The following is a 50826-nucleotide window of genomic DNA, read 5'->3' as shown; positions in this document are numbered from 1 at the left end:
GGTCTCCGCGCGCGGCTCACCGGCGATCGCGCAGGCGCGCACCAGGGTCCGGCTCGGCTATCTCCATGTGGTCGCCGTGGACGGGCAGATCTGGACGGGCCTCGATCGCGGCTCGTTCGACCGCGAGGGGATCGATTTCGAGCTGCACGAATTCAACACCGGCCCCGAGGCGTTCGAGGCGATGATGCGGGGAGAGATCGACGTCGCTTCGGCCGGCGGCGTCATCTCAAACTATCTGGCGCTCGGCCACGGTCGGGGCTTTCTCATCAACGACATCGAGGTTGCGACCACTCAGCTTTGGGTCCGGCCCACGCTCGGGGTGAACCGGCTCGACGATCTCAGGGGCAAGCGGATCGCGACGACCAGGAAGACCACCGCGCATATTTTCCTCGACCGGGCTTTGCGCGCCAACAACATCACGCCGACCGAGGTGGACATCGTCGATGCGAGCATGCCGGACGCGGTCAAGGCGTTCATCGCCGGCGAGGTGCCGGCCATCGCGCTTTGGGTGCCGTTCAATGTCGCTGTCCGTGAATCGCTGCCAGACGCCGTGAAACTCGTGGATGCTTCCGCGTTCTATCCGCAATCGGCCATACTCGGCGGCTGGGGGGCGCGCATGGGATATTACGCCGGCAATAGGGAAGTCCTGAGCCGGATCATCCGTGGCTGGATTGATGCAAATGACCACATGGTACGCAACCCGGCCGCGGCAGCAGAAGCGCTCCAGACCCACTACCAGTCGTCGCGCCCAGCCGACATCGCCGAAGCCCTCAAGGCGCAAAAACTATACTCCGCGCGCGAATGGCGGCGGCTCTATGCGGACGGCACCGTCGTAAAGTGGCTGCAGCAGGTCAGCGACTTCTTCATGGCGGATGCCGGCGTCAGCGGCGCGCTCCGCGCGTCGGTCTATTTCGATACGCGCCTTTTTCTATCGACCGTCGGATAAAGGTCATTCGGCCATGTCTTGAGCATTTTCCGCCAAGGCACGGCGGTTCCAGGCAAGAGCCTGCCCCATTTCCCGGGTAAGATTCGCGCCGCATCACTTTCGCGATGGCGCGGCGCCTCGCCGCAGAGAAGATCGCGCCCGCAATGTGCCCTGGAGATCTTTCATGAAGATTGTCGTGATCGGCGGATCCGGATTGATCGGATCCAAGCTCGTGGCGAAGCTCAAGCAGCAAGGTCACGAGGCCGTGGCAGCCTCACCGAAATCAGGCGTGAATGCCGTGACCGGCGAAGGCCTCGCTGCGGCATTGGCGGGCGCGGATGTCGTCGTCGACGTCGCCAACGCACCGTCCTGGGAGCCCGCCGCAGTGCTCGAGTTCTTCGAACGTTCGAGCAAGAATCTCGTCGCGACGGAGGCTTCGGCGGGTGTGAAGCATCACGTGGCGCTGTCGATCGTCGGGACCGAGCGGTCGCCGGACAACGCCTATTTCCGGGCCAAGCTCGCTCAGGAGACCATCATCAAGTCGGCCCGGGTCCCCTACTCGATCGTGCGCGCCACACAGTTCTTCGAATTCCTCGGTGCCATTGCCGACATGGGTACAACTGACGGCAAGATCGTCGTTCCCTCGGCCTTGTTTCAACCGATCGCCGCGGACGACGTCGCTGCCCGCCTTGCGGAGGTCGCAACGGACAACCCGCTCAACGGTACGATCGACATCGCAGGTCCCGAGAAAGCTCCTTTCAATGAATTCATCGCGCGCCGCCTGAAGGCGTCAGGCGACACCCGGACGGTGATCGGAGATCCGAAGGCGCCCTATTACGGCGGCCCTATCGACGATACATCGCTGAACCCGCTCGGCGAGGCGCGGCTGGGGACAACGCCGCTGGCGGCGTGGCTCGCGAGCCTCTAAGAGCCCTGCGGTCGTTCAACTCCGGCCCTTGGTGGCTGCGGCCATCTCCGCGGCGAGCAGCACTGCGGCGCGGCTGGCGCCAATCGATGCGACGCCCTGCCCCGCGATGTCATAGGCGGTGCCGTGCGCGGGCGTGCAGATCGGGAATGGAAAGCCGCCGAGCAAGGTCACGCCGCGATCGAAGCCCATCAGCTTCATCGCGATCTGGCCCTGGTCGTGATACATCGTCAGCACCGCATCGAAGGCGCCGGCCTTGGCGCGCAGAAACACCGTGTCGGCCGGGAACGGTCCCTCCGCCGCGATGCCCTCGGCCTGCCCGGCTGCGACCACGGGCGCGATCACGTCGATCTCCTCGCGGCCGAAATTGCCGCCGTCGCCGGCATGCGGATTGAGACCGGCGACCGCGATGCGCGGCCGCGCGAAGCCGGCGTTGCGCATGCAGGAATCAGTCAGCTTGAGCGCGCGATGGATGCGCTCGCTGGTCAGTCTTGCGGCGACGTCCTTCAGCGGTATGTGCGACGTGACCCGTGCGTTCCAGAGCCGATCGAGCACGTTGAATTCGCTGGCCGGAGTCTCGAGGCCGACCACCTCCGCGGAGAACGCGATCTCGTCGTCGTACTCGGCGCGCGCAAGCCGCATCGCCTGCTTATTGAAGGGGGTGAAGCAGACCGCGTCGACGCGGCCGTCCCGGCCGAGCTCGAGCGCGTGCTTGTAATTCGCCAGGGCGAACGTCCCGCCGGCAAGGGTCGCGGTCTTCGGCTCGATGTCTGCGGGATCGAGGTGCCGCAGATCGACAAACTTCACATCGCTCTGCGCCGCGCGAAGATCAGTGCCCGGCTCCACTCTCCTCAGCTCCGGCTTGACGCCGGCAATGCGTGCGCCTTCGTCGAAGATGCGGCGGTCACCAATGATCACGAGCCGGCAGCTCGCGCGGATGTCGTCCTGCACCGCGAGCTTCGCCGTCAGCTCGGGGCTGATGCCGGCGGGATCTCCCATGGCGAGCGCGATCAGCGGCTTTGCGGTCATATGATCACTTTCTCCTGGGCGGTCGTTTCGGTCGAAGGGGATGCGGGCTTGCGCCGAAGCTTTGCGAGCTGCAGCACGAGCGGCAGCAGCAGAAGCGCGATGCCGGCCACGATCAGGCATGTCACCAGCTTGTTGGCAAAGAAGATGCCGAGGGACCCCTTGGACATCAGCATCGACTGCCGGAACGCATCCTCGGCCTTGTCGCCGATGACGATGGCGAGCACGAGAGGCGCCAAGGGATAGAACAACTTCTTGAAGAGATAGCCGACGATCCCGAAGCCCAGCATCATGACAACGTCGAGATAGGAGTTCGACACGGAATAGGCACCGACGACGCAGATGATTACGATCAGCGGCGCGATCACCACGAAGGGAATCCGCATCAAGGCGGCGAACACCGGAACGGTGAGCAGCACCAGCGCGACGGCAACGATGTTGCCGACATACATCGAGGCGATCAGGCCCCAGACGAAATCCTTCTGGTCGACGAACAGCATCGGCCCGGGATTGAGACCCCAGATCATCAATCCGCCCATCATGACGGCCGCGGTCGCCGAGCCGGGAATGCCGAGCGAGAGCATCGGCAGCAGCGCGCTGGTGCCGGCGGCATGATCGGCAGTCTCCGGCGAGATGATGCCTTCGACCTCGCCCGTGCCGAAATAGCGGCCGCGGCGCGAGAAGCGGCGGGCGATGCCGTAGCTCATGAAAGAGGCCGCGGTCGGGCCGCCCGGCGTGATCCCCATCCAGCAGCCGATGGCGGCGCTCCGCAGCAGCGCCACGCCGTGCCGGGGCAGCCGGCCGACGGCACGGAACACTTCGCGCCAATCGATCTTCGACGACACGGCGCGGGCGTGAAATTCCTCCTCCACGGCGACCAGGAGTTCGCCAATGCCGAACAGGCCCATCACCGCGACGACGAAGTTCACGCCCTTGACCAGCTCGTCGACCCCCATGGTGAGGCGGACGCTGCCGGACACCGTGTCGATACCGATCGCCGCGATCGCAAACCCGATCGCCAGCGCCACGATTGTCTTGACCGGCGCGGCGCCGCCCATGCCGACGAAGCTGGCAAAGGCCAGGAAATAGACGGCGAAGTATTCCGCCGGCCCGAAAGCAAGTGCGACCTGCGCCACCCAGGATGCGAGGAAGGTGATCAGGATGACACCGATCAGCGCTCCGAACGCAGCCGAGCCGAACGCCGTGGCGAGCGCGGTGGTCGGCCTGCCGTCCCGCGCCATCGGATAGCCGTCGAAAGTGGTCGCGACGGAGGACGGCTCGCCGGGAATATTGAACAGGATCGAGGTGACCGAGCCGCCGAACAGCGCGCCCCAATACATGCTGGAGAGCAGGATGATGGCCGACACCGGCTGCATGCCGAAGGTCAGCGGCAACAGCAGCGAGACGCCGTTCGGAGCGCCCAGCCCCGGCAACACGCCGACGAGAATGCCGAGCAGCACGCCGACGACCATCAGCACCAGATGCGGCACCGTGACCGCGATGCTGAAGCCGTGCAGGAGCTCGCCGAGATTGTCCATCGGACTCGCCCCTAGAAGCCGAGTGCCGCGGCGAGTGCGCCGTGCGGCAAGCTGACCTGGAACATGCGCTCGAACACGACGTAGAGCGCAAGCGCCGTCGCCGCCGCCATCCCCAGCGCCCGCGGCACCGATTGATGCCGGGGGATCGCCAGTACAGCGAAGACATAGAGCGCCGAGGCGACGTACATCCCCGCGAGCGGGATCGCGGCCACGAAAATCGCGGCCGGCACGAACAGGCCGGCAAGCCGGCGCAGCTCGATCGGCGTGATTGCGATGGGGACATTGGCCAGGGACGCGACCGGCAACGCGCCCCGCACCAGGTTGTAGAGGCTCCCGAGCACGATGATGGTCCCGGTCAGGAACGGAAACGTGCCGGCTTCGACGCCCGCGCTAGACCAGCCGATGCCGTTGTCGAGGCTTTGGATCACGACAGCGACACCAAAGCCGCCGGTGAGGACGGCTGTTGCGAGCTCGAGGGCGCGGCGGGAGATCATCGGGGGCTCGGCTCAGGCCGCGTGAAGTTGCTGGTATGACGCACGCACTCTCCCACCCCCGGTGTCGTCCCTGCGAACGCAGGGACCCATAACGCCGGGAGCAGATTGACGAAGATACGAAGCCACGTCGGTACGGCGACCAACACTTCTCGACAGATCACGCGGTATGGGTCCCTGCGTTCGCAGGGACGACGGTCGAGATTGAAGGGCGATCGTCGCTTCACTTGACCAGCCAGCCCTGCTCGCCTGCGACCTGCTTGACGTGCTCGAGGTCCTCCTTGATGAATTTGTCGAACTCGGCGCCGGTCAGGAATGTGTCCACCTGGGACGTCTTCTCGATGTAGTCCTTCCACTCCGGCGTCGCCTGCACCTTCTTCATGAGGTCGACATAGAACGCGGCCTGGTCCGGCGTGACCTTTCCGGGCAGCCACACCGTGCGCGGCTGCTCATATTGCTTGATGTCGAGGCCCTGCTCGACACAGGTTGGGACGTCGCTCCAGCCTTCGCTTGCGGTGACCTTGGGGCCCTGCGGCAGTCGCTTCGGACTGAAGACGCAGAGCGGACGCTGCGTGCCGCCGCGCCATTGCCCGAGGCTTTCGCTGGGATTGTTGACGTGGGAGTCGAGATGGCCGCCGGCAAGCTGCACGGCGGTCTCGGCGCCGCTCTTGAAGGGGATATAGGTCAGCTTGACCTTGCCGGTCTTCTCGATCATGCGCGTCAGCACCTCGTCGGTGTCCTTGGACTGCGCGCCCCCCATCTTGAATTCGCCCGATGCAGCGGCCTTCAAATAATCGCCGGCGGTCTTGTAAGGCGAGTCCTGCTTGACCCAGAGCAGGAACTCGTCCTGCGCCATTGCCGCGACCGGAGTGAGATCGGTGTAGTTGAAGGCGACCTTGGAGACGAGCGGCTGCTGCCAGGCGTTCGAGGTGCCGAAGATCACCTTGTAGGGATCGCCGGCCGAGGCCTTGCCATAGACATAGCCTTCGGCGCCGCTGCCGCCGCCCTTGTTGACGACGACGATCGGCTGCTCCGTCAGCTTGTGCTTGGTGATGATGTTCTGCACCGCGCGGGCGAGATTGTCGGTGCCGCCGCCGGGACCGGCGGTGGCCACGAATTCGATCGGCTTTTGCGGTTGCCAGGCGCTGAGCGCCGGCATCGTGCCGGCGAGCACGGTTGCCGCTGCGGAGAGCAGGAATACAGACGTCCGACCCATGATTTCCTCCAGCTGATTTTTGTCTTTTGTTCTTGGTGTCGACGGTCCGGTCAGGCGACGCGTTCCTCGCGTCTTTCCAGAGCCGAAACGATCGCGCCTTCTTTTTCGAGCGCTTCGATTTGCGTCTGGTCGAAGCCGTGCTCGGCCAGAACCTCTCTTGTATGCTCACCATAGACCGGTGCGCCTGACAGGACTTTGCCTGGGGTCTCCGAAAACTTCACGGGAAGCCCGATCGTCTTGACGGGACCAAGCGTGGAATGCTCGACCTCGACGACCATCTCCCGCGCCAGCGTCTGCGGATCACTCAGGGCTTCCAGCATGTCATGCACGGGACCGCAGGGCACGCCCTTCTCGTCAAGCGCCGCGAGCCAGTGCGCCCGCGATTGGGTGCGGAAGCGTTCGCTGAGGACCGCTTCGAGCTCTTTGAGATTGGCCATGCGGTCGGCGCCATTCACAAAACGCGGATCGGCGGCGAGCTCGCTGGCGCCGAGCGCCTCCAGCATCAACAGCCAGTGCTTCTTGTTGGCGCCGCCGACCACGAGCCAGCCGTCCGAAGCCTCGAACGCCTGATACGGCGCATTGAGCGGATGCGCCGAGCCCATCGCGCGCGGCGCGGTGCCCGCAGCGAGCGCGATGGTCGACTGCCAATAGGTCTGCACCAGCGCGGCCTCGTAGAGTGAGGTTTCGACCCACTGCCCTTCGCCGGTCTTCAGGCGATGGGTATAGGCCGCGAGGATGCCCATGCTCGCAAGCAGACCGGCAGTGATGTCGGACAGCGGCGGGCCGCATTTGACGGGCGGACCGTCGGGACGCTCGCCGGTAAAGCTCATGATGCCGCTCATGGCCTGCGCGACCAGGTCGAAACCGCGGCGATGCTTGTAGGGACCGGTGCGGCCGAAGCCCGACAGCGAGCAGTAAATCAGCGCCGGGAATTCAGCGTGCAGCGCCTCATAGCCGAAGCCGAGACGCTCCATCGCGCCCGGCGCGAAGTTCTCGACCAGCACGTCCGCGTCCGCGATCAGCCGCCGCAATACCTGCTTGCCGCCCTCGGTCTTGAGGTCCAGCACGATGCCGCGCTTGTTACGGTTCATCATCAGGAAGGAGGCCGCCTCGTCGCCGATCTTCGGCGGCACGGAGTGACGGGTGTCATCGCCGTTCGGCGATTTCTCGATCTTGATGACGTCGGCGCCCATGTCAGCGAGCATCAGGGTGCAGGTCGGTCCGGCCATGACATGGGTGAGATCGATGACCTTGAGACCGGCGAGCGGTCCCGAACGGCGGGAGGCGGATTGCGAACTCTGCATCGGGGCGTCCTATTGGCCGCGCCATTGCGGCGCGCGCTTGTTGAGGAAAGCATCGAGCCCTTCGCGAAAATCCTGGCTCGTGTAGCACATCAGGATGAGGTCCTCGCCTTCGTCTCCCGTCAGCCGCTGTTGCAGCCGGCCGACCGCCTGCTTGGTCGCATTCAGCGTCAGTGGCGCATGACTGGCGACGAGCCTGGCCACTTCGTCGGCGCGCCGCTCCAGCGCAGCCAGATCCTCGACGATCTCACCGAGCAGTCCGACGCTCGCCGCTTCCGTGGCGTCGACAAGACGGGCGGTGAAGATCAGGTCCTTGACGCGCGCGGCGCCGATGAGTGCCGTGAGACGGCCGACATTGGACATCGACAGGCAATTGCCGAGCGTCCTGGCGATCGGGAATCCAATCTGGGCACTGCGTGTGCCGATGCGCAGGTCGCAGGCCGCGGCGATGCCGGCGCCGCCGCCGGTGCAGAACCCGTTGATCGCCGCGATGGTCGGCACCCGGCACTGTTCGAGCGTGGTCAGGACGCGATCAATCCGCTTTTCGTAGTCGATCGCATCCTGCGGTGTCTTGAACTCGCGGAACTGGTTGATGTCTGTGCCCGCGGCGAACGCCTTGTCGCCAGCCCCGCGCAGCACCAGCACCTTGATCGCATGATCGCTGTTGACCTGCTCGCAGATCGCGGCGAGCCGCTCGTACATAGCGAACGTAAATGCGTTGCGGGCCTGCGGGCGGTTGAAGGTGATGCGCCCGATGCCGGCGTTGCATTCAAAAACGAGGTCGTCCGCCCCTACCGCCAGGTCCATTTCCTCATATCCTCTTGTTTTTTACATTTTTGAATGCAAAATCTGCGATAAGCAAGCTGGAACTTGCAGATTTCGATCGATTTCTGCATTTTTGAATTCAAACTGGAGCACTGATGCCATGCTTCATGAAGACGTCGTCGGCCGCATCCGTGCCATTCTGCTCGACGGCGAAATCCCGCCGGGCGCCCGAATTCCCGAGCGCGAGCTGTGCGAACGGCTCGAGATCTCGCGCACGCCGCTGCGCGAAGCGCTCAAGGTGCTGGCCGCGGAGGGTCTCGTGCAGCTGCTGCCGCATCGCGGCTCGCGCGCCGCAAAACTGACCGACAAGGACATGCGCGACCTGTTCGAGGTCTGCCAGGGCCTGGAGGCGCTCGCCGGCGAGCTCGCCTGCGAGCGCATCACCGACGCCGAGATCGACGCGATTGCCGCCACGCATGCGCAGATGGTGCAGCATTATCGGGACGGCGATCTGATCCAGTACTACCGCGGCAACCGCGCCATTCACGAAGCCATCGTCAACGCGGCCGGAAACCCCGTGCTCGCGGGGTTGTACACCTCCGTCACCGCGCGCATCCGGCGCGCGCGCTACGTCACGCCGATGACGCCGCAGCGCTGGGCGCTCGCCGTGAAGGAGCACGAAGCGATCCTGAACGCGCTGCAGCGGCGCGACGGTGCCGGCCTCTCGCACATTCTGCGCGCGCATCTGCGCCACAAGCGCGAAGAGGTGCTGCAAGCGGGCTTTGCCGAGACGGAAGGCAGCGATCTGGCGCTGCGAATTGCGTGAGGCGCAATTCGTCTCGTCCCGGCTGGTGGAGAGCTCATCCACACGCGGTCTTCACGCTTCGGGCGCCTGTTCTCGCGCCGCGTGAATCTGCGCACTAATTCCACTTGCTAGCTTGTCGCGGCCGGCGCAGCATACTTTTCTGCCGACCCGCGGTCGCGTGGTCGATCAGGCCAGTCCCAAACGCGCGAACAATCGCGCAAGACAAAAGACAAAAGCGGAGGAAACGCATGACAATCGATGTCTCACGTCGATCCCTACTCGCACTTGGAGCCAGCCTCGGAGCCAGTCTTGGAGCCGGCCTTGGTGCCAGCGCGATGCTCGGCAGCAGCGCATTGGCGAAGGCTCCCAAGCTCGGCACCCAGACGCCCTATTGGCACCGTTTCATTCTCGGCAATGCCGAGGTCACCGTCGTGTCCGACGGACCGCTGCCGCTCGGCGATCCCTCCGGGACCTTCACTGGCGTTCCCAAGGAAGAGGTCAAGAAGATGCTGGCGGACAATTTCCTGTCGCCGGACAACGTCGTGCTCGAACAGAACTCGCCGATCGTCAACACCGGCGACAAGCTGATCCTGTTCGACACCGGCATGGGCTCATCGAAGATGTTCGGCGCCAGCACCGGCCGCCAGCAGAAGAGCATGATGGAGGCCGGCATCAAGCCGGAGGAGATCGACGCGGTGGTCTGCTCGCATGCCCATATCGACCACATCGGCGGCATCGTCGATGCCAACGACAAGCCGCTGTTCCCGAACGCGCAGATCTACATCTCCCAGACCGATTTCGATTTCTGGACCGACGAGGGCAAGCTCGGCAGCCCAGCCAAGGACTTCGTCGTTCACGCCCGCAAGAACCTGCTGCCGGTCCGCGACCGGATCAAATTCTTCAAGGACGGCGAGGAATTCCTGCCAGGCGTGCAGGCGATCTCGGCGCCCGGCCACACCGTCGGCCACACCATCTTCATGGTGTCGTCGGCCGGCAAGTCGTTCGCCTTCCTTGGCGATCTCTCGCACCATTCCGTGCTGCTGCTGGAACGGCCACGCATGGAATTCTCCTACGACACCGATCCGAAGCAGGCAGCCGAGTCGCGCGTCAAGCTGCTGACGATGCTGGCGGCGAACAAGACCCCCGTCATGTCCTATCACTTCGCCTGGCCGGGCTACGGCCATGTCGCCAAGGCCGGCGAGGGATTCCATTACTATCCCGAACCGATGCAGATGACGCTGTAGCGTCTCAGGATCAGGTCCGGACGGTGTGTGCCGTCCGGACCATCTCTGGCACGCACACCCGAAATTGGTGTTCGGCCACGATCATTTCAGGCTGCTGACCGACACCGGATTCAAGCTCAATCGCCGCGCGCTCGACCGGCGGATCGATCTAGCGATCGCGACATTCTGTGCGGTCGAGGATCGGGCTGGCGCGACGCAGGCCGGCGGCCAGCATCCGTAGCCCGAGGGTTCAGCGTCCGGCGGGGCGACGCCGGCCCGATCCCGGATCTAAGCCGTCAGGTGCGCGAGCGGTCCTCGAGGTCGCGCAATAGCCTCCTGGCGTCCGCGCGATCGCCGCGCTCGGGTTGACCGGCGAACAGCTGCAATTCCTGCTGCAGCAGCGTGCGTGCGCGGTCCGTCTGGCCTCTGGCGGCGAGCAGGCTCGCCAGCCCTTCGGCGGCACGCAAGCCAAATCCCCGCTGGCCACGCCGGTGCGCGAGCGCCAGGGCCAGCTCGAAATTCTGCTCCGCGAGCATGGTGTCGTTGATTTGCGCATGCGAGGCAAACCGCCCTTCGATACGCAGGCACTCGACCTCATACCAGTAGTTGCCGCCTCGCCCAAAGACGTTGCGTGCCTGATCGAGACACCGCCGAGCGTCCGCCAGCCTGTCGACGCGGAGATAGGCCTCCGCCAGCCAGCATAGGTAGGTGGGCAGGAAGTAGACGAGGTGCGCCGTCTGCAGGAAATCGCGCTGCTTCTCGAGTCCATCGATACCTTCTGCGAGGCGGCCGCTTTCGACGTCGGCCCAACCTAGATATATCCGCGCCACTGAGACCCAGAGCGGCAGTTCCCGCCTGATCGCCTCTTCGAGCGTCCGCTGCGCGAGTGCCCGAACCGTATGCGCGTCCTGCTCCAGCGTGTAGAGCATGCAGACATGCATGTAGGCGTAACCGAGCGTATGGGCGTGCGACAATCGCTGCGCGTGTTCGAGTGCTTCTTGGGCGTGCGTAATCGCGTCGTTGACCCGGCCCACCAGCCAACAGCAGATGCCCAGGTTGGACAGGCTCGTGATCTGCACGTCGGTGCCGTAGATCACGGCGGTCGCGCGGTCGGCGGCGGCATCGTAGAGCTTGGCCGCCCGCTCCAGATGGACGCACGCCTGCTCCGTCTCTCCGTCGAGCAACGACGTTCCGAGCAACCGATGGCCGACCATCCGATCGGCCCTCGTTCCCTTTTGCTCGGCGAGCGTCAGAAAGTCCCGCGCCAGCGTGCCCGCCTCCCGCACGTTGCTCGCCACGCGCAGGTAAGACCATCTGGCGTACAGTGCCGGAAAGATGCGCGGATCGTTATCGAGGGCGCGGCAGAGCTCGATGGCACGGCTGCTCACGTCTGCGACCGCATCCGCACCGAATCCCTGTAGGGCGATCGTCGGTCCGATCAGCGCGATCTGGGCGTTCAGCTCCAGATTATCCCTCTCCAGCCCCGCCGGAAGCTTCCTGATCTCCTCCAGCGCCATGTTGAGCTCGGCGGTCGCCTCCAGGTTTGCCGAACGTTCCGCCGCTTGCTGCGCAGCCTTAAGCCGCATCCGGGCTGCCCGGGAGGTGCGTCCGGCCTCGGATAGATGCAGCGCGAGATAGCCGGGTTCGGTGGTGGCGACCTCCGGCAGATGGAGCTCGATCTCCTCGGCCACACGGTCGTGAAGCTCCCGCCTCTGCCGTTTGAGAAGCGAATAGTAGGCGACGTCCCGGACCAGGGCATGCTTGAAGGAGTAGACCTTTTCGTCGTCATCGCGCTCGAGCCCGATCAGCCCGGACGCGCGCAGCCGCTCGAGGGCGGGCTCGAGGGCGTCGCGGAGATCACCCGCAACGGCGGCAAGAAGCCGATGCGGAAAGCTTCGGCCGATCACCGACGCGAGCTGCGCGACCGCCTTGGCATTGCCGAGCCGTTCCAGCCGCAGCATCAGGGAGTCGTAGAGCGCCGATGGGACCTCCGAGGGTCCGCTCGCCCCGGCATTTCTGACGCCCGCATCGACTTGCCCGGTCTCGAGGGCTGCCGCCGCCAACTCTTCCACGAACAGCGGCACGCCGTCCGATCGCGCGACGATCTGCTGGAGCAACTGGCTCGGCAGCTGCTTGTCGCGGACGACCGATCCCGCGAGATCGCGGCAGTGCTCGTCATCGAGACGCTGAAGCACGATGCGCAGGATCATCGGCGACACGTTACCGATGACGGACGCCCGGCTGGTGACCACCAGAAGGTTCCGCGTGCCGGCGATCTGGCCGGCAATGCGCTCAACGATCTCGATCGTCGACGGATCGGCCCAGTGAAAATCCTCGATGAGGATCAGGCTGGCCTCACCGCCCGTCTGCGAGATCAACAGCCGCACCGCCGCATCTCGCGTCTTTCGACGCAGTTCATGCGCATCGGGAATCGTCGGACCTGACGCCGCCGCCACCGGTAGACCGAGCATCTGGCCGATCAGCGCCAACTGCTCCTCGTCGCCGCCGGAGGTTGCGGCCATGAAATCACGCAGACGCGCCAGGTTCACCTCGGCGTCTTCATCCCTGCCGATACCGATGCGCTGCTCGAGGGCTCTGATGATCGGATAGAGCGGCGTATTCTGATGCGGGCCGGAGGCCTGTATCGCCAGGATGAGATCATCCGGCAACGCGGCCCTTTCGATCAACTCCAGTGCCAGGCGCGATTTGCCGATGCCGGGCTCCCCGGTGATCTCCACCGTGCGCCCCTGCCCGGCCTTCGCCAGCTCCCAGGCTTCCAGCAACTGGCCCAATTCGGTGACCCTGTCGACGAGGCGCGAGGCATTGCGGTGGCGGGCACGGTGGCCGACGCCATCTTCCGACGTCTCGCCCGCGGCGAGAAAGGCCTCGACCTTCCGTGACAATCCCTTGAGCGAACGCATGCCGAGCGGCTGCAAGGCGAATTTGCCGCGCAGCAGACGCTTGGTCTCGCCACTGATCACGAGCGAATTGGGTTCGCCCATTTCAAGCAACCGGAATGCGATATTGGGCGTGTCGCCGACGATCTCGGTCGCATCGTGCACGTGACCCGGCCCGGCCCTCCCGATCACCGCGACCCCCGTATGCACGCCGATCCGAACACGAAGCGGTTCCTGGATTGCGGCCGTCGCGCGCTCGCTCAGCTCGCGAATTTTTTGCAGCAACAGCAGGCCGCAGCGCACCGCACTCTCGGCCTCGTTCTCCGATGCGAGGGGATAGCCGAACTCGGCACGAATGCCGTCGCCGATATAGTTGACGACGCTGCCCCCGGCATTGCTGATGCACTGCGAGCTGATCGCCTGGAATTCCAACAAGACCTCGCGCAGGTCCTCGATGTCGCAGCGCTCGGAGAGGCCCGTTGAATCAACGACGTCGCAGAACAAGACCGTGAGCTGACGGCGTTCGGTTGCTCTGTCGTGAGGATCGTCCATCACTCACCCCGGAAATACTGAGATCGTTCCGCGCTTCGGTCCGGCACCCTCGCCTTTTTCTGGGGATGACAAGATTGCGCCAAACTCCTCTAAAAAGTCCACAATGCTTTCGGCGACTTTCGGTCAGCCATATTGTCTCAATCGCTCCAGAACCAGCTTCAGCCCATATTTGCTCCCCTCGTCGGCTTCAGGCCTATCCTCCCGGGCCGAGCAACTCCGCGAAGAACGGGTTGAGCATGCGCCCGCGCGGATCCTCTCGTCTGACCCGGTCGGAGAACTCCGTCCATCTCGCCTTGTACGCCGCCGTAACATGGCTGTTCGTGATGAATGGACTCTGGTTCAGCAGGGGAATGCCGTTCCTCTTGTAGGCAAATTCATTGAACTCCCGCAAAAACGCATCCCACGCCGGCCTGTCCGTATAAGCGTGGATGGGATCGACTGAAAAAACGTCTCCGTCGTGCGAGTAGGACAGCAACGAATGCTCGTCCTTGCGGATGAAGTAGGAGCCGAGCGCCATGTTGCAGCGGAAGTCGTGCTTGCTGAAATATGTCTCGCTGAACTCCACATAGTCGCGCAGCACCTGCAGCCACTCACCGCGCGGAAATGCCCAGAACGTGAATGCGTATCGCGCCGACGGCCCCGTCTTGCTGTAGTCGATCGTCTTGTCGGGATTATAGAGGGTCGCTCCGCCGACAAGATGCAGAAACGACATCAACAGCCTGTTGCCGACGAACCAGGTGTCGAGCGTGGCGTCCCTGAGAGTCTTGGTTGGAATGCTGCTGTCGATGAACCTGCCAATGCGGGCTTCCGCATAATTCCAGAGAGTGCGGCGGCTGGCGGCGAACAGCGCCCCGAACGGGCCGACGCTGTCGATGGGATGTCGCGTCTGGAAGTGCGCCTTTCGGCCGACGGTCCAGCAGATCAGGCCCCTGGAGGCGTCGATGATCCCGTCCACCTCCCTCTCGGTCAACTCCGCGATCGGACGCGGCAAATAGCTGAAGTGGATCGCCTCCAGTGGCTTGATCCGGAACGTCACCTCGTAGATGACGCCGCACAGGCCGTAGCTCGAGCGCATGAAGTACATCAGATCCCGATTGCTCTCCTCCGATGCTTCCGCGAGTTCCCCGCTGGGCGTCACCCATTTCATCGCAATGATGTAGGAGCCGACCTGCCCAAACTCGCCGCCGTCCAGCCCGTCCTTGGTGTGGCAACAGGCCGCCGACCCCAGCGTCATGTTTCCGATCTCGATATTGGTCACGAACTGCAGGTTCATCGCCCGCAACGCCCGCGATGCGGCGATGAATTGCAGGCCGGCCTGCGCCGTGAACGTCATGTCGTGCGGATCGATCTTGAGGACGCGGCTCATCCCGGACATGTCGATGATCGTCCCGTCCGAGGACGCGCAAGGCGTCAACGAATGATAGCTGCCCATCGCCCGGACGGGGCTCGGATAGCGGTCGGCATCCCTGAGGATCGATTGGAGCTCGTCGACGGAGCGCGGCGACACCAGTTGCGCGGGAGAGCTCGTGATCCCGCCATCGTAATTGCGAACCATACTGCCCATCTGCGTCACCCCCCCTCGACGGCGAAACACGCAACTCAAGATGGATCTTCTGTCCTGCCGACACTGGTGTCGGCCTGGTTCTCGCGAGGTCGAAGCGCGTTGTTGACCCAGCTTCGTCTCGCTCACGCAAAGTCGGCCGGATTGCCTGATGCAGCCCGAAAGGCTGCGGTCATCCTATCCGAGCCAGCTTTCAACCGACAGGGGAATTTGTACGACGGGACGACCGCAGCTCCGGCAAGTCGCGTTGGCAAACAGGCGTTTTGGTGGTATTGGATCACATTTACTGGTTGCAAGCCAAATTGATTTCACGCGTTTGTTTGGGAGCGTCAATGTCCCGCGAGAACGATGGCTTTGTCTACCATCGTGGCCTGCTGCAAGCGGTCCTTGATGTCGTCTATCGGGTCGTCAACTTCTTCGTCAGATGGGACCACCTGCCGACCCTGCTAGGAGCTGCCAATCTCTCGGTCTTCCGCGAAAGGCTGCGGGAGCACAACCTCCATCATACAGGCTACGGAACGACATCGCCTGGCTGGAGCCCCGGCAATGAGCGGTGGCGTTCCGCAGACGGCTCGTTCAACAGCCTCGACCATCCGCGCATGGGCATGGCGGGCGCCCGGTTCGGACGCAATTTCCCGCTGCCGGAATGCGTGCCCGACAGCATGGACGACCTGCTCGAACCCAGCCCGCGCGTGATCTCAAAGGTATTGCTGGCGCGCGACACCTTCATTCCCGCGACCAGCCTCAACCTGCTGGCCGCCGCCTGGATCCAGTTCGAAACGCATAACTGGTTCAGCCATGGGATTCCCAAGGAGGGAAACGAGTTCAAGATCCCGCTGGAGCCGGACGATCACTGGCCCGAGAACGTGCGCGGCTGCATGCAGATCCGCCGTACCGTCAGCGACGAGACGCCGCGCGAACCATGGCTCGGCGCGACCCCTACCTTCCGCAATCTCAATTCGCACTGGTGGGATGCCGGACAGATCTACGGCAGCAATCGCGACAGACAGCTGGAAATCCGCTCCAAGGTCGACGGAAAGATCAAGGTCGGCGACGATGGAATGCTTCCTGCCGATCCAGCTCATCCGGGCGCCGATCTCACTGGATTCAACGACAATTGGTGGGTCGGGCTCAGCCTGCTCCACAATCTCTTCGCCCGTGAGCACAATGTCATCTGCGATGGCCTCAAGACACGCTATCCGGCCTGGAATGACGAGGAACTGTTCCAGCGCGCGCGCCTGATCAACGCGGCCCTGATCGCCAAGATCCACACCATCGAATGGACGCCGGGCATCCTCGGCCATCCTGCGCTGGACTTCAGCATGCACGCCAACTGGTCGGGGATCCCGTACCGGGTGCTGAAAACGGTGCTCGGGGAGAACAGCGAAGCCGCCTATGGGATCATCCACACTCCGACGGATCAGCATAGCGCGCCCTACGCGTTGACCGAGGAATTCACCGCCGTCTACCGCCTGCACCCCCTGGTCCCTGACGACATGCATGTACGGCGGATCGACGCGGCGGGGGCTGACTGCTGCAAGCTGGTCGATATGCAGGGCAGCGCCTCCCGCAAGTTCATGGAGACGCACGGCTTCGTCAACCTGCTGTACTCGTTCGGCACGGCACATCCCGGCGCCATTCGCCTGCACAACTACCCCAACTTCCTCCGCCAGTTCAAAAAGGACGACCAACCGCTGCTCGACATGGCCGCCATCGACATCATGCGCGACCGCGAGCGCGGCGTGCCGCGCTACAACCGGTTTCGCGAGCTGGTCGGCAAGAAACGGGTCAAGACGTTCGAAGAGATCACCAGCATTCCCGACGCTGCAAAGAAGATGCGCGCGATCTACAAGGGCGATGTCGACCGCGTCGATCTGATGGTCGGACTGCTCGCCGAGGATCTGCCGGACGGTTTTGGCTTCAGCGATACCGCCTTCCGCATCTTCATCCTGATGGCATCGCGGCGTCTCAAGAGCGACCGCTTCTTCACGGACGACTACCGGGCGGAAGTCTACACCGAGTTCGGTCTGGACTGGATCCAGAACAACGGAATGAAATCGGTGCTGCTGCGGCATGTGCCGCAACTCGGCCAAGCGCTCGAGGGCGTCAACAACGCCTTTGCCCCCTGGAACGTGCTGCGAGCTGAGCCGTGGCCCTCATCATAACCATTCCGGGCCTCGTCCGCCTCGCCCTCGTCCGCGATCCGGACGAGCTCCTCCGTGTCAACGATGCGGGCACTGTCGTCCGCCCCCTGTCCGGCCGCGGCGGCCTGTTCAATCGCTCGGTCGCGGAAAAGCTCGCGGTTTTCCGCGCCGCCGATGGCGACATCTGGCCGGCATTCCGCGATCGGCACGATCCGCTGCGCGCTGCGCATCAGACTTCGCTCGAATCCGCCCTTTCGAACATCGGCCCGCTGTTAGAGCGGATCGCGCCGGAGATCACCGAACTCGGCAATTACGTCCGCGGCGGGCGCACGCCTCGCAGCATGGGCGTCGTGGTCCAGCAGGCGGTCGGCCGGCTGTTCCTCCCCGACTATGTCGCGAGCGAGGAATCCTACGCCGCCGCGCGCACGTTGCAGGCGTGGTTGTCGGCCTGGCCGCTGCGTGCAGCCTGGCTCAGGCGCAGCGGCGCGTTGAAGGCCGCGCTCGATCACATCGAGGTTGCCTCGCAAGGCGATATGGCCTGCGCGCACGCAACTGCGCTCGCCATGCACAACATCGTGAAATCGATCGAGCTGATGCGCGAGCTGGCGCTCCACGGCGACAATCTGGCGAAGATCGAGCCGAAGGACGCGATGCTTCGTACCCTGCGCGCGCCGGCGCGCGTGGTCCGTGAGGCGCGCGACGGAGACTTCGTGGGTCTGGTTCGGCTGCGGTCGCGGACGCTGATCCTGCTGGCGGTCGAAACTGCCCGGCAGCAACGCGCCTCGGACCCCGGCTTGGCATTCTTTGCCGGTGCCTGGAACCAGTGCCCAGCGCACGGCCTCGTCCCGGCCTTGCTCGGCAAAGTCTGGGAGGCGGCAAGAACGCGCGTGATAGCAGGCAGCTGAAGCACGCCAAGGACACTCGTCCGCAATCGTCCGAGAGCGGAACGGGGTCAGCAGCCGAGCTTATCCGCGATCCCGCCAAAGTCCTTCGCGACGATGTCCCAATTGCCGGTCGCCTCGAAGTCCACCTTCTGCAACGGCCCGTATTCGGTCGGCCGCGCCACGAAGGCGGTCTTGAGCCCGTTCTTCTGTGCGGCGGCGAGATCGCCGTTGTGGGCGGCGACCATCATGACCTCTTCCGGTTCGAGGCAGAGCAGCCGTGCCGCGCCGAGATAAGTCTCGGGATCAGGCTTGTAATGTTCGAACAGCTCGGCCGACATGATGAGGTCCCACGGCAGGCCAGCGAACTTCGCCATGTTGGTGAGCAGTGCGACGTTGCCATTCGAGAGCGGCGAGATCACGAACTTTGCCTTCAGCCGAGTAAGACCGGCGACGCTGTCCGGCCAGGGATGCAGGCGGTGCCAGCCCTTTGTGAGATAGTCGAGATCGGCTTCGGTGAGGCCTTTGATCGAAAACTGATCGACCAGCTTCTCCAGCGAGCGGCGGTGCAGATCGTCGAGCATGACATAGCCGCGCTCGGGATGTTTGCGCACATCGTCCATCGAGGCCATGTACATGCCGCGCCAGCCGTCGACCAGAGCGGTCCAGTCGGCGCTGATGCCGCGCCCCTTCGCCCACCACATGAAGTCGGTGATCAGGCTGGTGCGCCAATCTACGACCGTGCCGAACACGTCGAAGACGAGGGCCTTGACGGTGGTGAGATCGGACATGTGCGCTTCCCGTGATTGTTCTTGTTGTCATTCCGGGCCGCGCAAAGCGCGAACCCGGAATCCATGTCACATCGGATTCTGCCGCTCGATGGCTTCCGGGCCTTCCGGGCCGCGCTTTTGCGCAGTCCCGTCGCCCCGGAATGACGACCAAACTAGTCCAGGTGAAACTTCGAGAGCTCGCGGTGCTCGGCCTTGATATAGCGCACGGTGCCGGTGACGGAGCGCATCACCACCGTCTCGGTCTCGATCACGCCGTCCTTGCGGAATTTGACGCCCGACAGCAGTGAACCGGTCGTGACGCCGGTGGCGGCGAACAGGCAGTCGCCGCGCGCCATATCCTCGATGCCGTAGATCATCTTGGGATCGTTGACGCCCATCTTGGCGGCGCGCTCGATTTTTTCGGCGGAATCGAGGATCAGGCGGCACTGCATCTGGCCGCCGATGCAGCGCAGCGCCACGGCCGCGAGCACGCCTTCAGGCGCGCCGCCGGTGCCGAGATACATGTCGACGCCGGTGTTGTCAGGATCGGCGCAATGGATCACGCCGGCGACGTCGCCGTCGGTGATCAGTCGCACGGCGGCGCCGGTCGAGCGCACGCTCTCGATGATGCTGGCATGGCGCGGACGATCGAGCACGAGAACCGTGATGCCGTCGGGCTGGACACCCTTGGCCTTGGCGAGACGGCGGACGTTGTCGGCCGGCGTTGCGTCGAGATCGACGACGCCCTTGGCGTAGCCCGGGCCGATCGCCAGCTTCTGCATATAGACGTCGGGCGCGTGCAGCAGCGTGCCGCCGTCGGCCATCGCCATGGTCGCGATCGAGCCCGGCATGTTCTTGGCGCACAACGTGGTGCCTTCGAGCGGATCGACCGCGATGTCGACCTGCGGGCCGGCGTTCATGCCGACCTTCTCGCCGATGAAGAGCATCGGCGCCTCGTCGCGCTCGCCCTCGCCGATCACGATGGTGCCCTCGATCGGGAGCTTGTTGAGCTCGCGGCGCATCGCATCCACCGCGGCCTGGTCGGCCGCCTTCTCGTTACCGTGTCCGCGCAGGCGCGCCGACGACACCGCCGCCCGCTCCGTCACGCGCACGATCTCCAGCGTCAGGATGCGCTCGAGCAATGCGTGCGGAGGGACTTCAATATGGGTCGACATCGGCTAACTCCTTCGAAACGTTTGGGACGGAAATCTCCGCCCGCATCAACTCGTAACACCCACGATTCGTTCGAACCGTGTCTTATTGTTGGAGCATGACCTTTCCGGAAAACCGCTACACACTTTTTCGGGTCATGCTCAGTTCTTCTCGATCCGGATCACCTGCGGCCGTCCGCTGATCACCTTGTCCTTCTGCACGGCGGCGAGCGCGCGGCGCACGGCGTCTTCGTGCGTGGCGTAGGTGATCAGGATGACGGGCACGGGGACCGCCTTGCCGTTATCAGGCGCAACGCCGCCATTGGGATGACGCTGCACGATCGACTCGATTGAAATCTTCTGCTCCGCAAGCCGCGTCGCGATCGCCGCCGCGGTGCCGGGGAAATCACGCGCCAGAAGGCGGATGTAGTAGCCGCCCTCGTGACGCTCCATCGGCGCCTTCTTGGTGTCGCGCAAATGCGCGATCGGCCGGCCGAACGGATTGGCCCGGATGCCACGCGCGACATCGGCGATGTCGGCCACCACGGCGGATGCGGTGGCCGCACCGCCAGCGCCGGGGCCGACCAGCGTGATCGGCGGAATGCCCTCGCCGTCGATCGTGACCGCATTGGTGACGCCCATCACCTGCGCGATCGACGAGGATTTCGGCACCATGGTCGGATGCACGCGCTGCTCGATGCCCTTGGCGGTGCGCACCGCAACGCCGAGCAGCTTGACGCGATAGCCGAGATCGGACGCCGCGCGCAGATCTTCCGGTGCGATGGATGAGATGCCTTCGACATACACCGCGCTTTGAGCAACTTTCGTGCCGAAGGCGAGGCTGGCGAGGATCGCGAGTTTCTGCGCGGTATCGTGACCATCCACGTCGAAGGACGGGTTGGCCTCGGCGTAGCCGAGCCGCTGGGCGTCCTTGAGGCATTCGGCGAAGGACAGACCCTCCTGCTCCATTCGGGTCAGGATGTAATTGCAGGTGCCGTTGAGGATCCCGTAGACGCGGTTGATGCCGGTTCCGGCAAGACCCTCGCGCAACGTCTTGATGACGGGGATCGCGGCGCCGACGGCTGCCTCGAAATTCAGCGCGCCGCCGTGCTTTTCGGCTGCCTTGGCCAGCTTGATGCCGTGCTTGGCCAGCAGCGCCTTGTTGGCGGTGACGACCGACTTGCCGGCGTTGAGCGCGGCCTCGACCGCGGACAGCGCGGGATCGCCGGCACCGCCCATCAGCTCGACGAAGCAATCGATGCCGGGATGGGTGGCCAGCGCCATGGGATCCCTGACCCATTCGACGCCGCGCAGGTCAATGCCGCGCTTCTTCGCCTTCGAGCGCGCGGTGACGGCGACGACGCGAATGCCGCGGCCGCTACGGCCCGCGAGCACGCGCGCCTGCGTTTCGATCAAACGGACCACTTCGGCGCCCACGGTGCCGAGCCCCGCTATGCCCACTTTCAGGGGTGCAACCATGATGTCTTAGAAAACCTGCCGAAGAGAACTCAACGCCGATTGGCGAGCGGAACGACGTTGTGCAACGTTTCGATGCCGCTTTCAAGGAAGCGGCGCACGCCGCGGGCGGCCTGCCTGATCCGTTGCTCGTTTTCCACCATGGCGATGCGGACATATCCTTCACCATGCTCGCCGAAGCCGACGCCGGGCGAGACCGCGACGCCGGACTTCTCCACCATCAGGGTGGCGAATTGCATGCTGCCGACGCTGCGGAAGGCCTCCGGCAACGGCACCCAGGCAAACATCGAGGCTTCCGGCGGCGGAATCTCCCACCCGGCGCGGCCGAACGATTCCACCAGCGCATCGCGGCGCTTGCGGTAGGTGTCGCGCATCTCCTTGATGCAATCGTCCGGGCCGTTCAGCGCGGCGGTCGCGGCGACCTGGACCGGCGTGAAGGCGCCGTAGTCGAGGTAGGATTTGACGCGGGCGAGCGCCGCGATCACGCGCTCGTTGCCGACCGCAAAGCCCATGCGCCAGCCGGCCATCGAATAGGTCTTCGACATCGAGGTGAACTCGACCGTGACGTCCATCGCGCCCGGCACCTGGAGCACCGAGGGCGGCGGATTGTTCTCGTCGAAATAGACCTCGGCATAGGCGAGATCCGACAGGATCAGGATCTCGTGCTTCTTCGCGAAGGCGACGAGGTCCTTGTAGAAATCGAGGCTCGCCACATAGGCGGTCGGGTTCGACGGATAGCAGACGACCAGCGCCAGCGGCTTCGGGATCGAATGGATGATCGCCCGCTCGGCCGCCTCGAAGAACTGCGGCGTCGGCTCGGAGGGCACCGAGCGGATCACGCCGCCCGCCATCAGGAAGCCGAAGGCGTGGATCGGGTAGCTCGGATTCGGGCAGAGGATGACGTCGCCGGGCGCGGTGATCGCCTGCGCGACGTTGGCAAAGCCTTCCTTCGAACCCAGCGTCGCCACGACCTGGGTGTCGGGATTGAGCTTCACGCCGAAGCGGCGGGCGTAGTAGGCAGCCTGGGCCTTGCGCAGGCCGTTGATGCCACGGGAGGCCGAGTAGCGGTCGGTGCGCGGCTTGCCCAGCGTCTCCTTCAGCTTCTCCAGCACGTGCGCGGGGGCCGGCAGATCCGGATTGCCCATGCCGAGGTCGATGATGTCGGCACCGGCATTCCGCGCGGCCGCCTTGGCCCGGTTGACCTGCTCGAACACGTAAGGCGGAAGGCGGCGAATGCGGTAAAATTCTTCCATGGCTCTCTGGGCTCCGGGCAACCGGTCAGGACAGAATCGACAGGACAGGACGGCGATCCCGAATGGGCCCAGCCCCGCCGTGAAAATTACTCAAAATCAAAAACTTAGAGCAATCATCGACAACGAAGGCTGAAGTCGTTCGCCCTGACTCTTGGCTGAACCGAAATCTTTTAGCACGGCACGGCGGGGGCGCCAGCGATTACCTTGCACAGCCCTATTTCGCGTCCTTGCCGGCGACGGCCTGGCGATCGCGTGCCGCGGCAAGCTCGGCCTCGATCTTGGCGCGCTGCTCCGGCGAGATCGTCGCTTGATCGCGGTCCGGCGGCAAATCGTGCACGGGCAGATAGGTCCCCGGCTCCCTCGGATGCGCCTGTGCGTCCGCGGGCGTCATGTCCGCCAGCTGACTGGAACAACCGCTCAGCACAAATGCCACGCTCAACAGCGTGCCACCGATCAGCAGCGACCTCTGCAGGACCCTCAACGCCAACACTTGGGAATTCCCCTACTCGTCCCAATGCAAGCTGCCGCACACTAACCCGACAACCTGCCCAAGCTCAAACCATTGCTGCCCACAAATGGTACGAGCGAGAAAACATCCAAGGCCCACGGCACAAGGGTTGCACCGGGATTGTGACAAAACCAAGAAGCTTTGTCGCAGTGCAGCACATCTTGGAGCGTGTTTAACGCCAAACATGCGAGCTTCGCGGTGACGAATACGGAATGAGTCGTTACTGTTCTACTCATGAGTATGGCCACGACCGATACGCCCAAACCCGAGACGAAGTTCGATGCGGAAGCCTTCGCGATGAATGTCGCGCGGGCGATGGAGAGCGGAGGCAAGGCGCTCGCCGCCTATCTCAAGCCGCGCGAGAGCGGCGAGGTGCAGGATCGCCCGCCGGCCGAGCTTGCCGAGGTCGTCAAGACCTTCACATCGGTCGCCGAATATTGGTTGTCGGATACGTCCCGTTCCTCCGATCTGCAGACCAAGCTCGCCAAGGATTATCTCGACCTCTGGGGCTCGGCGGCGCGTCGCATGGCCGGCCAGGACGCCCCGCCCGCGATCGCGCCCTCGCCGCGCGACAAGCGCTTTGCCGACCCGGAGTGGAAGTCGAACCAGTTCTTCGATTTCGTCATGCAGCTCTATCTGCTCACGACCAAATGGGCGCAGGAGCTGGTGCGCGACGCCGAGCTCGATCCGCACACGCGCCGCAAGGCGGAGTTCTATGTCCAGCAGGTCACCAACGCGCTGTCGCCGTCGAACTTCGTGCTGACCAATCCGGAGGTGCTGCGCGAGACGGTGGCGAGCAGCGGCGAGAACCTCGCGCGCGGCCTGACCATGCTGGCGGAGGACATCGCGGCCGGCAAAGGCATGCTGAAGATCCGCCAGTCCAATCCGGACAACCTCGTCGTCGGCGTCAACATGGCAACGACGCCGGGTAAGGTGATCTATCAGAACGAGACGATGCAGCTGATCCAGTATTCGCCGACCACGGAGACGGTGCTGCGCACCCCGCTCCTGATCGTGCCGCCCTGGATCAACAAGTTCTACATCCTCGATCTCAAGCCGGAGAAATCCTACATCAAATGGTGCGTCGACCAGGGCATCACCGTGTTCGTGATCTCATGGGTCAATCCCGACAAGCGGCTCGGCAACAAGAGCTGGGAAGACTACATGAAGGAAGGCCCGCTCACGGCGATGGACGTGATCGAGAAGGTCACCGGCGAGATGAAGGTGCACACCGCCGGCTATTGCGTCGGCGGCACCATGCTGGCGACCACGCTGGCCTGGCTCGCCGAGAAGCGCCGCCAGCGCGTGGCGTCCGCGACCTTCTTCGCGGCGCAGGTCGACTTCACCCATGCCGGCGACCTCCTCGTGTTCGTCGACGAGGAGCAGATCGCAGCCCTCGAGCACGACATGAAGACGGCCGGCGTGCTCGAAGGCTCGAAGATGGCGATGGCCTTCAACATGCTGCGCTCTAACGATCTGATCTGGTCCTACGTCGTCAGCAATTATCTGAAGGGCCAGCAGCCGAGCGCGTTCGATCTGCTGCACTGGAATTCCGATGCGACGCGCATGACCGCGTCGAACCATTCCTATTATTTGCGCAATTGCTACCTGGAGAACCGGCTCTCCACCGGCACGATGGTGCTCGACAACACGCTGCTCGACCTCTCCAAGGTCAAGGTGCCCGTCTACAACCTCGCCACCCGCGAGGACCACATCGCGCCGGCGGAATCGGTGCTGTACGGCTCGCAGTTCTTCGGCGGCCCGGTGAAATATGTGCTGTCGGGCTCGGGCCATATCGCCGGCGTGGTCAATCCGCCGGCCTCGAACAAGTATCAGTACTGGACCAACGACAACATCAAGGACGTCAGCGTCGCCGAGTGGCTGAAGAGCGCGGTGGAGCACAAGGGATCGTGGTGGCCGGACTGGCGCCAATGGCTCGGCGAGCTCGATCCGGAGCAGGTTCCGGCACGCGTGCCGGGAAACGAGGCCTTCCCGCCCATCGAGGACGCGCCCGGCAGCTACGTCAAGGTTCGCGCATAGCGGAATCGGCTGGGCTTTCGTATAGACTCGCGCTCAATGCAGCGACGACAGAGGGGATCGAACCATGACGCGCGAATTGTTCTGGCTGACACTGACGGTGATCCTCACCGGTATCCTCTGGATTCCCTACACCATCAACCGCTGTCAGGTTCGCGGTCTCAGTGGCGCGATGGCCAACCCCTCGCGCGGCGACAAGCCGCAATCGGAATGGGCCAACCGGTTGATGTTCGCGCATGACAACGCGGTCGAGAACCTCGTGCTCTTTGCGCCGCTGGTGCTGATCCTCAACGCGATCGACTATTCTACCAAATGGACCGTGCTGGCCTGCGCGGTCTATTTCTGGTCGCGCGTCGCGCATCTGATCGTCTACGCGCTCGGAATCCCAGTGTTCCGGACGCTGGCCTTCACCGTCGGCTTCCTTGCGCAGGCCGTGCTGGCGCTGGCGATCTTCAAGGTGCTTTGATTTGGTGTCCCGGACGCGCGAAGCGCGAGCCGGGACACAGAAGACTGTAATGAAACAAGCGAGAGTGGGCCCCGGCTCTGCAGCGCACCGCTGAAGGAGCGCTGCGCTGCGTCCGGGGCACAGCATCCTACTCCTCCGGCAGGCCCAACATCAGCCGCATGTTCTGCACGGCCGCACCGGACGCACCCTTGCCGAGATTGTCGAGCCGGGCGACCAGCACCGCCTGGTGATATTTGTCGCTGGCGAAGACGTAGAGCTCGAGCTGATTGGTCTCGTTCAGCGCTTCCGGCTCGATCCGCCCGCCCTTCGATGCTTCGTTCTGCAGCGGCATCACCTTGACGTATTTCGAGCCGGCATAGCGCTTGGCGAGCGCGGCCTGCAGCTCGGCTCCGCCGGGCTTGCCCGGCAGCGTGTCGAGCTGCAGCGGCACCGAGACCAGCATGCCCTGCCGGTAGTTGCCGACCGAGGGGATGAAGATCGGCCGCCGCGTCAGGTTGGAATAGAGCTGCATCTCCGGCAGATGCTTGTGCTCGAAGCCGAGGCCGTAGAGCTCGAAAGACGGCGCGCTACCATCCTCGAAGCTTGCGATCATCGACTTGCCGCCGCCGGAATAGCCGCTCACCGCATTGACGGTGACCGGATAGTCAGACGGCAACAGGCCGGCATCGACGATCGGCCGAAGCAGCGCGATCGCGCCGGTCGGATAGCAGCCGGGATTAGAAACCTTCCTGGCGGCCTTGATCTTGCCCGCCTGGTCAGCCGTCAGTTCCGGAAAGCCGTAGGCCCAGTCGGGCGCAACCCGATAGGCGGTGGACGCATCCAGCACCTTCGGGCCAGAGGCGCCCATGCTGTCGACCAGCGCGACCGTCTCCTTGGCGGCATCGTCGGGCAGACAGAGGATGACGAGGTCCACCTCCTCCATCAGCGCCTTCTTGGCGGCGGGATCCTTGCGCTTGTCGTCGGCAATGGTCTTCACGACGACGTCGTTCTGGAGCTTCAGCCGCTCGTTGATGCCGAGCCCGGTGGTGCCGGAGCCGCCGTCGACGAAGACGGTGGCCGGCTTCCTGGCCGCGCTGGTGGTGGGGGCTTTGGTGGTGTCAGCGAGGCTCATGGTGCGCTCCCTTCGAGCATGTTCGTATCGTCAGCAAAAATTTGCGGCCTTGCCTGCCGCATCAATTGTGAGATCTGCCTGGCGTCGGCATCGCCGGCGCTGAGCGCATTGGCGATCGCCGCGTAGTCGGCGTCGGATTTTTGCTGGTTCAGCTTGAAGCTGCCTTCGACCTCTTCAACATTCATCACCAGACCCACGATCGCCTTCTTCATCGCCTCGAGCCGGCCCGCCGTCATCTTGCCCGACGTCCACGGCTTCTTCGGCAACAGCCAGTTCTCGAATTTGTCGCTGAGCGTGTCGATCTGCACCGCCAACTCATCGTCCGACATAAGCCGCACCGGCCCGCTCAGATGCACCGATTGGTAGAGCCAGGTCGGCACCTGATCCGGCGAGACGTACCAGTCGGGCGATACATAGGCATCGGGCCCGTTGACCGCGAGCAGCCAGGACGCATCGCCGCCCGCAAGCTTTAGCAGCGGATTGTGACGGGCAACATGAAACGCGGCCTGCGGCGTGCCGTCGGCTGCGTAGGTCAGATAGAACGGCAGCGGGGAAGCAACCGGCTTCTTTCCGTCGAAGGCGCACATGGTGCCGAAGCCGCGCTCTTCGGCGAATTTCAGGCTCGCAGCGCGGTCCTGCTTGAAAAAGGGTGGCGTGTACATCGTGGTCTCCTGCTGGGCCTCCGTGGGGGCCGCCGGATCAGATCGCGCTGACAGGAGAGAGAATGCCGCGGATCGGATCCAGCGGCAAAGACGATGATCTCAAACGCGATCGACCGCCCAAACCGCAAGACTGCGGCGGCGGCGACGGGCGAACAGGATGGTCGCGGCGTTGATCATGGCGCGCGGCTATAGGGCCCGCGGGTTCCGGGGTCAAGTACAAAGTGGCGACGCATGGCGGCCTCGTCCGCCACCGCGAGCGAAACTGTCCCCGTAGACTTGCGATAGAATGTCAAGACAATCTAAACTTATCCTAGAACCGCCGGACCTTTCGCACTTGGGGCATGTCGTGACACCCGATGAGATCCGCAACGAGCACCTGAAACTCAGCGCGACTTGGCTCAACAACCTGTCCGCCGGAATTATTGCGGCTGGAACCTTCGTTCCGGCAGCACAGGTGATTTTCAATCTTCTGCCTTTGGGAACCGATAACGGTCTCGTTGTTGGGGTCGGGCTAGTTTGCTTCGTGACGGGTTTCGCCATACATTTGGCCGGACACGTATTCTTGGGAAGCCTGCGATGACCACCGACCAGGCGATCGCGCTGCTCTTTCCTCTCGCCGCCGGTAGCGGCGCACTTTTGACGGCCTTCATCGCCAAGAAGGTTTGGGTGGATCGCCCCGTGTCCGCCAACTCACACGGCCCTGACAAAGTCGTTGAAGAGATCGTCGATCGCGCGCGATCTTCCCGCGAACTCCGCGGCGACAAGGACGACCTCAATGAAGCTGCGGCTCAAGCCCATCGGCTGATCGACATCGTGCGCAATGCGCTTCAGAAGACCCACTAGACCCAGCGCTATTCAAGCCGCGAGCGCCGGTCAGATCACCCGCCAGATCCATTCCATGATCTTGGCGAGCACGTCGCCGAACAGCAGGAGCACGGCCGACCAGACCAGGGCCGAGATGAAATTGGCGGCCTGGAAGCTCCAATAGGGCATCTCGAAGATGCCGGCCGCCAGCGGCACCGAGGCGCGCAAAGGACCGAAGAACCGGCCGATGAAGATGCTGGGCACGCCCCAGCTGCGCACGAAGGCCTCGCCCCTGGGCAGCAGTCCCGGATAGCGCGAGAGCGGCCACATCTCGGCAACCTTCTCCTTGTAGCGGTAGCCGAACCAGTAGGAGACCCAGTCGCCCAGCGCCGCGCCGAGGCCGCCGGCGATCCAGACCGGATAAAAGCTGATGCCGCTCGCCCCGATCAGCGCACCGATCGCGACCAGCGCGCCCCACGCGGGAATCAGCAGCGAGATGAAGGCCAGCGATTCCCCGAAGGCGAGCAGGAACACGATCGGAGCCGCCCAGGCCTGGTGAACGCGCACGAAATCGGCCAGGGCGTGCGCAAACTGCTCCATCAAAAATAGCCTTCCGCCCCGTCTCAAGGTGCTGCTCGATGAAAAAGACTGGTAAGCCAAGGGCTTGTGTGACATCAAGTCACAAAACCCGGCTCGGCCAGGCTGGCAGGTCAAATTGCCGGCAATTGGAGGGCCTGCGGCGTAAAATCGCCGGGATTGGCCCCCAACGACACCGCCCGGCCCGCCCTGCGATAACCTTTCCAAGTCAGAAGTGGCATAGTCGGCGAAATCGATTCGCCGCTATTGCGGCCCTCAAAACGCATCAAGATATATGTCCAAGCAGTTGAAACCCAAAGCAAAAGACGACTTTTTCGGCGGCGACGAGCCGAAGCCCCGGGCCGCCAAGGCGGCGCCCCGCGGCAGCGGCGGCGAAGCCGATTACACCGCGGCCGACATCGAGGTGCTCGAAGGTCTGGAACCGGTGCGGCGCCGGCCGGGTATGTATATCGGCGGCACCGATGAGAAGGCGTTGCATCATCTGTTCGCCGAAGTCATCGACAACTCGATGGACGAGGCGCTGGCCGGGCACGCGACCTTCATCGGCGTCGAGCTCAGCGCAGACGGATTCCTCACCGTCACCGACAACGGTCGCGGCATCCCGATCGATCCGCATCCGAAGTTCCCGAAGAAGTCGGCGCTCGAAGTCATCATGTGCACGCTGCATTCGGGCGGCAAGTTCGACAGCAAGGTCTACGAAACGTCAGGCGGCCTGCACGGCGTCGGCATCTCCGTTGTCAACGCCCTGTCCTCGCGTCTCGAGGTCGAGGTCGCACGCGGCCAGAAGCTGCACCGCATGATTTTCGAGCGCGGCCATCCCAAGGGCAAGCTCGAGGACCTCGGCAAGGTCAACAACCGCCGCGGCACGCGCGTGCGCTTCAAGCCCGACACCGACATCTTCGGGCCTAAGGCCGCGTTCAAGCCGCAGCGCCTGTTCAAGATGACGCGCTCGAAGGCCTATCTGTTCGGCGGCGTCGAGATCCGCTGGAATTGTGCGCCCGACCTGCTCAAGGGCATCGAGGACGTGCCGGCAGAGGCGACGTTCCACTTCCCCGGCGGCCTCAAGGACTATCTGGCGGCGGCGATCCACGCTGACACGCTGGTGCATCCCGACATCTTCTCGGGCAAGTCGGGTCGCAACGGCGCGCATGGCGCCTGCGAATGGGCGGTGGCCTGGACCGCCGATGCCGACGGTTTCCTCTCTTCCTACACCAACACCGTGCCGACGCCGGATGGCGGCACGCACGAATCGGGCCTGCGCAGCGCGCTTCTGCGCGGGTTGAAGGATCACGCCGAGCGCGTCGGCCAGGGCAAGCGCGCTGCCTCCATCACCTCCGAAGACGTGATGGTGGGCGCGGCCGTGATGCTTTCGGTGTTCGTCCGCGAGCCTGAATTCCAGGGTCAGACCAAGGATCGTCTCGCCACCGCGGAGGCGCAACGCATCGTCGAACAGGCGATGAAGGATCCGTTCGACCATTGGCTGTCGGGCAATCCGAACATGGCCAACCGGCTGCTCGACTTCGTGATCGACCGCGCCGAGGAGCGCCTGCGCCGCCGCCAGGAAAAGGAAACCGCGCGCAAGACCGCGGGCAAGAAGCTGCGCCTGCCCGGCAAGCTCGCCGACTGCACCGACGCCGGCACCGAGGGCTCCGAGCTCTTCATCGTCGAGGGTGACTCGGCCGGCGGCAGCGCCAAGCAGGCGCGCGACCGCAAGACGCAAGCGGTGTTGCCCTTGCGCGGAAAAATCCTCAACGTCGCGTCCGCCGGCAAGGACAAGCTGACGGCGAATGCCCAGCTTTCCGACCTCGTGCAGGCGATCGGCTGCGGTCAGCTCTTGCAATACCGCGAAGAGGATCTGCGCTATCAGCGCATCATCATCATGACCGACGCCGACGTCGACGGCGCTCACATCGCTTCGCTCCTGATCACCTTCTTCTACCGGCAGATGCGGCAGTTGATCGATGAAGGCCACCTCTTCCTTGCGGTGCCGCCGCTCTACAAGCTGACCCACGGCTCGAAGTCGGTCTATGCGCGCGACGACGCGCACAAGGAGGCGCTGCTCAAGAGCGAGTTCAACGCCAACGCCAAGGTCGAGGTGAACCGTTTCAAAGGCCTCGGCGAGATGATGCCTGCGCAGCTCAAGGAGACCACCATGGATCCGAGCAAGCGGACGCTGCTCAAGGTGGTGCTGCTCCCCGACGACCGTGACACCACCGCGGATTCGGTCGAGCGCCTGATGGGCACCAAGGCCGAGGCGCGCTTCGCCTTCATCTCCGACAAGGCCGAGTTTGCCAGCGAAGAATTACTGGACGTCTGAGCCTTTCGGGCCGTCCACTCCTCTCAAGAGCCTCGACGAGGAGCCGGGGCTCTTTTGTTTTGTGGAGTCCCTTGCCGGTAAGATCTGCCCGCGGTCCGCACGGCTTTGAGCGATTCCGGCGCCGCGACCGCGACTCGGCCAGCGACTCACGTTGCCGAGGCTGAGGCAGGATTGCCTCCATTTCGGACAAAGCCGATTTTCCTAACGAAACCTTACCCGAATTAAGGATTCCACATTCCGAACAAGATACTGATTTTGCTTATTTATTTCAATTTTTGGGGACTGTGACCCAAATGCCCAGCCGGCGGCGTTTTCCGGCGACTGTGCCTAGCCTGCAACAGCATTTCGGCGCGAAACGTCTATAGTCCGGTCATCAGATGAAACGGACTTCAGCGCGCTCGCGCCTCTAGACAGACCAAGGTTGGGGATTTTGACATGAAGAAGACTTTGCTCGCTCTGACCGCGGTTGCCGCGATGACCGGTTCGGCCTCGGCGGCCGATCTCGCTGCCCGTCCCTACGTGAAGGCTCCGATGGCGGCGCCCGTCGCCAACTGGACCGGCTTCTACGTCTTCGGCGGTGGCGGCGGCGGCCTCTCGAATGCCGACCAGCACGTCCAGACCACTGTCGGCGCTGTTCCGCTGACCATCGACCAGCGTCAGGGCGGTTCGGGTTGGTTCGGCACCGTCGGCGCCGGTTACGACTGGCAGTTCAGCGGCACCTGGGTCGCCGGTGTGTTCGCTGACGGTCAGTTCGGCAGCATCCGCGCCACCATCCAGGATCCGACCATCGGCATCACCGGCAACCAGAAGCTGGAAACCTCCTGGGCCGCGGGCGTGCGCCTCGGCTGGCTGGTCGCCCCGAACGTTCTCTCCTACGTCAACGGTGGTTACTCTGGCGCCCACTTCGGCCAGACCAACTTCACCAACCTGGCCGGCACCCCGGCTGGTATCCACCTCAACAGCTACAACCGCAACGGCTGGTTCGTCGGCGGCGGTGTCGAGAACAGCCTGAACATCTTCGGTGTCTCCTCGCCCGGCTGGTTCATGAAGACCGAGTATCGTTCGGCCTTCTACAACACCAAGACCTCGGACGAGCTGTTCGACGGTACCAACGCGCTGGTCGGCAACTCCATCCGCGCCAACAGCTGGAACCAGACGATCTCGACCTCGCTGGTCTACCGCTTCAACTGGACCGGTCCGGTCGTCGCGAAGTACTGATCTGATCTCACGATCAAACGTCAAAGCCCCGGCATCGTCCGGGGCTTTTTCGTTGTGGGCGCGTCGGCCGCCACGGCTCACCTCCAGCGGCTCACCTCCAGCGACGGCACGCGGCGGTGGCTGAGCTTCCATCGTCCGCACGGCACTGACAGCCCTGCCCTGCGCATCGCGCCACATGCTTGGCGTCGCGGCTTCCGGCGCCGCCATTGTAACCGAACCAAAGCTGCGGCTAGTGTGCCCCCCAAGCTTTCGAGGCCGCGGCATCGTTGATGCCGCGAGTCGCGACGGAAGCAGACCGAGGGGGGAGGAATGCATGCGCAGATTTCTGCTTGTCGCAGGCCTGTTTGCCCTCGCCGTCGGGCTGCTCTGGATCGGACAAGGCACGGGCACCATTGCCTGGCCGCGATCGAGCTTCATGGTCAACCAGCTGCAATGGGCCGGCTATGGCGCCGCCATGGCCGGCTTCGGGCTGGTGCTGATCTGGCAGAGCAACCAATAAAAGAAACCAGAAAGAAGAAGCATGACATCCAACCGGTTCGATCTCCGCGGCAAGGTCGCGATCGTCACAGGAGGCAATGGCGGCATCGGGCTCGGCCTGGCGCACGGACTCGCCGATGCCGGCGCCGACATCGCCGTGGTCGGACGCAACGAGGCGAAGTCCAAGGCAGCCGTCGACGATCTCAAGGCGCGCGGCGTGAAGGCGATCGCGGTCGCGACCGACGTCACCGACAAGGCGGCGATCGAAGCCATGATCGCGCGGGTGGTCAAGGATCTCGGCCGCATCGACATCGTCATCAACAATGCCGGCATGAGCATCCGCAAGCCGCCGCACGAGCTCGAGCTCGACGAGTGGAACACGGTGATCCAAACCAATCTCACCAGCGCCTTCCTGTGCTCGAAGCTCGCCTATCCGCACCTGAAGGCGTCAGGCAACGGCAAGGTGATCAACATCGGCTCGATGATGTCGATCTTCGGTGCGAGCTTCGCCACCGCCTATGCGGCGAGCAAGGGCGGCATCGTGCAGTACACCCGCGCCTGCGCCAATGCCTGGGCGCCCGACAACATCCAGGTCAATGCGATCCTGCCGGGCTGGATCGATACCGACCTCACCCGCGGCGCGCGGCAGCAGGTCTCGGGATTGCACGAGCGGGTGCTGGCGCGCACCCCTGCAGGGCGCTGGGGCGACATCGACGACTTCGCCGGCATCGCCGTGTTCCTGGCATCGTCCGCGTCGAGCTTCGTCACGGGCACCGCGATCCCGGTCGATGGCGGCTTCTCGGTGATGGCCTGAGATCGGGACTGCACCACGCAAAAAAGAAGCCCCGGGCGAAGCCGGGGCTTTTGAATTTGGCAGTACTTTTTTGATCGTTGGTCGCGTTGCGGTCGACGTGCTCAGTAGCGGGCAATGGTGGGCGCATCGAACTTGTAGCTCGCGCGCACCACGGCCCATTGGATATCGCGCGGCTTGGCATCGAAGGTGTAGTTACCCGAGGTGCCGCCGAGCTGATAGGTCTGGCTGCCGAAGGCAGCGTAATTGTATTCGAGTCCCACGATCCAGTTGCGGGTGACGCCGTATTCCCAGCCGGCGCCGACGGTCCAGCCGTTGGCCCAGTGGGTCTGTCCGCCCGAGCCCGTCACGCCGACGGTGTCGTTGACCGAGAGACGGTTGTTCACGCCGGCATAGCCGCCCTTGATGTAGAAGAGGTTGTTCTGCACGGCGAAGCCGGCGCGGCCGACGACGGTTGCGAGCACGTTGGCGCGCCAGGAGAACACGTCGTCGCCGGCGCCGAACGCGGTGTTCGTGAACGAGCCCTTGTTGTCGAGGCCGGAGATCGTGCCTTCCATGCCGAACACGTAGTTGTTGGCCTGCCAGTTGTAGCCGATCTGGGCGCCGCCCATGATGCCGGATCCACGCTGACGATAGCCCTGGCCCGGGACGAGGTCGCCGAACGGCGCGCCGATCCCGTTGTTGATGAACTGCTCGTTGGTCCATGCGCCGCCGATATGGCCGCCGACATAGAAGCCGGTCCAGTTGAACAGCGGCTCCACATAGGCGGGCGCCTTGGTGTAACGCGCGCCGAGATCGGCAGCGGACGCCGCACCCGTCGAAACCAGAGCGGTCGTGCAGGCGAAGGCAGCAATCAATTTGTTACGCATGGTACACCCCGTGTCCTTTGATGGACGTACGGTCACAGACGGGTGTTACTAAAATTGGAATCAACAGAGTTAACGAGGCGCGTCGGCCTTTGCCGACATGCAAATGCGTCGGCGCTGTTGCCGACTCGCAACGCCGGATGCGCGATTTAACGCGGCATTATCCCTACCGAATTGCGACGCTACAATCCTGCGGTCGCCTTCGACTGCACGTGCTCGGGCCGCACGCCGAGCGCAATCAGGCGCGCCGGAATGCCCTGGAGCCATGGCAGCGCGGTGATGAGGCGCACGATCAGCGGCACTTTGAGCGGCCGGTCGCTCGACTGCAACGCGCCGCTGATGATCTTGTTCTGCACGATCTCCTGCATCCGCTGCGTCATCTTCACCGGGAATTCACGGCGACGGCGCACGGCATCGAGCTCGTCCTCGGAGGGGCAGCCCTGCCCCAGCTTCTCCGCCAGCAGATTGGCCGTCGCGACCGCATCCTGCACGGCCAGATTGACGCCGACGCCGCCAACCGGCGACATCGCATGCGCGGCATCGCCGATGCAAAGCAGGCCCGGCCGCGTCCAGCGCGTCAGTCGGTTGATCGCAACGGTGAGCAGCTTGACGTCGTCGAAGCTCTTGACGTCGGCGATGCCTGCCTTCAGGACCGGCGCCATGCGCACGACGTCGTCGAGCAGTGCCTGCAGTCCCCTCGCCTTCACCGTCTCGTGCTGTCCCTTGGCGATGACATAGGCGCATTGCCAATAGTCGCCGCGATCGAAGGTGATCATCATCTTGCCGGGCTCGACGCGCGCGAACACGTTCTCGGTCTCGCCGGGTTTGCGGCCGGCACGGAACCACAACACGTCCATCGGCGCGCCGATCTCCTCGACGGCAAGGCCCGCGCGCTCGCGCACCGTCGAATGCCGGCCGTCGCAAGCGATGGTGAGATCGGCTTCGATCTCGATGAGGCCATCGGGAGTCTTCGCGCGCACGCCGGCGACGGTCTCGCCGCGGCGGATCAGGTCGACCGCCTCCGTGCTCATCATCACCTCGAGCGAGGCAAAGCGCCGGCCGGCCTCGCGCAGGAAATTCAGAAAGTCCCATTGCGGCATGAAAGCGATGAAGGGGTATTTGGTGTGGAGCCGGCTGAGATCGGCAATGCGCACCGGCGTGCCGCCGAACAGGCCGTCCATCTTCTGCAGCCGCTGATGCGGCAGCTTCAGGAAGCCGTCGATCAGGCCGAGCTCGTCCATCACCTCGAGCGTCGAGGGATGCACGGTGTCGCCGCGGAAATCGCGGAAGAAATCCGCGTGCTTCTCCAGCACGACGACCGCGATGCCGGCACGCCCCAGGAGATAGCCGAGCATCATGCCGGCAGGTCCCCCGCCGACGATGCAGCAGCGGACTTTTTTCGTCCGGTTCGATGGCTGGTCGGATGTCATTGCGGCCGGGATCCGCGCGTAACACTCGAGATGTCGCAGGCAATGTAACGCCGATTCCGGGCGTTTGGCGTCTGAATCTGTATGCGGGACGCGACCTCCAATGCCGGCTGGCAGCTTGGATCAGGCGCGCGTCTGCCCCCCGGGAATAGACCGACCTGCCGGTTGTTGTTACAAGGGAACACGACCCAAAAGGGCATCAGAGGAAACGTTCAACGTGGCATGGTTGCTTGCAGGCGTGGCAGCCTGGCTGGCCGTCAACATCGCGCTCGTCTATCTGCGCACGCGCCGAAGCCGCGATGCGGAAGAGAGCGAGCCGCGGGTGTAGCTCTTGCGTGCTGCACCTGCTCGGCCGTTGGCGTCAGAACAGCGGCTGCCCTTTACGGACCACGCGAAAGTCCCCCGCTGCGCGGGCTTCATGGACGAAGCCAGACTACTTCTGATCCTCGTTGCTGGTCCCCGTGCCCGGACTTCCGATCGGCAACCCGTTCGGCGCATGACCGACGCCCGAGTTCCGTTCCGCTTGCGCCGCCGCAGGCGTCTTGCCGTTCGCAGTCGGCGCCTGGACGTTCGGATTGTTCAGGCTGTTATTGGTGTTGACGTTCGCTCCGGTGGTGGTGCCCTGCGTCCCCATGCCCGACGGAGCCGACGGCCCCGAATTGGCGCTGCTGGAGGAGGTGCCCATTCCAGCGCCCGAGCTGGCCGCGGATCCCGCGCCGCCGGTCCCAGTTCCTGCCGCAGCGCCGGCACTGGCTCCGCCACCCGCGCCGCCGCCGCCTGCCCCTCCTCCTCCTCCGCCACCGCCGCCTTGAGCAAAGGCCGCCGTCGACAGTGCAGCACAAGCGATCGTCACGAGGATGGATTTGCGGATCATGGATCGTCTCCCTGGTTCGCGGGACAATCCTGATCGCGCGGAAGTTGTTCCTTTTTTCGAAGATCCCAACACAGGCAGCAACGAACCCTCAATTGTTGCTGCGGTTGGCGCTCCTGAAACTCTTGATCTCAGACACGCTGCCGTCGCGATAGGTCAGCTCCACCGAGACGGACTGCGTGCTCGGTGCGAGCTTCATGTAGAGCGGCATGCCGGCGGTGATCGCGCTGGGGTCGCGCATGTCGCAAGGCGGCATCTTCAGCACCTGGTTGGGCACCGCGGTGTCGATGCCAATGCGCACTTCGCGAATGGCGCAGCGGTAGGACACGAGGTGGGTGTAGTAGACGAGCAGTCCGTTGAACTCGCGGAACGACAGCCAGCTCGTCGCGGTCATGTCGAGGATCTTGCGCTGGTCGCGGATCAGCGCGGCCTCGGGATCGAAGCGGATCGGGAACGGCCCCTGCATGTCGCCGGACTGGTCGACGTAGCGGACCTCGATGGTGCCGGCCTGCGCATCCGCAGGCAATTCGATCGACGGGTTCGGCATCCGCTTGCGCGTGCGCGGATCGAGCGTGTCGATGAATCCGGTCTCGCGGAAATCGCCTTTGCCGGCCATACGCCAGGAAATGCCGAGCGTCGGATCGGCGAAGGAGAACACCACGCTCCAGCCGCCATTGTGCCGCGAGAAGCTCGCGATCGGCGCATTGAGGCTCTCCTCCTTCGGCAGCTGCGGCACCGACACCGGCGGCAGCGCCGCGAGCTTCTGCGGCGGCGGATCGGCCGGCCGCGCGGCGGCATCCTTCGCCATGCCGCTGAGGAAGACGTCGTCGACCATCTGGTCGAAATACACCGGCACCTGCCTGTGCTTGACGGTGTCGGCCATCTCGCTGACGGCGCGGCGGGTGCGCTGCGCCACCTGCACGAGGTTCTCGCCGGGCTGCAGCAGCTCCTTGGCGAAGGTGCGCGTGAACACCGAATTGGGATTGGTATCGTCGTTCGACAGGCGATCCAGCGCGGTCTGGCGGGGACCGGCCGAGAACACCGAGAATACGCCTTCGGGCAGTTGCACCATCGGCGCAAGGCCGCCGCCACCCGCGACCGCGCGGGTGCCCTTGCGCTCGAACGGGTTGTTGCGGCAGGCGTCGAACACCAGGATCGACGTGCGCGCCTTCTTGTTCTGGAGGCGCTCGACGATGCGGTCGGCCAGGATCGATGCGTCGCGCACCAGCTCTTCCTGCCCTTCCGTCGCCGCAGGCACGTCGGTCGGCAGCAGATAGTTCTGGCCCGCGATCTCGAAGCCGTGGCCGGCATAGAAGAAGAAGGCGGTATCGCCCGGCTCGATCGCCTTGTCGAAGGCGAGCAAGGTCTCGGAGAATTGCTGCCGGTTCTGGTTCTCTGCGACCATCACCGAGAAGCCGAGCTGCTTCAGCGTGTCGCCCATGGTGCGCGCGTCGTTGACGGCCTTGAGGAGCTTCGGCACGTTCCTGTAGTCGTTGTTGCCAATGACCAGCGCCACGCGCTTCTCGGCATGAGCGGGAAGCGCAAAGCCGCTCAGCCCCGCTGCCAGGCCAAGGGCCGCCAGAATTCTGAAAAGCCGACGCGTCATCGCAAAATTCCCGTTGCAGAACGGCACAGAGGCCGCTTCCTTCGAACGGCAGTTCATTGGACCCCCTGCCGCTGTGTGATAGTCGGCCCAGACGTAACGACGGTTCAAGGACCCCGGGCTCCGGTTCCATGATCTGGCTATGGCAGATTCCCGTGGAATCTGCTCTTTTGAGGGCAATTGCGCTGCAAGCGGGGGCTGCCGTGTATCGCTGGTGTACCGACGAGGTCGAGCCGCATGATCGCTTCGACTATTGGCGCGAGGTGCGTTCCAAGGGTTTGTTCGGCGTCACCGCCGAGCTCGAGCGCGAACAGCGCGCGAATTTCTTCGGCGAATTCTCGCTGCGCCAGCTGGGCGGCGGCGCCGGCCTCGTTGAGCTGAAGGCCTCACCCTACACGGTCGAGCGCAGCATCTCCGACATCGCCTACGCGCCGGGCGACGCCATCTGCGTCTACCAGCAGCTCGGCAGCGGCGGCTGGTTCGGCGGTCTGCGCAGCAGCGACTTTGCGATCGCCAATGGCAGCTTCGCCACCAGCCATACCGACCTGCCCTACCGCACCGCGCCGCTGGGCGCCGGCGGCTTCCACCTTCGCATCCTGAAGATCCCGCTCGGCACGATCCCGGCGCAGGACAAGCGCATGCGCGAGCTGGCGCCCCGTACGTTCGGCGATCCCACCCTGGCGCCGCTGCTCGGGGCCTGCTTTGCCGAGCTCGGCGAAGCCTCCACGGATAGCGGCGCCGATGCGACCTCCCTCGTCCAGGCTTTGGCCCATCTGGCGCTGATCGAGCGCGGCATCGTGCGGCCGGGCAGCCGGCGCGGACAGGCTGCGCTGCGGACCGCCCGCCTCTCACAGGCCCGGCGCCTGATCGCCCGCCACCTGCAAAACCCTGATCTCGCGCCGAGCATGGTGGCCGACGAGCTCGGCGTGTCCGTGCGCCACCTGCACATGCTGTTCGAGAGCGCGGCGAAGAGCTTCTCCCAGACCGTGACGGACGAACGCCTGAAACAGAGCCGCCGCCTGATGCGTGAGGCGCCCGAGCGGCTGATCGCCGATATCGCGGCCGCCTGCGGCTTCGAAAGCCTGGCCACCTACTACCGGGTTTTCAACGCCGCCTACGGCATGGCCCCAGGTGACTTCCGGTCTGACTTCCGGGCCCAGGGCCCGGATAGCCGTTAGCTGCCGTTTTGACGGCTCCGGCCAGAGCGCGGGGCTGGGCGGAAAACCTCAGTCGCGCCCGCTATTTGGCGAAAACCTCAGGTTTTTTAGGGTCTTCCCGCGCCCGCTCCATTGACTTTGGCCGATTCCCGCCTATGTTCCGTGGCGACGCGGCTCAGATCGAAGAGCGATTCCTGAGCCTTGCGCTTTGTCCGCGTGAGTCAGCACCCCCAGCTTCCTAGAGAGCGCGCCGTTTCGGGGTGGAACGCGACAGCCTTATTACCCTCGATTCCGAACGGCGGTTTCGACCAGAGGCTCAATGTCCTTTTCAAATCTCGGACTCTCCGAAAAAGTCCTCGCCGCAGTGGCGGCCACCGGTTACACCACCCCCACCCCCATTCAGGAACAGGCGATCCCCCACGTCCTCGCACGCAAGGATGTGCTCGGCATCGCCCAGACCGGCACCGGCAAGACCGCGGCCTTCGTGCTGCCGATGCTCACCATCCTTGAAAAAGGGCGCGCCCGGGCCCGCATGCCGCGCACCCTGATCCTCGAGCCGACCCGCGAGCTCGCGGCGCAGGTGAAGGAAAACTTCGACCGCTACGGCGCCGGCCAGAAGCTCAACGTCGCCCTCCTGATCGGCGGCGTTTCCTTCGGCGACCAGGATGCCAAGCTGACGCGCGGTGTCGACGTGCTGATCGCCACCCCCGGCCGGCTGCTCGACCACACCGAACGCGGCGGTCTGCTGCTCACCGGGGTCGAGCTGCTCGTCATCGACGAAGCCGATCGCATGCTCGACATGGGTTTCATCCCCGACATCGAACGCGTCTGCAAGCTCGTCCCGTTCACGCGGCAGACCCTGTTCTTCACCGCGACCATGCCGCCGGAAATCCGGCGCATCACCGAGACCTTCCTGCACAATCCGCAGAAGGTCGAGGTCTCCAAACCCGCCACCACCGCCGTCACCGTGACGCAAGTCCAGGTGCCTGCCGGGCGCGAGGCGCACGAGAAGCGCGAGCTGCTCCGCCGCCTGCTGCGCGAGGCCAAGGATCTCAAGAACGCGATCATCTTCTGCAATCGCAAGCGCGAGGTTGCGATCGTTCACAAGTCGCTCCAGAAGCACGGCTTCAGTGTCGGCGCGCTGCACGGCGACATGGACCAGTCGGCCCGCACGGCGGCACTCGAACAGTTCCGCAAAGGTGAGCTGCCGCTGCTGGTCGCTTCCGACGTCGCCGCCCGCGGCCTCGACATTCCCGAGGTCAGCCACGTCTTCAATTTCGACGTCCCCCATCACGCCGACGATTACGTTCACCGCATCGGCCGCACCGGCCGCGCCGGGCGCACCGGCACTGCGATCTCGATCGTCACGCCGCTCGACCAGAAGTCGATGGTGGCCATCGAGAAGCTGATCGGCCAAAGCATTCCGCGCGCCGAAGGCGATTTCGAAATCCACTCCGAATCTTCCGATGCCACCGACCGCCCGCGCGAGTCGCGTGGCCGCGAACGTTCACGCGGCGGACGCGGCAAGCCGCAGCGCGGCGAACGCCGCGAGCGCAGCCACGAGCCGCGCGAGGCGCGAGTCGAAGCAAGACAGGCGTCCGAGGCGGGACATGCGTCCGAAGCCAAGAGGCCTTCGGAAGCAAGGCAGCCGGCTGAAGCCAGGCATCGTTCGAACGACAAGCGCAGGGCGGAGCCGCGTCACGACGCCCGCCAGCCGGCCAATCCGTCGCATGTGCCGTCGATCGGCCGCCCCGAGCCCCGCCGCCAGCGCGAGGCCGACACCGAGCCGGGCGATCACTCGCATCTGCCGGCGTTTCTGCTGCGGCCGGTTCGCTCCCCCGCCGGGGCCTGAAGCGCGACGCGCTCCAGGTTTCGGTTGAGCAAACCCGCCCCACAATTTTTTAGATGCATTCGGGGACGTATATTTACGGGGCGTTCACGATCGTCCGTTAGCCTACGAACATAATTTAAGCATTGCTGCGGTCGACGGCGCATCGACCGTTGTGGGGTATGTTCCGTGGTCAAGGTTCTCGACGAACACGAACGCACGATGGCGTTCGCCGAGGTAGCGCTCGGTCAGATCCGATCGCTACGACAGACGGCAATTCCCCGCAATTACGAGATCTGGTACGTCTACGCCACTGGCTACAACGCGCCGCTCAACAAGATCGTCAACGAGACGCTGGCGCGCAGCGGTAAGCTGACCGAAGCCGATCTCGAACAGATCTACGAGACCTATCTCTCCCACATCAAGACCACCGACCGCATCGACAAGGTCGGCGCGCGCGTCATCGGCGAGATCGACGACGTGATGAAGGTCCTGAGCGATGCGCTCGGCATGACCGGCTCCTACGACGCCAGCCTGTCAGGCGCCACCGAAAAACTCTCGTCCGCCAAGAGCCGCGAGCAGATCAAGTCGATCGTCGAAACGCTGCTGCATTCGACCAGCGAGATGCGTGAGACCAACAAGGTGCTGGAAGACCGGCTGACGCTGTCGAAGAACGAGATCAGCAATCTGCAGCAGAGCCTGGAGGCGATCCGGGCCGAGAGCCTGACCGACCCGCTCACGGGCCTTGGCAATCGCAAATATTTCGATCGCATGATCGGCATGGCCGTGCAGAGCGCCCTCGCCTCGGGTGAGCCGCTCTCGCTGCTGCTGTTCGACATCGATCACTTCAAGTCGTTCAACGATTCCTACGGCCATCTGACGGGCGACCAGGTGCTGCGGCTCGTCGGCCTGTCGCTGAAGCAGACCATCAAGGGCCAGGACATCACCGCGCGCTATGGCGGCGAGGAGTTCGCGGTCGTGCTGCCCAACACCGCGCTGCGCCAGGCCCTCACGGTGGCCGACCACATCCGCCGCGCGGTGATGGCCAAGGAATTGAAGAAGAAGTCCACCGGCGAGATCCTCGGCCGTGTCACCATCTCCGTCGGCGTCTCCATGCTCAAGCAGGGCGACGACACCGACGCGCTGATCGAGCGCGCGGATGCCTGCCTCTACGCCGCCAAGCGCAACGGCCGCAACCGCGTGATCTGCGAGGCCGATCCGGAATACGCGGTCGAGACTCACAGCCGCGTGGCGTGATGGAAGCAGCGCGCCGACGAATGCCCGCGCTTGACTTTCCCACCTGACAAACGACATCTTCCTCGCCGCCTCAACGCGTTTGACCGCGAGGACTTGTCGCCTTGGCCAACAATCCCCACGATTTCCACACACCGCAGCCGTCCTACACCCGCGACGAGTTGCTGAGATCGAGCGAAGGCGGTTACTTCGGCCCGGGCAATGCGCAATTGCCTGCGCCGCCAATGCTGATGATGGACCGCATCACCGAAATCAGCATGGACGGCGGCGCGTTCGGCAAAGGCCACATCGTCGGCGAGCTCGACATCGCACCCAGCCACTGGTTCTTCGATTGCCATTATCGCGGCGACGCGATGATGCCGCCAACCCTGGGCCTCGACGCGATGTGGCAGATGGTCGGCTATTGGCTCGGCTGGTCGGGCTCACCGGGCAAGGGCCGCGCCATCGGCGTCGGCGAAGTCGAGTGCACCGGCGAGGTCACGCCCGACACCAAGCGCGTACGCTACGAAGTCGCCATGCGCATGGTCCGTCGCGGCAAGCTGGTGCTCGGCATCGCCGATGGTCGCGTGCTCGCGGATGGCGTCTGCGTGTTCACGGCCAAGGATATGAGGGTCGGCCTGACCAAGGCCGCGGATTGAGGTCTCACAGGTCGGCAAAGGCGCAACGCGCCGTGCCCACGATCTCGGCATGATTATTTCGAACCGTGGGCACGCTTCGCTTTGCCCACCCTACGCACCGCTTTCTTGGAAGCCTTCTTCGCCGTACTCTTCTTCGGCGCGGCTTTCTTCGTGACCTTCTTCCCCTTCGGCCGCTTCTTCACCTTGGCGCGCTGCGCGGCGGCGAGCGCCGCCCTCGCCCATTGCGCGAGCTCGGCGGAATCGTCGAACAGCCGTGCCGGTAGCTCCCAATAGGAGTTCACCACCACCGTCTTGGCGCGGGTCGAATATTGAAACGGCTTTGAGCCCTCGGCCTCGAAGTCCGGGATCGTCATTTCGTCGGCGCGGAAGAACAGGCCCGCGCGCAAGGCGAGTGCGAAATTGACGCCGTCGACGGAGATGCCGTGGCCGGAGAACATCTTACGGATGGCAACGGGGCCGAAATCAGCGAACAGGTCGATCAGGAATTCGCGGTCCATGCGCACGCTCTCTCGTGCCCCGGACGCAGCGCAGCGTGTAACGGTGCGCTGTCGAGCCGGGGCCCAGTCCACTAAGGCGGGAGTATAGCGTGGGTCCCGGCTCTGCGCAGCAGCGCAAGCGCGCTGCAGCGCGTCCGGGACAGGAAAGCGGCTGGGAAGAAACTAACCGTCGATCTTGGCCGGCCGCAGCTCGACCGACTCGCCGCAGCCGCAGGCGGAGATCTGGTTGGGATTGTTGAAGACGAACTGGGCCTGCATCTTGTCGGCCTTGTAGTCCATCTCGGTGCCGAGCAGGAACAGCACGGCCTTGGGATCGACCAGGATCTTGACGCCCTTGTCCTCGACGACCTCGTCGGTCGGGCGGACGTCGTGGGCGTATTCGACCGTGTAGGACTGGCCGGCACAGCCGCCGTTTTTCACGCCGACGCGCAAGCCGACGATCTCGGAATCGGCGCGCTGGGTCAGCTCGCTGATGCGCTGGGCGGCGGCATCCGTCAGCCGCATCACCTGCGGGCGCGGACGCCGCGGCTTCGGAGTGGAGACTGGTGTTGCCTGTGTCATGTCAGTGATGTGGTCCGTTGCAGAGCAAATTCAATGCCAGATATACGCGTCACCACATGTTGAGGACGAGGCGCGCCTCGTCGCTCATGCGCTCGGGCGACCACGGTGGCTCCCAGACCACTTTGACGTCGACCACGCCGACCCCGGGAACGCTGGCGACCGCGTTCTCGACCATGGTCGGCAGCTCGCCGGCGGCCGGGCAGTTCGGCGTCGTCAGCGTCATCTGGACGTCGACCGAACGATCGTCCTTGATCTCGACCTTGTAGATCAGGCCGAGCTCGTAAATGTCGGCCGGAATTTCCGGATCGAACACGGTCTTGAGGCCCGCGATGATCTCGGTGGTCAGACGCTCGGTCTCCTCCGGCGGCAGCGCCGAATGGGTCTCCATTGGACTAGCTTTGATTTCTGCCGTGTCACTCATGCGAACAAATCCCGCGCCTTCAACAGCGCCTGTGCCAGATGATCGACTTCTTCCCGCGTATTATACATGCCGAACGAGGCCCGGCAGGTGGCCGTCACGTTGAACCGCTCTAAAAGCGGCATCACGCAATGGGTGCCGGCGCGCACGGCGATGCCCTGGCGGTCGATCACGGTGGCGACGTCATGGGCGTGCGCGCCCTTCAGCTCGAAGGAGATCACCGGGCCCTTGCCGCGCGCCGTGCCGATCAGCCGCAGCGAGTTGATCTCGCGCAGCTTCTCCTGGGCGTAAGCCGTGAGATCGGCCTCGTGGGCGGCGATGCGTTCCTTGCCGATCGAATTGACGTAGTCGATGGCCGCGCCAAGGCCGACGGCCTCGACGATCGCCGGCGTGCCCGCTTCGAATTTGTGCGGGGGATCGCCATAGGTGACGACATCGCGCGAGACTTCGCGGATCATCTCGCCGCCGCCGTTGAACGGGCGCATCGCAACGAGCTGATCGTATTTGGCCCAGAGCACGCCGATGCCGGTCGGACCGTACACCTTGTGGCCGGTGAAGACGTAGAAGTCGCAGCCGATATCCTGAACGTCGACCGGCAGATGCACGGCGCCCTGGCTGCCATCGACCAGCACGGGAATGCCGCGCGCATGGGCGATTCTGACGACCTCCTTGACCGGCACGATGGTGCCGAGCGCGTTCGACATCTGGGTGATCGCGACCAGCTTGGTCTTCGATGTCAGCAGCATCTCGAACTCATCGATCAGGAAATTGCCTTCGTCGTCGACCGGCGCCCATTTGATCACCGCGCCTTGGCGTTCCCTCAGGAAATGCCAGGGCACGATGTTGGAATGGTGCTCCATGATCGAGATGACGATCTCGTCGCCCTCCCCGATGTTCGGCCCGCCCCACGACGAGGCGACCAGGTTGATCGCCTCTGTCGCGTTACGCGTGAAGATCACCTCTTCGGTGCGCGCAGCGTTGATGAACTGCGCCACCTTGGTGCGACCGCCCTCATAGGCTTCGGTCGCGGCATTGGCGAGGTAATGCAGGCCGCGATGCACGTTGGCGTATTCGGACGTATAGGCCTGCGTCATGCGGTCGAGCACGGCGCTCGGCTTCTGCGCTGAGGCGGCGTTGTCGAGATAGACGAGGTTCTTGCCGTAGACCTGCAGGCTAAGCGCCGGAAAGTCCTGGCGCACGCGCGTCACGTCATAGGTGCCGTTCTTGACCGCCGGATGCGTGCTCATTGGCGGCGCTCCAGCCAGCGCTCGGCGATGCCGATCACATGCTCGCGGAGGGCCTCATCGGCGATCTGCTCGATCGCCTCCCCCACGAAAGCCTGGATCAGCAGCGCCTGGGCCTGCTTCTCCGGAAGACCGCGTGCCTTCAAATAGAACAAGAGGCTGTCGTCCAGCGCGCCGGCGGTGGCGCCGTGGCCGCAGGAGACGTCGTCGGCGAAGATCTCAAGCTCGGGCTTGTTGTCGGCCTCGGCTTCGTCCGAGAGCAACAGCGCGCGCGTCATCATCTTGCCGTCGGTCTTCTGCGCGTCGGGACGGACGATGATGCGGCCCTGGAACACCGAATGCGCGCGGTCGTCGATTACGGCGCGGAAGATCTCGCGGCTGACGCAGTTCGGCACGGCATGATCGACCACCAGGGTGGTGTCGCCATGCTCGGTCTTCTGCAACAGGTTGACGCCGTTGGCCGAGAGCTCACTGTTCTCGCCTGCCAGCGTGATGAAGCCCTGCAGACGGCTCACCGCGGCGCCGGTGGTCATGTTGAAGAAGCTGAATTTGACGTTGGCGCCGACGGTGACGAAGTGCGACGAGACGTTCACCGCGTCGGGCGCGTCATCCATCAGGCGGATATGAGCGACGTCGGCTTCGTCAGCCACCGTGATGATCACGGCGTCGTTGACCTGGTAGGCCTTAGCGCCAGCCGCGACGAAGGTCTCGACGATGGTGGCGTGAACGCCCTTCCCGACCGCGACCTGCGAGCGGGTGAAGGCCGAGGCCGACGCTGATGTCGCGATGTGGATGAGCTGGATCGGCGCGGACAGTTTTGCGCCGTCGGCGATCTCCAACACGACGCCGTCGGTTGCCATCGCCGCGTTCAGCGCGATCATGGCGTCGGTGGACGCGGTCTTCAGCAGACCCGCGTCCTTCTCCAGCACCTCACGCAGCGTCTTGAAGCCGGCCTCGGCGACGAGCGCCTTCACGTCGGACAGATTGGCCACGAACACGCCGTCGACCAGCACCAGCTTGCTGGCGCCGGCGATTGCATGCGCCTTCACCGCTTCTGCGGCGCGCTTCAACGCGGCCGCATCGGGCGCTGCGGCCAGTGGCAGCACCTCGCCGACCAAGGCGCGCAAATCGGTGTATTTCCATTCCTCGATCCGGCGATGCGGCAGGCCGAGACGCTCATAGGTCTCGAATGCCTCGCGGCGCACGGCGGTGATCGCGGGCGACCCCGGCAGTCGGCCTTCGGCGCTGGTGAAGAGATCGCTCACCGCGCGGCCCTTTCCGGTCTTTGCCACAGCAACGTTCATCGCAAAATTCCTTACGCGGCATCCTCGAACTGGGCGTAGCCGGACGCTTCCAGCTCCAGCGCCAGTTCCTTGCCGCCGCTCTTCACGACACGGCCCTTCGACATCACGTGCACGATGTCGGGCACGATGTAGTTCAGCAGCCGCTGATAATGGGTGATGACGACCATCGCGCGCTTGGGCGAGTGCAGCGCGTTGACGCCGTCGGCCGCGATGCGTAGCGCGTCGATGTCGAGGCCCGAATCCATCTCGTCGAGGATGCACAGGCTCGGCTCGAACAGCGCCATCTGCAGCACCTCGTTGCGCTTCTTCTCGCCGCCGGAGAAGCCGACATTGACGCCGCGCTTGAGCATGTCCTGCGGGATGTTCAGCGACTTCGAGACCTCGCGGACCTTCTTCAGGAAGTCCGGCGTCGAGAACTCATCCTCGCCGCGGGCCTTGCGCTGCGCATTCAGTGCCGTGCGCAGGAAGTTCATGGTGGCGACGCCGGGAATCTCGACCGGATATTGGAACGCCAGGAACACGCCCTTGGCCGCGCGCATATCGGGCGACATCTCCAGCAGGTCCTCGCCCCGAAACAGGATCTGGCCGTCGGTGACCTCATAGCCGGGCTTGCCGGCGATCACGTGCGAGAGCGTCGACTTGCCGGAGCCGTTCGGCCCCATGATCGCGTGGATCTCACCTTCGTTCACGGTCAGCGTCAGCCCGTGGAGGATCTCACGCTCCTCGACACGAACCTTGAGGTCTTTCACTTCAAGCAAAGCCATCTTGGTATCCAGTTTATTCAATTGATGTTGGAGCGCGAGATGCGCACCGCGAGGGTCGGCAATTAGCCGACCGACCCTTCAAGCGAGATCGAGATCAGCTTCTGCGCTTCCACCGCGAATTCCATCGGCAGTTGCTGCAGCACGTCCTTGACGAAGCCGTTGACGACGAGGCCGACCGCTTCTTCCTGGCTGAGGCCGCGCTGGATGCAGTAAAACAGCACGTCCTCTGAGATCTTCGAGGTCGTCGCCTCGTGCTCGAACGTCGCCGACGAGTTCTTGGCCTCGATGTACGGCACGGTGTGCGCACCGCATTTGTCGCCGATCAGCAGCGAGTCGCAGGCGGTGAAGTTGCGCGCGCCGGTCGCCTTCCGATGCGCGGTGACGAGACCGCGATAGGTGTTCTGCGACTTGCCGGCGGCGATGCCCTTGGAGATGATCCGGCTCGACGTGTTCTTGCCGAGGTGGATCATCTTGGTGCCCGAGTCGACCTGCTGGAAGCCGTTCGAGATCGCGATCGAGTAGAACTCGCCGCGGGAATTGTCCCCGCGCAGGATGCAGCTCGGATATTTCCAGGTGATCGCAGATCCCGTCTCGACCTGGGTCCAAGAGATCTTGGAATTGTTGCCGCGGCAGTCGCCACGCTTGGTGACGAAATTGTAGATGCCGCCCTTGCCTTCCGAATTGCCCGGGTACCAGTTCTGCACCGTCGAATATTTGATCTCGGCATCGTCATGCGCGACGAGCTCGACCACGGCGGCGTGCAGCTGGTTCTCGTCGCGCTGGGGCGCGGTGCAGCCTTCGAGATAGGAGACGTAGGAGCCCTTGTCCGCGATGATCAGCGTGCGCTCGAACTGGCCGGTGTTGCGCTCGTTGATGCGGAAATAGGTCGACAGCTCCATCGGGCAGCGCACGCCGGGCGGCACGTAGACGAACGAGCCGTCGGAGAACACCGCCGAGTTCAGCGTCGCGTAGAAATTGTCCGAAGTCGGCACCACCGATCCCAGATACTTCTGCACCAATTCAGGATGCTCGCGGATCGCCTCCGAGATCGGCATGAAGATCACGCCGGCCTTCTTCAGCTCCGCCTTGAAGGTGGTCGCAACCGAGACCGAATCGAAGACCGCGTCGACCGCGATCTTGCGGCGCGCCGGATCTTCCTCGCCCACCTTGGGCTCGACGCCTTCGAGCATGGCGACTTCCCGCAAGGGAATGCCGAGCTTCTCGTAGGTCTTCAGGATCTCCGGATCGATCTCGTCGAGCGAGGTGACCGTCTTCTTCGGCTTCGGGGCCGCGTAGTAATACAGGTCCTGGAAGTCGATCTTGGGATAGTCGACGCGGGCCCAGGTCGGCTCCTGCATGGTCAGCCAGCGCCGATAGGCCTCCAGCCGCCACTGCAGCATCCAGGCGGGCTCGTTCTTCTTCTCGGAGATGAACTTGACGGTCTCTTCCGACAGCCCCTTGGGGGCCTTGTCGGACTCGATCAGGGTTTCAAACCCATAACGATACTGGTCGACGTCGATGCGCTTCACGCGCTCGACCGTCTCTTGCACGGCTGGCATTCTATCCTCCGCTCGCGGTTTCAAGGACCGCGGTGGATCAAACTCGGACGAGTATTACGATGTTTCTGTGCGGAAAGCACGGCTTAGAACCGTTCAAGCCGTGTTTCATCGCTTAAGCCTTAAGTAGGCTATTACCGAGCTTTCGCCAAGCCTCTAACGCCCTATTGATGTCATCAGGTTCCGTGGACCACCCCAGACTGAGACGCACCGCTCCCTGGGCCACCGCCGGATCGAAGCCCATGGCCGAAAGCACGTGGGACGGCTGGACCTTGCCCGAGGAACAGGCTGAACCCGAGGAAACCGCGACGCGTTCGAGGTCGAAGCCGATCACGGCGGTCTCCGCCTTGAGACCCGGCGCCGTGAACAGGACGGTATTTGGCAACCGCTCGACAGTATCTGAGAAGATCGTTGCCCCCGCGACTCCTCGGATGCCATTTTCCAAGCGATTTCTGAGGCTTGCCATGCGCTCCGCATCCTCCGGCAGAGCCTGAAGCGCGATCTTCACCGCCGCACCGAAGCCGGCGATCCCTGCGACATTCTCAGTCCCCGCCCGGCGATTCAGCTCCTGTCCCCCGCCCCGCAGCACCGGCTCAAGGCCAGCGATCCCCTCCGCCACGACCAGCGCGCCGATGCCCTTGGGACCGCCGATCTTGTGCGCAGAAAAGGTCGCAAGGTCTGCGCCTAAATCTTTGATATCTAACGGAATTTTACCCAGCGCCTGGATCGCGTCGACGTGCAGGAGGCCGCCGGCCTCGTGGACGATCCGCGCCGCCTCCGCGACCGGCTGGAGTGCGCCCGTCTCGTTGTTGGCGGCCATGATCGAAACCAGCGCCGGCGGGCCGCCCGCCAGAAGGGCCTTCAAGAGCTCCAGATCGACCACGCCGGCGCGCGTGACCGGGATGAGACCGATCGCGCCGCCCGGGAATC

Annotated in this window: 47 protein-coding genes; 19 read left to right on the top strand and 28 right to left on the bottom strand. The window is 64.2% G+C overall.

Annotated elements, in window-relative coordinates:
- Window positions 1-946: ABC transporter substrate-binding protein (locus SE92_RS02665; protein WP_063203309.1), on the top strand; the 946-nt coding region annotated here is incomplete at its 5' end.
- A 163-nt stretch (window positions 947-1109) separates the two neighbouring features.
- Entirely contained in the window at window positions 1110-1853 is a 744-nt protein-coding gene (locus SE92_RS02660; RefSeq protein ID WP_063194344.1) for an SDR family oxidoreductase, read from the top strand.
- Between the two features lie 15 nt (window positions 1854-1868).
- Here SE92_RS02660 and SE92_RS02655 read toward each other — a convergent pair whose 3' ends face one another.
- From SE92_RS02655 to SE92_RS02630, 6 genes are all read right to left on the bottom strand, one after another.
- A complete protein-coding gene (locus SE92_RS02655) occupies window positions 1869-2879 on the bottom strand; it encodes a 4-hydroxythreonine-4-phosphate dehydrogenase PdxA (protein ID WP_063194343.1) in 1011 nt (336 codons plus the stop codon).
- On the bottom strand, window positions 2876-4414 hold the full coding sequence (locus SE92_RS02650; protein ID WP_063194342.1) for a tripartite tricarboxylate transporter permease: 1539 nt from the start codon (window positions 4412-4414) through the stop codon (window positions 2876-2878). Before SE92_RS02650 ends, SE92_RS02655 begins: the two co-directional genes overlap by 4 nt.
- Before the next feature lie 11 nt (window positions 4415-4425).
- Window positions 4426-4908, bottom strand: a complete 483-nt coding sequence (locus SE92_RS02645; RefSeq protein ID WP_063194341.1) for a tripartite tricarboxylate transporter TctB family protein — start codon at window positions 4906-4908, stop codon at window positions 4426-4428.
- A gap of 220 nt (window positions 4909-5128) precedes the next feature.
- A complete protein-coding gene (locus SE92_RS02640) occupies window positions 5129-6121 on the bottom strand; it encodes a Bug family tripartite tricarboxylate transporter substrate binding protein (RefSeq protein WP_063194340.1) in 993 nt (330 codons plus the stop codon).
- A gap of 50 nt (window positions 6122-6171) precedes the next feature.
- The gene (locus tag SE92_RS02635) at window positions 6172-7425 is read right to left on the bottom strand and encodes a CaiB/BaiF CoA transferase family protein (RefSeq protein WP_063194339.1); all 1254 of its coding nucleotides are present in this window, start codon (window positions 7423-7425) and stop codon (window positions 6172-6174) included.
- 9 nt (window positions 7426-7434) lie between these two features.
- Window positions 7435-8229 carry an enoyl-CoA hydratase/isomerase family protein gene (locus SE92_RS02630; protein ID WP_063194338.1) on the bottom strand — a complete coding sequence of 265 codons (795 nt, stop codon included), beginning with the start codon at window positions 8227-8229 and terminating at the stop codon, window positions 7435-7437.
- Window positions 8230-8347: 118 nt separating this feature from the next.
- Here SE92_RS02630 and SE92_RS02625 point away from each other — a divergent pair, with 118 nt between their 5' ends.
- The 3 genes from SE92_RS02625 to SE92_RS35505 all read left to right on the top strand — a co-directional run bounded on the left by SE92_RS02625 (window position 8348) and on the right by SE92_RS35505 (window position 10456).
- Window positions 8348-9013, top strand: coding sequence for a GntR family transcriptional regulator (locus SE92_RS02625; RefSeq protein WP_063194337.1), 666 nt, complete (start codon window positions 8348-8350; stop codon window positions 9011-9013).
- Window positions 9014-9240: 227 nt separating this feature from the next.
- Window positions 9241-10236, top strand: a complete 996-nt coding sequence (locus tag SE92_RS02620; RefSeq protein WP_063194336.1) for an MBL fold metallo-hydrolase — start codon at window positions 9241-9243, stop codon at window positions 10234-10236.
- Window positions 10237-10261: 25 nt separating this feature from the next.
- On the top strand, window positions 10262-10456 hold the full coding sequence (locus SE92_RS35505) for a hypothetical protein (RefSeq protein ID WP_157095010.1): 195 nt from the start codon (window positions 10262-10264) through the stop codon (window positions 10454-10456).
- 55 nt (window positions 10457-10511) lie between these two features.
- On the opposite strand, the gene SE92_RS02615 is transcribed toward SE92_RS35505, so the two are convergent.
- On the bottom strand, window positions 10512-13664 hold the full coding sequence (locus tag SE92_RS02615) for an ATP-binding protein (protein WP_063194335.1): 3153 nt from the start codon (window positions 13662-13664) through the stop codon (window positions 10512-10514).
- A 193-nt stretch (window positions 13665-13857) separates the two neighbouring features.
- Entirely contained in the window at window positions 13858-15228 is a 1371-nt protein-coding gene (locus SE92_RS02610) for an FAD-binding protein (RefSeq protein ID WP_157095008.1), read from the bottom strand.
- A 329-nt stretch (window positions 15229-15557) separates the two neighbouring features.
- Between SE92_RS02610 and SE92_RS02605 the strand changes: the two genes are divergently transcribed.
- Together SE92_RS02605 and SE92_RS02600 are read left to right on the top strand one after the other, a co-directional pair.
- Window positions 15558-17390, top strand: a complete 1833-nt coding sequence (locus tag SE92_RS02605) for a peroxidase family protein (protein ID WP_063194333.1) — start codon at window positions 15558-15560, stop codon at window positions 17388-17390.
- Window positions 17375-18274: a hypothetical protein gene (locus SE92_RS02600; protein WP_063194332.1), complete on the top strand. Its 900-nt coding sequence runs from the start codon at window positions 17375-17377 to the stop codon at window positions 18272-18274. The genes SE92_RS02605 and SE92_RS02600 overlap by 16 nt, the downstream gene beginning before the upstream one ends.
- Window positions 18275-18321: 47 nt before the next feature.
- Here SE92_RS02600 and SE92_RS02595 read toward each other — a convergent pair whose 3' ends face one another.
- From SE92_RS02595 to SE92_RS02575, 5 genes are all read right to left on the bottom strand, one after another.
- Complete coding sequence (locus SE92_RS02595; RefSeq protein ID WP_063194331.1) at window positions 18322-19041, bottom strand: haloacid dehalogenase type II; 720 nt, start codon at window positions 19039-19041, stop codon at window positions 18322-18324.
- A 152-nt stretch (window positions 19042-19193) separates the two neighbouring features.
- Complete coding sequence (gene glpX / locus SE92_RS02590) at window positions 19194-20195, bottom strand: class II fructose-bisphosphatase (RefSeq protein WP_063194330.1); 1002 nt, start codon at window positions 20193-20195, stop codon at window positions 19194-19196.
- 138 nt (window positions 20196-20333) lie between these two features.
- Complete coding sequence (locus SE92_RS02585; protein ID WP_063194329.1) at window positions 20334-21650, bottom strand: homoserine dehydrogenase; 1317 nt, start codon at window positions 21648-21650, stop codon at window positions 20334-20336.
- A gap of 29 nt (window positions 21651-21679) precedes the next feature.
- Window positions 21680-22900, bottom strand: coding sequence for an LL-diaminopimelate aminotransferase (locus SE92_RS02580; protein ID WP_063194328.1), 1221 nt, complete (start codon window positions 22898-22900; stop codon window positions 21680-21682).
- A 214-nt stretch (window positions 22901-23114) separates the two neighbouring features.
- On the bottom strand, window positions 23115-23390 hold the full coding sequence (locus tag SE92_RS02575; protein ID WP_063194327.1) for a hypothetical protein: 276 nt from the start codon (window positions 23388-23390) through the stop codon (window positions 23115-23117).
- Between the two features lie 252 nt (window positions 23391-23642).
- Between SE92_RS02575 and SE92_RS02570 the strand changes: the two genes are divergently transcribed.
- Together SE92_RS02570 and SE92_RS02565 are read left to right on the top strand one after the other, a co-directional pair.
- A complete protein-coding gene (locus SE92_RS02570; RefSeq protein WP_063194326.1) occupies window positions 23643-25448 on the top strand; it encodes a PHA/PHB synthase family protein in 1806 nt (601 codons plus the stop codon).
- A gap of 64 nt (window positions 25449-25512) precedes the next feature.
- Window positions 25513-25911, top strand: coding sequence for an MAPEG family protein (locus tag SE92_RS02565; protein ID WP_063194325.1), 399 nt, complete (start codon window positions 25513-25515; stop codon window positions 25909-25911).
- A 127-nt stretch (window positions 25912-26038) separates the two neighbouring features.
- Here the strand turns inward: SE92_RS02565 and argC are convergent, their stop codons facing one another.
- Window positions 26039-27022 carry an N-acetyl-gamma-glutamyl-phosphate reductase gene (gene argC, locus SE92_RS02560; protein WP_063194324.1) on the bottom strand — a complete coding sequence of 328 codons (984 nt, stop codon included), beginning with the start codon at window positions 27020-27022 and terminating at the stop codon, window positions 26039-26041.
- Entirely contained in the window at window positions 27019-27684 is a 666-nt protein-coding gene (locus SE92_RS02555) for an FMN-binding negative transcriptional regulator (protein ID WP_063194323.1), read from the bottom strand. Before SE92_RS02555 ends, argC begins: the two co-directional genes overlap by 4 nt.
- A 346-nt stretch (window positions 27685-28030) precedes the next feature.
- Here SE92_RS02555 and SE92_RS34760 point away from each other — a divergent pair, with 346 nt between their 5' ends.
- Window positions 28031-28264 (top strand): hypothetical protein, encoded by a 234-nt coding sequence (locus SE92_RS34760; protein WP_245324425.1) that lies wholly within the window; start codon window positions 28031-28033, stop codon window positions 28262-28264.
- Window positions 28261-28527: a hypothetical protein gene (locus SE92_RS02550; RefSeq protein ID WP_063194322.1), complete on the top strand. Its 267-nt coding sequence runs from the start codon at window positions 28261-28263 to the stop codon at window positions 28525-28527. The genes SE92_RS34760 and SE92_RS02550 overlap by 4 nt, the downstream gene beginning before the upstream one ends.
- A 30-nt stretch (window positions 28528-28557) precedes the next feature.
- On the opposite strand, the gene SE92_RS02545 is transcribed toward SE92_RS02550, so the two are convergent.
- The gene (locus tag SE92_RS02545) at window positions 28558-29088 is read right to left on the bottom strand and encodes a DedA family protein (protein WP_063194321.1); all 531 of its coding nucleotides are present in this window, start codon (window positions 29086-29088) and stop codon (window positions 28558-28560) included.
- Window positions 29089-29359: 271 nt separating this feature from the next.
- Here SE92_RS02545 and parE point away from each other — a divergent pair, with 271 nt between their 5' ends.
- The 4 genes from parE to SE92_RS02525 all read left to right on the top strand — a co-directional run bounded on the left by parE (window position 29360) and on the right by SE92_RS02525 (window position 33911).
- Window positions 29360-31402, top strand: a complete 2043-nt coding sequence (gene parE / locus SE92_RS02540; protein ID WP_063194320.1) for a DNA topoisomerase IV subunit B — start codon at window positions 29360-29362, stop codon at window positions 31400-31402.
- Between the two features lie 435 nt (window positions 31403-31837).
- The gene (locus SE92_RS02535) at window positions 31838-32620 is read left to right on the top strand and encodes an outer membrane protein (protein ID WP_063194319.1); all 783 of its coding nucleotides are present in this window, start codon (window positions 31838-31840) and stop codon (window positions 32618-32620) included.
- A gap of 313 nt (window positions 32621-32933) precedes the next feature.
- A complete protein-coding gene (locus tag SE92_RS02530) occupies window positions 32934-33119 on the top strand; it encodes a hypothetical protein (protein ID WP_063194318.1) in 186 nt (61 codons plus the stop codon).
- Window positions 33120-33140: 21 nt separating this feature from the next.
- A complete protein-coding gene (locus tag SE92_RS02525; RefSeq protein WP_063194317.1) occupies window positions 33141-33911 on the top strand; it encodes an SDR family NAD(P)-dependent oxidoreductase in 771 nt (256 codons plus the stop codon).
- Window positions 33912-34012: 101 nt separating this feature from the next.
- Here SE92_RS02525 and SE92_RS02520 read toward each other — a convergent pair whose 3' ends face one another.
- The 4 genes from SE92_RS02520 to SE92_RS02505 form a co-directional block, all read right to left on the bottom strand.
- The gene (locus SE92_RS02520) at window positions 34013-34777 is read right to left on the bottom strand and encodes an outer membrane protein (protein WP_063194316.1); all 765 of its coding nucleotides are present in this window, start codon (window positions 34775-34777) and stop codon (window positions 34013-34015) included.
- A 179-nt stretch (window positions 34778-34956) separates the two neighbouring features.
- A complete protein-coding gene (locus SE92_RS02515; protein WP_084251738.1) occupies window positions 34957-36204 on the bottom strand; it encodes an FAD-dependent oxidoreductase in 1248 nt (415 codons plus the stop codon).
- 430 nt (window positions 36205-36634) lie between these two features.
- The gene (locus tag SE92_RS35500; RefSeq protein ID WP_063921203.1) at window positions 36635-37075 is read right to left on the bottom strand and encodes a hypothetical protein; all 441 of its coding nucleotides are present in this window, start codon (window positions 37073-37075) and stop codon (window positions 36635-36637) included.
- A gap of 88 nt (window positions 37076-37163) precedes the next feature.
- Complete coding sequence (locus SE92_RS02505; RefSeq protein WP_063203307.1) at window positions 37164-38678, bottom strand: caspase family protein; 1515 nt, start codon at window positions 38676-38678, stop codon at window positions 37164-37166.
- A 200-nt stretch (window positions 38679-38878) separates the two neighbouring features.
- Here SE92_RS02505 and SE92_RS02500 point away from each other — a divergent pair, with 200 nt between their 5' ends.
- The 4 genes from SE92_RS02500 to fabA all read left to right on the top strand — a co-directional run bounded on the left by SE92_RS02500 (window position 38879) and on the right by fabA (window position 43552).
- Window positions 38879-39853 (top strand): helix-turn-helix domain-containing protein, encoded by a 975-nt coding sequence (locus tag SE92_RS02500; RefSeq protein WP_063194314.1) that lies wholly within the window; start codon window positions 38879-38881, stop codon window positions 39851-39853.
- A gap of 298 nt (window positions 39854-40151) precedes the next feature.
- Window positions 40152-41684, top strand: a complete 1533-nt coding sequence (locus SE92_RS02495) for a DEAD/DEAH box helicase (protein ID WP_063194313.1) — start codon at window positions 40152-40154, stop codon at window positions 41682-41684.
- A 165-nt stretch (window positions 41685-41849) separates the two neighbouring features.
- The gene (locus tag SE92_RS02490; RefSeq protein ID WP_063194312.1) at window positions 41850-42917 is read left to right on the top strand and encodes a GGDEF domain-containing protein; all 1068 of its coding nucleotides are present in this window, start codon (window positions 41850-41852) and stop codon (window positions 42915-42917) included.
- A 101-nt stretch (window positions 42918-43018) separates the two neighbouring features.
- Entirely contained in the window at window positions 43019-43552 is a 534-nt protein-coding gene (gene fabA, locus SE92_RS02485) for a bifunctional 3-hydroxydecanoyl-ACP dehydratase/trans-2-decenoyl-ACP isomerase (protein ID WP_063194311.1), read from the top strand.
- A gap of 53 nt (window positions 43553-43605) precedes the next feature.
- Here the strand turns inward: fabA and SE92_RS02480 are convergent, their stop codons facing one another.
- From SE92_RS02480 to SE92_RS02445, 8 genes are all read right to left on the bottom strand, one after another.
- Window positions 43606-44049, bottom strand: coding sequence for a TfoX/Sxy family protein (locus tag SE92_RS02480; RefSeq protein ID WP_063194310.1), 444 nt, complete (start codon window positions 44047-44049; stop codon window positions 43606-43608).
- Window positions 44050-44211: 162 nt separating this feature from the next.
- Window positions 44212-44610: a HesB/IscA family protein gene (locus tag SE92_RS02475; RefSeq protein WP_084251735.1), complete on the bottom strand. Its 399-nt coding sequence runs from the start codon at window positions 44608-44610 to the stop codon at window positions 44212-44214.
- Between the two features lie 49 nt (window positions 44611-44659).
- The gene (locus tag SE92_RS02470) at window positions 44660-45031 is read right to left on the bottom strand and encodes an SUF system Fe-S cluster assembly protein (RefSeq protein WP_018323035.1); all 372 of its coding nucleotides are present in this window, start codon (window positions 45029-45031) and stop codon (window positions 44660-44662) included.
- Window positions 45028-46275: a cysteine desulfurase gene (locus tag SE92_RS02465; protein WP_063194309.1), complete on the bottom strand. Its 1248-nt coding sequence runs from the start codon at window positions 46273-46275 to the stop codon at window positions 45028-45030. Before SE92_RS02465 ends, SE92_RS02470 begins: the two co-directional genes overlap by 4 nt.
- On the bottom strand, window positions 46272-47576 hold the full coding sequence (gene sufD, locus SE92_RS02460) for a Fe-S cluster assembly protein SufD (RefSeq protein WP_063194308.1): 1305 nt from the start codon (window positions 47574-47576) through the stop codon (window positions 46272-46274). Before sufD ends, SE92_RS02465 begins: the two co-directional genes overlap by 4 nt.
- Window positions 47577-47587: 11 nt before the next feature.
- The gene (gene sufC / locus SE92_RS02455) at window positions 47588-48340 is read right to left on the bottom strand and encodes a Fe-S cluster assembly ATPase SufC (protein ID WP_063194307.1); all 753 of its coding nucleotides are present in this window, start codon (window positions 48338-48340) and stop codon (window positions 47588-47590) included.
- A gap of 62 nt (window positions 48341-48402) precedes the next feature.
- A complete protein-coding gene (gene sufB, locus SE92_RS02450) occupies window positions 48403-49899 on the bottom strand; it encodes a Fe-S cluster assembly protein SufB (protein ID WP_063194306.1) in 1497 nt (498 codons plus the stop codon).
- A 112-nt stretch (window positions 49900-50011) separates the two neighbouring features.
- On the bottom strand, window positions 50012-50826 hold an 815-nt coding region (locus tag SE92_RS02445), incomplete at its 5' end, for a cysteine desulfurase family protein (RefSeq protein WP_063921202.1).

The organism is Bradyrhizobium sp. AT1 (assembly GCF_001590795.1).
Taxonomy (GTDB): Bacteria; Pseudomonadota; Alphaproteobacteria; order Rhizobiales; family Xanthobacteraceae; genus Bradyrhizobium.
This window is presented reverse-complemented; position numbering and strand designations above follow the sequence as displayed.

Bases quoted from the DNA above. Each gene is read 5' to 3' on its own strand.
- SE92_RS02660 (WP_063194344.1), top strand. From the start codon at position 1,110: ATGAAGATTGTCGTGATCGGCGGATCCGGATTGATCGGATCCAAGCTC.
- SE92_RS02655 (WP_063194343.1), bottom strand. From the start codon at position 2,879: ATGACCGCAAAGCCGCTGATCGCGCTCGCCATGGGAGATCCCGCCGGC.
- SE92_RS02650 (WP_063194342.1), bottom strand. From the start codon at position 4,414: ATGGACAATCTCGGCGAGCTCCTGCACGGCTTCAGCATCGCGGTCACG.
- SE92_RS02645 (WP_063194341.1), bottom strand. From the start codon at position 4,908: ATGATCTCCCGCCGCGCCCTCGAGCTCGCAACAGCCGTCCTCACCGGC.
- SE92_RS02640 (WP_063194340.1), bottom strand. From the start codon at position 6,121: ATGGGTCGGACGTCTGTATTCCTGCTCTCCGCAGCGGCAACCGTGCTC.
- SE92_RS02635 (WP_063194339.1), bottom strand. From the start codon at position 7,425: ATGCAGAGTTCGCAATCCGCCTCCCGCCGTTCGGGACCGCTCGCCGGT.
- SE92_RS02630 (WP_063194338.1), bottom strand. From the start codon at position 8,229: ATGGACCTGGCGGTAGGGGCGGACGACCTCGTTTTTGAATGCAACGCC.
- SE92_RS02625 (WP_063194337.1), top strand. From the start codon at position 8,348: ATGCTTCATGAAGACGTCGTCGGCCGCATCCGTGCCATTCTGCTCGAC.
- SE92_RS02620 (WP_063194336.1), top strand. From the start codon at position 9,241: ATGACAATCGATGTCTCACGTCGATCCCTACTCGCACTTGGAGCCAGC.
- SE92_RS02615 (WP_063194335.1), bottom strand. From the start codon at position 13,664: ATGGACGATCCTCACGACAGAGCAACCGAACGCCGTCAGCTCACGGTC.
- SE92_RS02610 (WP_157095008.1), bottom strand. From the start codon at position 15,228: ATGGGCAGTATGGTTCGCAATTACGATGGCGGGATCACGAGCTCTCCC.
- SE92_RS02605 (WP_063194333.1), top strand. From the start codon at position 15,558: ATGTCCCGCGAGAACGATGGCTTTGTCTACCATCGTGGCCTGCTGCAA.
- SE92_RS02595 (WP_063194331.1), bottom strand. From the start codon at position 19,041: ATGTCCGATCTCACCACCGTCAAGGCCCTCGTCTTCGACGTGTTCGGC.
- glpX (WP_063194330.1), bottom strand. From the start codon at position 20,195: ATGTCGACCCATATTGAAGTCCCTCCGCACGCATTGCTCGAGCGCATC.
- SE92_RS02585 (WP_063194329.1), bottom strand. From the start codon at position 21,650: ATGGTTGCACCCCTGAAAGTGGGCATAGCGGGGCTCGGCACCGTGGGC.
- SE92_RS02580 (WP_063194328.1), bottom strand. From the start codon at position 22,900: ATGGAAGAATTTTACCGCATTCGCCGCCTTCCGCCTTACGTGTTCGAG.
- SE92_RS02570 (WP_063194326.1), top strand. From the start codon at position 23,643: ATGAGTATGGCCACGACCGATACGCCCAAACCCGAGACGAAGTTCGAT.
- SE92_RS02565 (WP_063194325.1), top strand. From the start codon at position 25,513: ATGACGCGCGAATTGTTCTGGCTGACACTGACGGTGATCCTCACCGGT.
- argC (WP_063194324.1), bottom strand. From the start codon at position 27,022: ATGAGCCTCGCTGACACCACCAAAGCCCCCACCACCAGCGCGGCCAGG.
- SE92_RS02555 (WP_063194323.1), bottom strand. From the start codon at position 27,684: ATGTACACGCCACCCTTTTTCAAGCAGGACCGCGCTGCGAGCCTGAAA.
- SE92_RS02550 (WP_063194322.1), top strand. From the start codon at position 28,261: ATGACCACCGACCAGGCGATCGCGCTGCTCTTTCCTCTCGCCGCCGGT.
- SE92_RS02545 (WP_063194321.1), bottom strand. From the start codon at position 29,088: ATGGAGCAGTTTGCGCACGCCCTGGCCGATTTCGTGCGCGTTCACCAG.
- parE (WP_063194320.1), top strand. From the start codon at position 29,360: ATGTCCAAGCAGTTGAAACCCAAAGCAAAAGACGACTTTTTCGGCGGC.
- SE92_RS02535 (WP_063194319.1), top strand. From the start codon at position 31,838: ATGAAGAAGACTTTGCTCGCTCTGACCGCGGTTGCCGCGATGACCGGT.
- SE92_RS02530 (WP_063194318.1), top strand. From the start codon at position 32,934: ATGCGCAGATTTCTGCTTGTCGCAGGCCTGTTTGCCCTCGCCGTCGGG.
- SE92_RS02525 (WP_063194317.1), top strand. From the start codon at position 33,141: ATGACATCCAACCGGTTCGATCTCCGCGGCAAGGTCGCGATCGTCACA.
- SE92_RS02520 (WP_063194316.1), bottom strand. From the start codon at position 34,777: ATGCGTAACAAATTGATTGCTGCCTTCGCCTGCACGACCGCTCTGGTT.
- SE92_RS02515 (WP_084251738.1), bottom strand. From the start codon at position 36,204: ATGACATCCGACCAGCCATCGAACCGGACGAAAAAAGTCCGCTGCTGC.
- SE92_RS35500 (WP_063921203.1), bottom strand. From the start codon at position 37,075: ATGATCCGCAAATCCATCCTCGTGACGATCGCTTGTGCTGCACTGTCG.
- SE92_RS02505 (WP_063203307.1), bottom strand. From the start codon at position 38,678: ATGACGCGTCGGCTTTTCAGAATTCTGGCGGCCCTTGGCCTGGCAGCG.
- SE92_RS02495 (WP_063194313.1), top strand. From the start codon at position 40,152: ATGTCCTTTTCAAATCTCGGACTCTCCGAAAAAGTCCTCGCCGCAGTG.
- SE92_RS02480 (WP_063194310.1), bottom strand. From the start codon at position 44,049: ATGGACCGCGAATTCCTGATCGACCTGTTCGCTGATTTCGGCCCCGTT.
- SE92_RS02475 (WP_084251735.1), bottom strand. From the start codon at position 44,610: ATGACACAGGCAACACCAGTCTCCACTCCGAAGCCGCGGCGTCCGCGC.
- SE92_RS02470 (WP_018323035.1), bottom strand. From the start codon at position 45,031: ATGAGTGACACGGCAGAAATCAAAGCTAGTCCAATGGAGACCCATTCG.
- SE92_RS02465 (WP_063194309.1), bottom strand. From the start codon at position 46,275: ATGAGCACGCATCCGGCGGTCAAGAACGGCACCTATGACGTGACGCGC.
- sufD (WP_063194308.1), bottom strand. From the start codon at position 47,576: ATGAACGTTGCTGTGGCAAAGACCGGAAAGGGCCGCGCGGTGAGCGAT.
- sufC (WP_063194307.1), bottom strand. From the start codon at position 48,340: ATGGCTTTGCTTGAAGTGAAAGACCTCAAGGTTCGTGTCGAGGAGCGT.
- sufB (WP_063194306.1), bottom strand. From the start codon at position 49,899: ATGCCAGCCGTGCAAGAGACGGTCGAGCGCGTGAAGCGCATCGACGTC.